This window comes from Micromonospora sp. NPDC005197 (assembly GCF_040608295.1).
Lineage (GTDB): Bacteria > Actinomycetota > Actinomycetes > Mycobacteriales > Micromonosporaceae > Micromonospora.
On the sequence record NZ_JBEXHY010000006.1, the window covers coordinates 1 to 56664 of the forward strand.

A 56664-nucleotide genomic window follows, 5' to 3' on the forward strand; every position below is an offset into this window, starting at 1 on the left:
TTTTTTTTTCTTTTTGGTTGTTTGTTCTGGCCCCGCTCTTTTCTCCTATTTTCTATTATGCACCGTTGGGGCGGCGGTAACACCCCCCCCCCCCCGACGCCGTGATGGACCGCGTCCAGACCCGACAGAGGACAGTGACCATGGACGACACCATCCTCGAGATGCGTGGTATCACGAAGACCTTCCCCGGGGTGACCGCGCTGGAGGACGTCAGCCTCGCGGTGCGTCGGGGGGAGATCCACGCCATCTGCGGTGAGAACGGCGCCGGCAAGTCCACCCTGATGAAGGTGCTGTCCGGCGTCCACCCCTCCGGCTCGTACGACGGGGAGATCCTGTTCGACGGCAAGCCGATGCAGTTCCGGGGCATCCGGGACAGCGAGGCCAACGGCATCGTCATCATCCACCAGGAACTCGCCCTGGTGCCCTACCTGTCGATCGCCGAGAATCTCTTCCTCGGCAACGAGCGGCGTGGCCGTGGCGGGCTCATCGACTGGAACCGGGCCAACGCCGAGGCGGCCGAGCTGCTGGCGTCGGTCGGGCTGCACGAGAACCCGGTCACCCCGGTCATCCAGCTCGGCGTCGGCAAACAGCAGCTGGTGGAGATCGCCAAGGCGCTGTCGAAGAAGGTGCGGCTGCTCATCCTGGACGAGCCGACGGCCGCCCTCAACGACGTCGACTCGGCGCACCTGCTCGGCCTGTTGCGGCAGCTCAAGGAGCAGGGCATCACCTGCATCATGATCTCGCACAAGCTCAACGAGATCACCGCGATCGCCGACTCGACCACGGTCATCCGCGACGGCCGCACGGTGGAGACCCTGGACATGGGCGCCGCCGACGTGAGTCAGCAGCGCATCATCCGGGGCATGGTCGGGCGCGACATCGAGAGCTTCTACCCCGATCGCGTCTCGTCGCCGGGGGACGAGGTGCTGCGGATCGAGGACTGGTCGGTGCGGCATCCGACCCAGGAGCGGATGGTCGTCGAGGGCGTCAGCGTGTCGGTGCGCGCCGGCGAGGTCGTCGGCATCGCGGGGCTGATGGGCGCCGGCCGGACGGAGCTGGCTATGAGCGTCTTCGGCCGCTCCTACGGCCGCGACATCCACGGCAAGCTCTTCGTACGCGGGCAGGAGGTCAACGCCCGTACCGTCGCGGAGGCCATCGACAACGGCATCGCCTACGTCACCGAGGACCGCAAGCGCTACGGCCTCAACCTCATCGACGACGTCCGGCGCAACGTCTCGGCCGCGGCCCTGGACCGGCTGGCCCACCTCGGCTGGGTGAACGGCAACGAGGAGATCAAGGTTGCCGAGGCCAGCCGCAAGGAGATGAACATCCGGACGCCCAGCGTCATGGCGGTGGTCGGCAAGCTCTCCGGGGGCAACCAGCAGAAGGTCGTGCTGTCGAAGTGGCTGTTCACCGACCCGGATGTGCTGATCCTGGACGAGCCCACCCGGGGCATCGACGTCGGCGCCAAGTACGAGATCTACACGATCATCAACCGGCTGGTGGCCGCAGGTAAGGCGGTGATCGTGATCTCGTCGGAGTTGCCCGAGCTGCTCGGCATGTGCGACCGCATCTACACCCTCGCCGCAGGCCGGATCACCGGCGAGAAGCCGGTCGGCGAGGCGACCCAGGAGAGCCTCATGGAGCTGATGACCAAGGACAAGGAGCTCGTCGGATGACCAGCATCAAAACCCCTTCGACGGAGCGCCCGACGCCCCCGGACAGCACACCCGCCGCCGCCCTGCACAGTGGGACGAGCGACCTGCGGGCGCTGGTGTTGAACAACCTTCGGCAGAGCGGGATCTACGTCGCCCTGGTCGTCATCGTCGCGCTCTTCGCGCTCCTGACCGACGGGGTGCTGCTGAGTCCCGGCAACATCACCAACATCGTCCTGCAGTACTCGTACATCCTGGTGCTAGCGATCGGGATGGTCATTCTCATCATCGGCGGGCACATCGACCTGTCGGTGGGTTCGGTGGTCGCGCTGACCGGCGCGGTCTCCGCCGTCCTGGTGATCCAGCAGGGCCACCCCTGGTGGGTGGGCATCGTGGCGGCACTGGCCGTCGGTGTCGCGGTCGGCGCCTGGCACGGGTTCTGGGTGGCGTACGCCGGCATCCCGGCCTTCATCGTGACCCTGGCCGGCATGCTGCTCTTCCGGGGCCTCACGCTGCAGGTGCTCGACAACATCTCCCTGTCGCCCTTCCCGGCCGAATACCAGAAGGTCGCGGCGGGCTTCCTCAACGGGCTGCTCGGCGGTCAGGGCTTCGACGCGTTCACGCTGCTCATCGGCGCTCTCGCCGTGGCCGGGTACGCGGTGAGCGGCTTCCGCACCCGCCTGGCGCGCATCCGCTACCAGCAGCCGGTCGAGTCGTTCCCGCTGTTTGTCGCCCGGGTCGTCCTGGTGGGCGCGGTCCTCATGTACTTCGCCTGGCAGTTGGCGCACGCCCGAGGGCTGCCGATCGTGCTGATCATCCTGGCCGTGCTGGTGCTCGTCTACGGCCTGCTCACCCGGCGTACGGTCTTCGGCCGCCAGGTCTACGCGATCGGCGGCAACCTCTCGGCGGCGGCGCTGTCGGGCGTGAAGGTCCGCACCGTCAACTTCTGGATGTTCGTCAACATGGGCTTCCTCGCGGCGGTGGCGGGCGTCATCTACTCGTCGCGGTCCAACGGGGCGCAGCCCGCAGCCGGCAACATGTTCGAGCTGGACGCGATCGCTGCGGCGTTCATCGGCGGCGCGGCGGTCACCGGTGGCGTGGGCACCGTGGTCGGCGCGATGGTCGGTGGTCTGATCATGGCGGTGATGAGCAACGGCATGCAGCTGATGGGCATCGACCAGTCGACGCAGTCGGTGGTGAAGGGGCTCGTCCTGCTCGTCGCCGTCGCGTTCGACGTCTACAACAAGCGCCGCGCCGGTACGGCCCGCTGACACGACGACACTGCACACGTGTGCCCCTACCCGTCCCACGGGCAGGGGCACACGTCGTTAGGCGCCGCGGGGCGTTTGGCGCCGCGGGCGTTCGGCAGCGCGGGCGTTCGGCAGCGCGGGCGTTTGGCGGTGCGGGCGTTCGGCGGTGCGGGCGTTCGGCTGCCCGGCCACGTCGACTCCGCGGTGCGGCGCCCACAGAAGCCCGCGCCGCGTCGCCGTCGGCGGAGGCTCGCGCCGATGCCGGAACCGCCTTGCCGGAGTCGGCCCCACCTTCCTCAAGCGCTGTAGAGCTGCCCCAGATATGGGGCGGCAACCCCGCGGCACGCAACAGGGCTCGCGGCCACGCCGGTGACGACCGCCGTGCCGGCAACGGCCGTCCTGGTGACGACGGCCGTGCTGGGTGGGGACGGCCGTGCTGGTGGCGATGGTCGTTCGGTGACGATGGTCGTTCGGTGGCGACGGCCGTGCTGGTGGCGATGGTCGTTCCGTGGCGACGGCCGTGCTGGTGGCGATGGTCGTGCTGGTGGCGACGGCCGTGCTGGGTGGCGACGGCCGCGCGGTCACGCCGTCCTTTCGCGGTCCATGGACGGCCCGCCGTAGAGACGGACGGTGTCGTCGGGCTGTCGATGCCGCAGATCTTGGACAGTTTCCGTTTTCTCGTAACGGAAACTGTCCAAGATCTGCATTGGCGAGGTGTCGTGATGGGTGTGCGGTCCTTCGTCTGCGGCCTGGCGTGCGGTTGGCGAGGGGCCGGGTGCGTGCCGCTGGCGAGGGTCAGGGGTCTGTGCTGCTGGCGATTGCACATGGTCCGCGAACTCGACCGGCATGACGACTTCCGCGCCGGGCGGGTGGGTGGCCCATATCTGGGGCAGCTCTACAGGGAACCGCACGGAACACTGGGCCGCCGGCCGTAGCGCCGTGCCGCCTGCCGCGCTTGCCGCAGCGCCGCCTGCCGCAGCGCCGCCTGCCGCAGCGCCGCCTGCCGCAGCGTCGTGCCGCAGTGCCGCAGTGCCGCCTGCCGCAGTGCCGAGTCGCCGCGCCCACTGCTGCGGGGTGCCGCGGGTATCGCGTGGGGGCGGTGCGGGTGTTGCAGGTGCCGCGGGTGCTGCGGTGTCGCGCGCCGCTGCGAGGGGTGATCCCGCCGCCCCGGTAGCGGGGGCGGCGGGATCAGGCGGTCAGTGGCAGGCGCCGGTGCCGCTGTCGTTGTAGGTCTGCCCGGCGACCGGCACGAACTGCCAGTCGTAGCTGGCGGAGTGCAGGGTGAACTTCAGGACCCCGAACGCCGAGCTGTTGCGGGCCTCGCTGTTGGGCTGGATGGTGCCGAAGCCGTAGTGGTCGGCGCCGCCCATCCCGGCGACGAAGCTGCGCATCCCCCGGCTGGCGTCGTAGCCGCCGGCGGGGTTCATCGGGCCGAACCGCTCGTACACGTGGTTGTGGCCCCAGACCACGACGTCGGCGTTGTAGTCGTAGAGCGCCTGGTACAGCGGGCGGGTCGACGTCGACGGCGCGTGGTTGGAGCTGGACGTGAACAGCGGGTGGTGCCAGTACGCCAGCGTGCACGGCTTGCTGGTGGCCGCCAGGTCAGCGCGCAGCCACTGCTCCTGCGTCGACCCGGCCGACATGCTGATGTTCGAGTTCAGCGACACGATGTGCCAGTTGCCGAGGTCGTAGGAGTAGTACCCGCGACCGCTCGGGCCGGCGGTCGTGCCGAAGTAGTTGTAGTAACCGGTCGCGCCGGACGTGTTGTAGTCGTGGTTGCCCGGTGACGGGCGGGTGCGCGCCTTGTGCCGGCCCCAGGTGGGTTCGTAGTAGCTGGCGAACTGGGATGCGGTGCCGCTGTCGTAGACGTTGTCGCCGGTCGTGAAGACGGTGCCGGAGATGTTGTCGAGCAGCGCCGCCGTGGCGGTGTCACCGGAGCCGGAGGTGGCGATGTCACCGGCCCCGACGAGGACCGGATCGCCCGACGGCGGTGTCGTGGTGCCGGTCGTGACCACCAACTGCGGGGCGTCGCCTCCACTCTCCCGCGTGTCGTAGTAGGCGCCGTCGCCGCTGGTCGAGGTCGCGCCGAAGCTGAAGGTCCCGTTGCCGGTGACCGCTGAGGTGACGTCGACCTCGTACCAGGTGTTGCCGGCGACCGCGCCGAGCGACCCGAGGGTGGCCCCGTCGATCGTCGGCTGGTTGCTCCAGGTCGTGCCGGTCTCCGACCAGGTGGTGTTGGACATCGTCCGGAACGTGCCACCGGCGTCGCTGCCGCTGTTGCCGCTGATCGTGCGCAGCCGCAGCTTGGCGCTGGTCACCGTGCCGCTGACACCGCTCACCGTGAAGCGCAGGAACATCCGCCGTGCGGGTGAGTTGTCGACCACGATCTGCGTGGACGTGCCGTAGTTGGTGGACGCCGTGTCGCTCTGGACGTAGGTGTCGGCGACCGGCGTGAACGTCACGCTCGCCGCGGAGGCCGCGCCCGAGCCGGTCAGGACGACGGCGGCGGTGGCGGCGACGAGCACCGCGACCGTCCCGATCGTGACCGGTGGGCGGGCGATTCGAATGTCCATCCAGGACCCCTTCGTTGCGGGTGGAAAGCGCAAGGAATGTAGGAAGGTCGATGAACCGGCGGACTGCCGCCAGGTGAAACAGTACGCTCAAGCAACGAAACATCTCGATGTTTCTCCGATGTTCACCCACCGCATGTTTGTCCGCCCCTCGCGGTCCCTTGTGACGCCCCCGACCGGATCGTCACGATGGCTGACCGTCGCCCACCGATCAGAGGAGATGCGCGTGTACCTGTCGTCCGTCTCCCGGCCGGTCACCGACCCGCCCGACGCCGGGCCACGACGCCGACGGCTCGCGCTGGTCAGCGGCAACGTGGTCGCGCTCGGCACGGTCAGCCTGATCACCGACATCTCGGCCGAGATGGTGGCCGCCGTCCTGCCGCTCTACCTGGTGCTGGGCCTGCAACTCAGCCCGGTGGCCTTCGGCGTGCTCGACGGGGTCCACACGGGCGCCACCGCGCTGCTGCGGGTCGTCGGCGGCTTCCTCGCCGACCGGTTCCGGCGGCGCAAGCTGGTCGCCGGCGTCGGCTACGCACTCTCTGCCGTCGCCAAACTCGGCCTGCTGCTCGCCGGCCGGTCGGTGCCCGCGATCGGCGCCGTCATCGCCGTCGACCGGCTCGGCAAGGGTGTGCGCAGCGCGCCCCGCGACGCGCTCATCACGCTCTCCACCCCGCCCGAGGCCCTGGGCCGGGCGTTCGGGGTGCATCGGGCGATGGACAGCGTCGGCGCGTTCCTCGGGCCGCTCGTCGCGTTCGCCGTCCTGCTGGTCGTCGGGCAGTCGTACGACGCGGTCTTCGTCACCAGCTTCTGCGTCGCCGTCCTGGCCGTCGTCGTGCTCGTGCTGTTCGTCCGGGAGCGACCGACCGGCGAGCCGGCCGACGGGCCGGACGAGCCCCGGGTCTCCGTCCGCGAGGCGTTCGGCCTGTTGCGCAGCCGGCCCGCCCGTCGGCTGCTGCTGGCCGCGACGATGCTCGGGCTGGCCACCATCGGCGACGGCTTCGTCTACCTGGTGCTCCAGCGCCGGGAAGACCTTGGCCTGCGGTGGTTCCCGCTGCTGGCAGTGGGCACCAGCCTGGCCTACCTGGTGCTCGCCGCACCCCTCGGCGTGCTCGCCGACCGGATCGGGCGGTTGCCGGTGGTGGTGGGCGGCTACGTGGCCCTCGGCGCGACCTACCTGCTGCTGTCCGGGCCGGCGCACGGCTGGCCGGCGCTCGCGTTGACGCTGGCGCTGTACGGCGCGTTCTACGCGGCCACCGACGGCGTGCTCATCGCGCTCGCCGGGCCGGTGCTGCCACCACGGCTACGGACCACCGGGATCGCGCTGGTCCAGACCGGGCAGGCGCTGGCGTACCTCGTCTCCTCGGTCCTGTTCGGGCTGGCCTGGCAGGCGTGGGGGCCGCAGACGGCGGTCCGGGTGGCGGCCGTGGCCGTCGTCGGCGTCCTGGTCGTCACCGTGCTCCTGCTGGCCTCCCCGCTCCGCCCCAGTCTCCGGAAGGTGTCCCCATGAGCGCGATGTCGACCCGGGCGAAGCTCGGCGTGGTGGCCGCCAGCGCGGTGCTGTTGGCCAGCGTGGCGGCCGGCTACGCCGCCATCGCCGCCGAGCCGGCCCGGACCCCGCCGCCGACCGCCGCCGGGGACCAGGCGGTCACACTGGCGCCGGGCCCGCGCCTGCTGGCCATCACCGACCGGTACGTCTCCAGCGTCGCGACCGCCGATCCCGCCGGGCCGCGTACCGTCTCGGGTCTGGAATGCCTGCGGGTGTACGCGGCCGCCGGCACCGGTGTCTGCCTGCGGCCGGAGACGGCGTGGTCGTACCAGGTCGTGGTGCTCGACGCGGCGCTGCGCCAGAAGCGGACGCTCAGCGTGCCCGGCCTGCCCAACCGGGCCCGGGTCTCGGCCTCCGGCCGGATGGTCTCCTGGACGACGTTCGTCGGGGGCGACTCCTACACGGCGAGCGGCTTCTCCACCCGCACCGGAATCCTCGACACCGTCACCGGCGCCACCGTGACGTCGCTGGAGGAGTTCGCCGTCACGCGGGACGGTCGCGGCTACCGCAGCCCCGACGTCAACTACTGGGGTGTCACCTTCACCGCCGACGACAACCACTTCTACGCCACCATGGCCACCGGCGGCAGGCGGTACCTCGTGCGCGGCGACGTGGCCGCCCGGACCGTCGAGACGATGCGGACGAACGTGGAGTGCCCGTCGCTGTCGCCCGACGGCACCCGGATCGCCTTCAAGGAGGCGATCGACGCCGACCCGACGAAGGGTTGGCGGCTGTCGGTCCTCGACCTGGCATCCGGGCGGGTCACCGCGACGGCGGAGACCACCAGCGTCGACGACCAGGCGGCCTGGCTCGACGACGCCACGCTGGCCTACACACTGCGCCAGAGCGACGGTCGGCCCGACGTCTTCAGCGTCGCGGCCGACGGGTCCGGTACGCCGAAACTGCTGATCCCCGGTGCCGAGTCGCCGTCGCCGCTGACCTGACGGCCCGGCCGCCAACCTCGGCGGCCAGGACACCTGACCGCCTTGCCGCGGTCGACGTCCCGTCACGTCGGCTTCCGCGCCGCAGCCTTCGCCGTTCATCGACGGCCTCGAAGGTATGGACCATGACAAGGCTGAGCCGTCGCGTATTCGTCCTCAGTGGACTCGCTGCCGCCGGCGCCGCGGTGACACCCTGGCAGGGTGCCCGCGCCGCGGTCCCGTACCCCTTCAAACTCGGTGTGGCGTCCGGTGATCCGGCGTCCGACAGCGTGGTCCTGTGGACCCGGCTGGCGCCCTCGCCGCTCAACGCCGACGGGCAGGGCGGCATGGCCAACGCCGACGTGACGGTCGAGTGGCAGGTGTCCACGACGGACCGCTTCTCGTCGCTTGTCGCGTCCGGCTCGGTGGTCGCCCGCTACGCCGACGCCCACTCGGTGCACGTCGTCGCGGGCGGCCTCGCCGCCGACTCCGACTACTACCGGTTCCGGGCCCAGGGGCAGATCTCCCCGGTGGGACGTACGCGGACCGCGCCGGCCCCGGGCACCTTCGGCCGCGACCTGGTCATGGCCTTCGCGTCCTGCGCCCACTACGAGGCCGGCTACTACACCGCGTACCGGCGGATGGCCGAGGAGAACCCCGGGCTGATCCTGCACCTCGGCGACTACATCTACGAGGGTGGCGTCAACACCTCCGCCGTGCGCCAGCACGTCGGCGCGGAGATCGTGTCGCTGGCCGACTACCGCCGCCGGTACGCCCTCTACGCTAGATCTACCTGCGCCTGTTCCGCGACGGCACACCCGGCTACGAGCTGAAGCTCTCCACCGGTGGCACCAGCGGGGCCGCCTGGCGGCACATCAGCCCGGACGTCGGGCTCGACGACCGGGGCAACACCGTGGTCGTCTGGGCCGCCGACGGCGACGGCAACGGCGTCTACAACATCCAGTACCGGGTGGTGTCAGCGGCCGGCGCGATCCTCGGCTCGGGGCAGGCCAACGCCAGCGACGCCGGGCAGCAGATCTGGCCGAAGGTGGCGGTCGACCCCGACGGCGCGCCCACCACCGCCGGCGTCGGCTTCACCGTCGTCTGGGAGGACGTGCAGGCGACCGCTCCGGCCACCGTCAAGGCCGCCGGCTTCACCGCCGCCACCGCCAAGGCGTACGAGGTGACGGCCTCGCAGACGACCGGCTCGCACCACCGCCCCGACGTGGCGGTGTCCGCCTCCGGCGAGGCGCTGGTGGTCTGGGACGAGGACGCCGACGCCAACGGCTCGTACAACATCGGGTTGACCCGGCTGGCCCGGTCGAACGGCGCGGTGGTGCTGTCCCGGCGCACGGCCAACGCGCAGAGCGGCGGGCAGCAGCAGCGGGCAGCAGCAGCGGGCGTCGGTCGCGGCGACGTTCGCCGGTGACTTCACCGTCGGCTGGGAGTCGGACCACACCGGCACCCGGGGCGTCTGGGCGCGCTCGTTCACCGCTGCCGGCGCCGCCCGCCACGGAGAGGTCCAGGTGTCCACCGGGACCGGGGCCGTCGCGCCCGGGGTCGGCATCGACGACGAGGACAACGTCGTGGTGGGCTGGACGGTGTCCGGCGCCAACCCGGACGTCTGGGCGCGCGGCCTCAACCCGGACGGCAGCACCACCGGTCGGCTGGCGGCCCAGGCCCTGAGCCAGACCACGACGGGTCGGCAGGAACACCTGGCGATCGCCGCGTCCCCGTGGGGCGAGGTGAGCCTCTGCTACACCGACGACAACGACGGCAACGGCTTCGACCAGGTGCTCCTCGGTCTCGGGGCGACGAACTCCACCTGGCTGATGACCGCCGAGGAACTGCGCCAACGCAAGGCGCGGGCCGCTGCCACGGTGAACTGAGTCGGCCGGGTCCATTCAGAGGGCGTGGTCGGGCTCGCCGCCGGCGCTGGCCGCCCCGTCGTCACCGCCGAGGGACGACGGGGCGGCCACGGCGCGCAGGGTGATCGCTCGGTCGCTGTGGTCGACCTCGAACAACGTGCCGGCCGGGAAGGCTGCCGACGTCTCGGGCGGCAACTGGATCGTGCCGTCACCGGCCACCACGGCGAAGTCCCGGCCGTTACGCCCCTCGGCGCCGACCCGGCCGTCGCGGATGGTGACCGCTCGGCCGAGCCGGGCACCCACCTCGCCGTCGTGGGTCACCACGACCACTGTGGTGCCCCGCTGCGCGTTGACAGTGGCCAGCGCCGCGAGCACGTCGTCGCGACCGGCCTGGTCGAGCTGACTTGTGGGCTCGTCGACCAGGAGCAGGCCGGGCCCGGCGGCGAGCCCCTGCGCCAGAGCGGCCCGCTGGCGCTGCCCCGGGGTCAGGTCGCTCACCCGCCGCGCGCCGGCGCCGCCGAGACCGACCAGTTCCAGGATCGCCTCCGGTGGGTCGAGCCGGCGTCCGGCCAGGCGTGCCGCGGGTCGCTGCGCCAACCAGATGTTGTCCGACAGCGACAGGTACGGCAGCAGGTTGCGTTCGGCGCCCTGGAGCACCGTGCCGACCGTGGCCCCGCGCAGGGCGGCCAGGCCCTTGGCCGAGAGCCGGGACAGCTCGTGGTCGCCCACGTAGACCCGCCCGGCGGAGGGTTGCATGAGCCCACCGAGAATCGCCACCAGCGTGGACTTGCCGGAGCCGGACGGACCCACCAGCGCCAGCATCTCGCCGGCCGCGATGTTCAGGTCCACGCCGGAGAGGGCGACGACGTCACCGGTGGCGGTGGGGTAGATGTGGATCAGCCGGTGGCAGGTGACGGCCACACCCCCGGCCGGCTCTGCGGGGGTCTCCGGCGCGTCCTGCCGCGCGGCGGTCATCGACCGCTCCGGCGGCGCACCGAGGCGGCGACGATCCGACCGAGCACGACCGCCGTGAGGGCGAACACGATGACGGCTGGCACCGCGAACAACAGCAGCCGGCCGACGTCCGGCCAGTCGGGTATCGGGACCGTTGAGCGGCCGTCACTGAACAGACGCTGCCCGCCCCGGGTGAGGAGCCAGATCACCAGGGTGACGAGTGCACCCGACCCCACCGCGAACACGACCGGCCACCCGTAACCGCCACGCACGGCACGTGGTGGCAGCCCCTGCCGACGGAGCGCCACCAGCATGGCCACCCGGGCGCGTTGGTCGGCGGAGGCCGTCGCCACCATGCCGGCCGCCCCGATCAGCACCCCGGCCAGCGCAGCGAACACGTTGAAACGCAGGGCCAACGCCGCTCCCTGCCGATCGAAATTCTCCCGTACCTGGGCGATCGTCCGGTCGCTCCGCACGACCAGACCCTGTGCGCGAAGCCGGTCGAGGATGTCCGCGGGAGCCGACCGCGCCAACCAGACCTCCTCGCTGCCGTTCTGGCTGGCGACGGCGAGTCGGTCCGCGTACTCCAGATCGACGATGAGCCCGGATCCACCGAGCCGCGGCAGGCGGTCGACCAGACCTCGAACCGATCCGTTGGTCGGTGTCCCGTCGACACCGTCGTACGGGTGAGAGCCGCCGACCGCCGTTCCCTTCGACCGGGTCAGGTAGACGGGCAGCGGGAACGGCGCATCGACGACACCGACGCCGGCCGGCTTCGACCGCCGGTTCTCCGCGATCTCGAGGGCCAGCGCCGCCTTCGTCCCGCTCGCTGCGCCGAGGAACGTGTCAACCGGATCGAGCACCCGCCACCGTCGCGGATCGGCGAGCTGTGCGCCGGTCAGCACGACCGTCTCGCCCTGGCCGTCGGCGTCGGCGGCACGCAACTCCTCGAACTGGACCTTGAGCTGCCCGGACACCACGGGAGCTTCGATTTCGATCTTGACCAGCCGGCATTCCTGCGCGCACTCGGGCACCTGGAGGTCGTAATCCCTCCGGCCGGGCTTGATGTCGTCGCGGGGGAGGACCACCCGGGTGCCGTTCCTCCCGGAGATCGTGATCGCGAGGCGGACCCGATTTCCGGCGAAGACCTCGGCGTCGAAGTCGGCGGAGAGCGCCATGATGAGCTGGCTACCCCGCAACCGCACGGGTGTCCCCGGCGCGGCTGGGTGGATGTCTCGGGCGATGTCCGCCAGGGACGCGCCGTAGGACGGATGCGGCGCGGCCACCGTCGCGAGCCGGTCCGAGTCCACGGCCAACAGCGGTGTGCCGGCTGCGGCGGGGGAACCCGACACCACCGCGGCCATTGCGAATCTGCCCTCGGGATCCACCGCCCGCACGGCGGTCAGCAGGTGTGAACGCGACGTCGCGTCGACCTCGACGACGCGCGGCGCGCCGACCTCGACGACCGCCCGATCGCGGTAGGCGGCCGAAGCGACCTCACTCGTCGCGACGGTGAAAGCGAGCATGGCGACGACCACGGTCAGCAGGGCGATCAGCGGGCGGAACCGTGGTTGCCGGGCCACCTGCACCAGGGCGAGGCCGACCGCCGTTCGGCCGCGCGCGAGCAGCGCCGCACCCACCGCGGCGCCGGCGATCATCGCGACCCGCGCCAGCAGCACACCTGCGGCGAGCGCTCCGGCGACCGGCGCCACCAGCGCCAGGCCACTGGGCGATCCGCCGGAGCGCAACTGCACCACGGCGGCCACGGCGATGGACACCGCGACGACGTCGCCGATGGTCGCCCGCCACCCTCGTACCCGTGCCGGCACCCGGCGCAGCAGGTCGACGACCGGCGCGGACATCATCCGAGCCTGGGCCAGCAGCACCGCGGCGAGCGCGCCGACAGCGCCGATGGTGGCGAATCCGATCGTGGTCGCGTCCACCGCGACGTCGACGTGGGTCGGGAGGGTGCGCGCGGCGAGCAGTGTGGCAGCGCCCAGACCGGCCAGGCAGCCGAGGGGAATCGCGACCAGGACGGGCACGGCGTGCTCGCCGATCGCCAGCGCCCACAGGCGTCGGCGCTGCACGCCACGGAGCAGGAGCAGGCCCTGCTCCGGTCGCCGCTGGTCCGCCGCCGAACCGACCGCGACGAAGAGGACCAGCCAGCAGAGCAGAACGAGCAGCCCCGCGCCCAGCGCCACGCCGTCGGCCAGTTGCCCGCGTTGCAGCGTGACGCGATCCAACAGGCCGGGCAGGCTGGTGCCGGCCCCGTAACCCGCACGGCCCCCGTCGCGCTTCAGCACCGCGAGCGTCGCCTGCAGGTCCGGTATCGATCGGCTGTCCAACAACTGCTCGGTGGCGTAGAGATCAGCCGTCGATCGGAACAGGATCGCCTGTTCGTCGACGAGGGGTGCGGACTCGGCGCTGAAGATGGCGTCCTCGGCGCTGCCCGGGATCGACCCGCTGGCCGAGTCCGCAGCGGGTGGCCGAATGATCTCCTCGCCAAGCCAGAACGGATCCTTGACGTCCAGCGGTTGGTAGACGCCGGCCACGCGCACCGGCACCGCGCCGAACGTGAACTGATCCCCGACGGCGACACCGAGCCGCGCCGCGGTGTGCGTGCTGACCATGACCTCGGGGAGCTGACCCCTCGAGGTGGCCCGGGGGCAGGCGCCGGTCACGGTGACCCGTTCGCAGACCCCCGCCCGATAGGTGAGGTTCGAGGTCACCGTGCCGGCACGGCCGGCGGCGACACCGCCACTCTGGGCGCCCAGGACGACGTCGAAACCAGCCGGCGTCAACTCCCGGACCTTGCCCGCGAACAGCGTCCTGTTGGGATCGCCGGGCATCCCCGGATATTCGACGGGCTCGGCGAGTCGCACCCGGAGCTCGTTCGGCTGCGCGGTGGACAGTTCGTAGCGCCACAGAGCCTGCCCGGCTGCGGCGACGTAACTCGGTGCGGCCGCGGCGGCGGCACTGGCGAGCAAGGCGAGCAGGAGCACGGCCGTGGCCTGCGCCCGGCGGGCCGCGAGCGCTGCCCAGATGATGGTCAGCATTGACGGTGATGGTATCGGCGAAGCCCTACGCTCACCGTCCCCTGCGAGTGGACTGAGACCTGCCGGTTACGGGAGGTTCCTCAATTCCGGACGATCTCCGCCCGGCCCTCGACGAGGTGAAGCTCCGCTTCGCAGGCGGCGGCCACCTCCGGGTCGTGGGTGGCGAACACGACGGCCGCACCCCGGCGTGCCTCGTCGTGCAGCAGATCCAGAATCCGCTGCCGATTGCCCGCGTCCAGTTCGCTGGTCACCTCGTCGGCAAGCAGCACGCCGCCGCGCAGCGCCAGACCGCGAGCGATGGCCGTACGTTGCTGCTGGCCGCCGGACAGCTCCTCGACCATCTGGTCAGCCTGGCCGGAGAGGCCCAGCCGATCCAACATCGCGGCGGTCTGCTGGCGGGCCTCCGGCGCTGCCACGCCGCTGGCGACCAGTGCGACCTGCAGGTTCTCGGTCGCGGTCAGGATCGGGGCCAGACCGTTGTCCTGCGGGACGAGGACGATCCGGTGCTCGACCCCGTGATCACGGTCGCGTAGCGCCTGCCCGTCCACTGTCACGGTGCCCTCCCGCGGGTGCAGCAGCCCGGCCATCGCGTTGAGCAGGGTGGTCTTGCCGGCACCCGACGAACCGGTCAACGCCAGCATCCGACCCGGACGGACCGTCACCGACACGTCCCGGAGGACGGGGGGCGTGTCGCCGTAGCCGACCGACACCCTGTGCAGAGTCAACATCCGCGCTCGCCCCTCCCGGTACCGACGTTCCGCACAGTGCCACGGCCGTCCAGATGGCGCAATCCTGGAGGAGACACGCTCAGGTGGTCGCCGGTGTGCCGAAGAGCAGGTCGAGGTGGGCGTCCAGGGCGGCGAGGGCCTGCTCGGCGGTGTACTGCCCACCGAGCAGGTGGACGCCCAGCCCCTCCATCAGCGCCAGCAGTCCCGTCGCGGCGGCGTCGCCACGGCCGGCGGGCAGGACGCTGGCGATGAACGCGGTGAGCTGGGCGGTGTCCTCGCGCAGGCTGGGCGCGGCCGACGGCCGCACCGCCGTGTACGCGAGGAACGCGAGTGCCACCCGACCGTCGTCGCGGGTTTGCTCGTCGAGCGGCAGGAGTGCGGCGATCATCGTGCGTAGCAGCAGCCGGGGGGACGGATTCTCGCCCAGGCCCGCCACCGCCTCGGTGACCCGGATCTGACTGCGTTCGCGGACCACGCTCAACGCGAACGCCATCATCTCGTCCTTGGTGCGGAAGTAGTGCTGGACCATCCCGGCGGACACGCCCGCCTCGGTGGCCACGTGGCGCAGGCTGACCGCCTCCAGGCCCTGGTCCGCGGCGACCCGCATCAACGCGTCCGCGATGAGGGTGCGTCGCTGCTGGTGATCGACCTTCTTGGGCATGACCTCGATCGTTTCACAGTGGGTGGCCGGGAGCCGCCGTCGTGCGGCGGTCAGCCTCCGGCGCGGGCGTGCCCCGGGCGCTGCGCAGCAGACCGTCGGGGTCGTCGGCGTACAGCCGCAGCTCGTCCATCGGCGCGGACCGGCCCGTGGGCAGGTCGAAGGTCGTCGGCCGGCGCAGCAGGACGTCGATGCTCGTCTGACTGCCGACCGAGAGGTGCAGGACCCGCCGGTCACCCTCCTGCTCGACCTGGACGGCCCTGCTGGAGGGCAGTGAGCGGTGGCGTTTGCGCAGCGCCGCGACGTCTGCCCAGGGGATCCAGATGTCGATGCCCGAGCTGACCCGCACCCGCAGACCGGTGTCACCCACGACGTGTGGATGGATGGTCATGCTGGCGTAGAGACCGACCATCCAGAGCACGCCCCAGATGCCCAGGCCGAGCACGATCCAGCGGGCCGGCCGCCACGGCACCACGTGGGTGACGATCAGGTCGAAGATCGGGATCTCGACGACCGACAGGGCGATGAAGATGCCGAGGATCGGCTTGACCACGCCGAGGTAGCCGAACGGCTCGCCGCTGGGCCCCAACGGCAGTGGACGACGCCGCGCCCACACGTAGAGGCTGCGCCACATCGCGGCCTCGGCCACGGCCGCCCGACGCAACAGCGGTCCCACTCTCGCCCTGGTCGGCGTCCTCGTGTCGGTCATCTCGTCGTCCTCGGGGTTCAGGTGGTGGTCAGTGGACGGTCACGACGCCGGCGCCGCCGTCGACGGTGACGAGCCGCCCCGTGGAGATCGTCCGGGTGGCGTCCGGCACGCAGATGACGGCGGGAATGCCGTACTCCCGGGCCACGGTGGGGCCGTGCGCCATGATTGCGCCGGTCTCGGTGACCAGCGCCGCGGCGGTGAGGAACAGCGGGGTCCAACCGGGATCCGTGGTCGCGGCGACCAGGACGTCGCCGGGCTCGACGTGGGCGGTGGCCGGGTCGCGGACGACCCGGGCCGGGCCGGTGACCCGACCCGCGGACGCCCCCACGCCGACGAGCGTCCCGTCCAGGGCGGACGCCGCAGGCAGGACGGTCTCGACGTCGGTGCCGTCGGACAGCAACGCCACCGGCACCGACCGGCGACGCAGCTCCCGGCGGTGCACGGCCCGCCGGGACGCGACGGCGCCGCGGTGATCAACATCCTGGTGTACGGCGGCGCGCACCTCGTCGAGGGTCAGGAACATGATGTCGTCCGGCTGTTCCAGCAGCCCGGCGTCGGTCAGGTCCGCCCCGATCAGCAGCAGTTGTCGGCGTCTCTCCCGCAGCGGGTACAACCCGGCGAACTTGCCGGCCTCGCGCAGGCCGGCCAACGAACGGGCCCGGCGCAGCAGGAACCCGGCGACCAGGCCGCGCACCGGCCGCCGCCGACGGGCCCGCGTGACCAGCTCTCCCAGCGCCGTCTCCGCCGCCGCCGCGGCACGGTGGAAGCGCTGGTCGGGGCCCTGCCCCGGATCGGTGACACGCAGGTAGTTGGCGAGCGCGGCGAAGACCGGTGTGGGGTCTTCGGCCCAGCGCGGCACGCCGACGTCGACCTCGGCGACACCGCGGTGGCCGTACGCGTCCAGGAAGTCGGCCATGCCGATGTCGGGCAGCGTTGCACCCAGATGGCGGGCGGCCAACTCGTCCGGTGCGGTGTCGAGCAGGAGTCGTCGGTGCTCACCCACGCCCTGAGCGAGTCGCCACAGCGCCAGGTCCATCTCGATGGTGACGTTGTGCGGCATCCCGCCGAGCACGGCGTGGATCTCGTCCGGGTCGGCGACACCCTTGAGCAGCGTGGCCGGCAACGCGGCGGCGAGCATCCCGGCGACGATCGGCCACATGATGGCGTCGCTGTCGTCCCTGTCGTCGCGCGCTTCGAGGAAGCGCAGCCGGTCGGCCGCGGTCCGCAGGTCGTCGGTGGCGACCGACCGGACTCTGAGCTGCTCGATCGCCTCGAACATCCGGATCCGTGCGGCGTCCGGGCGCGCCAGCGCGCGTACGATCCCCACCACCGCGCGGCCGGCCGTCCGCAGCGACGCCGCGCCCTGTCCCGCACCGCGTCCGGTGCCGCCGCTGGTCGGGGCGAATCGCGGATCCGCCAGGACGTGCTGCATCACCGCCTGTGCCCGGGGGCCGAAGTCGACAGCCATGAGCTTGACCAGCCGCCGGCGGGACGACCGGCTCCTGGCCAGGTCGGTCAGGTCGCCGTAGAGGCGGCCGCCGATGTCGACGACCTCCACCCGGACGCCGAGCGCCGCGAGCATCGCGGTGATCTGCGCCCGCAGGGTCGCCATGCCCATCGGGGTGACCGGTTGCAGCATGCCCTGGACGTGGCCGAACTCCAGAAAGACGCGGGGGAGGGGCTTGCCGGTGGCCGGTGGCAGGGGGAGCAGGCTGGTGATCGGGCGCGACTGCAGCAACCACAGCACGTCGTCCGCGTCGATCGCCCACTCCACGTCCTGCGGGCAGCCGAAGTGGTCCTGCAACCGTTCACCGGTGGCCCGCAGTCGCTCCAGGTGCGCGGCGGTCAGGCACCCCGTGTCGTGCCGCGCGACGCCGTCGAGGACGTAGTGGTCGACGGCCGTCGCGCCGTCCACGACGGTGGTGCCGAGACCCGGCGCGGCGTCGACCACCATCTCGTCGCGGCAGCCGGTCAGCGGGTTGGCGGTGAAGAGCACCCCCGCCGCCGTGGGCGTGACCATGCGCTGCACGACGACCGCCATCCGCACCTCGCGGTGCTCGATGTGGCGGGCCTCGCGGTAGGCGGTCGCCCGGTCGCTGTGCAGCGATTCCCAGCACCGGCCGATCGCGGCGATCAACTCGGCGCCGCCCGTGACGTTGAGGAGGGTGTCCTGCTGTCCCGCGAAGCTGGCGTCCGGCAGGTCCTCGGCGGTGGCGCTGGAGCGCACCGCCACCGGGCCGGCCCCGAGTCGCCCGTACGCGGCGATGATCTCCGCCGCCGGGACGACGCCGCGCCGATGGGCCTCGGTGGTGACGCAGAAACCCTCGGGGACGCGTTCGCCGCGCCGGATCAACTCGCCCAGCCCGGCTGCCTTGCCACCGACCAGGTCGACCATCTCGGCGGTCACCTCGGACAACGCGATAACGGACATGACGCCCTCCAGTTGCAATGCGACTGCATCGCAACCACCGTAGCCCCTTTACGATGCAACTGCAATGTCACCTGGGTATGAGCGCGACCCGCGATCGCGGCGTTGCCGGCGTCTGCCATGCTCGGGCCGGTGACGACCGGCCGCCCCACCCGAGCCCGCAGCCACCGCCGCATCCGCCGCCGGCTGATCCCCGTCCTACTCGCGCTCGTCGTGGCGGCGGCCGTGGTGGGCGTCGCCGTGGTGGTCGTGCCGTTGCTGCGGCCGGCCGGTCCCCGTCCGCTCTTTCAGATGCCGGTCGCCTGCGGTGAGACGTGGCAGCTCAGCACCTACCCCGGTCACGACGACTTCGACGTCGACCTGTTCCCCACCGAGGGCGAGGCGTGGGGGCGTCCGGTGCTCGCGTCCTACGGCGGCACGGTCACCGTGGCGGGCATCAACGGTTCGCTGGGTGGGCGTACGCCGGAGAATCCGGAAGGCCCGCGCGGTCGCGGCGGCGGCTACTGGGTGAAGATCGATCACGGTGGCAAGTGGGAGACGCAGTACCTGCACCTGCTCGAACCGCCGCTGGTCGAGGTCGGTCAGAAGGTCGCCCAGGGTGAGCAGATCGGGCGGCTCGGCAGCACCGGCGACTCCGGCGCTCCGCACCTGCACTACGAGCAGCGACGCGGCTGGGACAAGGTCGAGACCCATTTCGGCGGTACGCCGTCGGGCATCACCACCGACGAACGCGAACAGATACTTCGGCGGGTGAGCGAGAACTGCCCGGCCGTCTCCTGAGGACCACGGGTTTGTCCACCACGGCTCGGGGCACTGGACTGGTGACAGTTCGGACGCAGGGAAGGAGCCGGCGATGGTCAAGGGTGACGTCGACACGTACCAGGAAGACGGGCAGTGGAAGAACCGTCCGGAGGGCAACGATCGGGCCAGCAGCACGCACGACTCCAAGGCCGACGCGCAGGCGCAGGGGCGCGAGATGGCAGCCGACCGGGGCGTCGAGCACGTGATCAAGAAGCAGGACGGCACGATCGGGGAGAAGAACACGTACCCGCGCAGCCGCGACCCACGGGACATCGCGGGCTGACCGCCGCACCGCCTGCGGACCGACCTCTTCGGCGTGACCGAGGAGGTCGGTCCGCTTTAGGCGCGTCGTCGTGAATCGCCCATGGGATGCGGGTCAGGCCGGCACCACGTACGGGAACGCGTCGGCGCGGGCGGCCTTCGTGACGTCGGGCGTGAGGCCCGAGGTGGTGCCGGTGTTGAGGACCAGGGAGAACATCACCTCGGGCGCGTTGTCGGCCATGGTGCGGCCGTTGCGGACCGCGAAGCCGTAGTTCGCGGCCGTACCGACGGTGTACGAGAGCACGTCCGGGTAGAGCTGCCGGGCGACGCTCCAGCCGTACGCCTGCGGGTCCGGTGCGGTGCCGTTCGCCGCGACGACCCCGGCGACCGCGGTGGCGATCTCCTTCCCGTCCTCGGGCAGGTCCTGGCTGGGGTGCCGGAAGTTCGCCGGGTCTGAGAAGTCGGTGTCGTGCGGCCAGAAGATGGGCCACATCATGGGGTGGCCCGCGCGGTTGATCTGCCGCCACCCGCCCGCGTCGGTGGCCAGCAGGGTCCGACACCAGACGCCGATCTCGGTGCCCTCGCGCAGCAGCGGCTCGTCGTGGGAGACCTCCAGGACGATCGACTCGACTGTGGTGCCGGCGAAGCTGTTCTTGGCCTGGTCGACCCGCCACGCCGAGCGGTCCACCCGCGCGCCGTTCTTGACCGCCCCGTTGATCGTGGCGAGCTCGTCGAGGTCGACGTAGAACGGGTCGGTGATCCGGCCCGCCCAGATCCGTACGCGCTGCCCGGTCGTCACCTCGCCGGTCCTGCCCTGGGCGATGGGGGTTCCCATGGCGGCGTCATCGCGGGCGTCCGCGCCGGTGAGTTCGTACAGCTCCAGGGTCTGCGTGGCGTTGCCGTCCGGCTCGCCGAACGCGAATCGGTAGGCCAGCTCCTCCAGGTCCGAGCCGTTGAAGTGAATCTTGAACTCGTAGCGGGCCTCGGCGTGGAAGCCGCGCTTGATGTCGGCCTTGGTCACCGAGCTGTTGACGTCCATGACGAACACGGTGGTGCGGTCGCCGTTGAAGACGTACAGGTCGTCGATGTAGAGCTGACCGCCCTGGGCGGCGAGGGGGGTGTCAAGGTGGTGCGACATGGGCTCACTCCCGTAACGGCTATATCTGGATTAAACCGAACATAGCGGTCGGGTTTGTGGTCGCCCGGTCCATCGACCGAATCAGGCTGACCCGGTGGGCGGAGATGTCGCACGCGGCGGTGGGCCGTCCGGAGCGGTTCCCGGACGGCCCACCGCTCGTGCCGGCCTCGTCAGAAGCGGGACCACTTCTGGTTGGCCGCGCCGAGGCAGTCCCACAGGTGCAGCTTGCCGCCGTTGTTGGGGTTGGCGTCCCGCACGTCCACGCACTTGTTGGCGCTCAGATTGACCAGGTCGCCCGCGCCGTTGAGCGTGAAGCGCTGGGCCGGATTGCCGTTGCAGCTGACCAGGTTGACCTCGGTGCCGTTGGCGGTGCCGGCCCAGGCCGGGTCCATGCACTTGCCCATCGCCCGCACGGTGCCGTCGGAGGCGAACGTCCACGCCTGCGCCGCGGTCGTGTTGCAGTCCCAGATCTGCAGCTTGGCGCCATCGACCGGGTTGGCGCTCGGGATGTCGATGCAGCGCCCGCTCTGCGCTCCCCGGATCCGGGTGGTGCCGGGCGCCGGGTCGCCGCCGCCGGAGGTGTAGCTCGACACCCGGACGTAGTCGACAAGCATCTGCTGCGGGAACTGGGTGGAGCCGTCCGGGTAGCCGGGCCAGTTACCGCCGACCGCCACGTTGAGGATCATGAAGAACGGGTGGTCGAACACCCACCGGTTGCCGCCGAGTCGGGCGGGGTCGACCCGGTGGTACTGCACCCCGTCCAGGTACCAGGTGATCGCACCCGGCTCCCAGTCCACCCGGTAGTCGTGGAAGCCGTCGGCGAGCGGGCTGCCGAGGGTCCGGCTGCCGGTGATGCCGCCGCTACCGGAGTAGCCAGGCCCGTGCACCGTGCCGTAGACGGTGTTCGGCTCCCGGCCGATGTTCTCCATGACGTCGATCTCGCCGGCGTCGGGCCACCCGCCGCCGGTGCCGAGCATCCAGAACGCCGGCCAGATGCCCTGGCCGCGCGGGATCTTGATACGGGCCTCGAAGCGGCCGTACGTCTGGGTGAAGGTCGCCGCGGTCAGCAGCCGGGCTGAGGTGTACTCGCAGCGACCGTAGTGGCACTGGTAGTTGGCCGGGTTCTCCCGGCGGGCGGTGATGACGAGGTTGCCCTGGCCGTCGTGCACCGCGTTGCTGGTGCTGTTGGTGTAGTACTGCCGCTCGTTGTTGCCCCAGCCGCCGCCGCCGATGTCGAAGCGCCACTTGTTCTGGTCGACGGGCGTGCCGGCCGGGGCGTTGAACTCGTCCTGCCAGGTGAGCGGGCCGATGGCGGCCTCGGCCCGGTCGGACTGTCCCGGGAGGGTGAGGGAGGCGAGGGTGGTGACGAGGGCGACCGCCGCGAGGACGAGGGGACGCAGGCGGGATGGGGGGCGGGCTGTGAACACGGGAGGCTCCTCAGCGAGGTGGGTGGCGGAGGCGGCGCGTCGGAGAGTCTCGGAGAGCGCTCTCTAAAGCGAAGCATGTCGATATGGGGAATTTCTGTCAAGAGTGTTTCCAATGCGACGACGGTCCGTTACCGCCTGATCGCACCCCTCGATAGCGGTCGAATCGACCCTTCCTATTGCCGTGGAGCGTCCACGCGGGACAGGATGACGAGGTCCGCAGGAAACCTCCCCGTAACCTGCGTGCTGCTGGTCTCTGTCACAAGGAAGTGGGAGTCAGTCATGAGCGACGCGTCGACGGCGCTGGGTGTGCGCCTCTACCCGGACCTGGTCGAGCGGGGTGGCCTCGCCCCCGCGCTCATCGAGACCGCTGCCCACCACCAGCTCGACGTCGGGCGGGTGACCGCCCCCGAGCAGGGGCGCGCCCGGTTCACCTGCGCCGAGCTGCACTCCGATCAGGGTGTGGTCTGCATCGGGCTGGGTTCGCAGGCCCGATACTTCATGATCGACCTCCGGTCCGCGGGCGAGGTTCTCGCGCGCGGTGACTGCATGGACCTCGTCCAGGTCGTCCAGGTGGCCGCGGCCTGGCGGGCCGGGCTGACGCTCGCCGAACTGACCGCCCGCTTCGCGTTCATGGAGGAGATCAAGCACCGCCCGGCGTCGGTGCCGCAGGCCGTCTAGCCCGCGGGCGCGTCAGCAGCGCAGGCGGGGAGGCAGCGGCGGCTCGGCGCCGACCTCCCGGTCGAGGTAGGACGCCTCGACGAAGGCGAGGAAGCGTTGCGCGTCGGAGGCGTTGGAGGCCAGGCCGAACGAGACCCGGACAGCGCCGCCGGTCGGCAGCCGCAGCGCGCCGAGGTACTCATCGATCGTGTCGACCCGCGCGAGCAGCCCTCGCCGCAACGAGGTCCCGCTGATCTCGAACGCGCCCTCACCGGCCCCCGGGTTGCAGAAGCAGCCGGTCCGCAGCGAGAAGCCGGCCGCGGCGGACTCCCGCGCGACAAGTCGCTCGTCCACCGGGGACCCGTCCGGGCGCAGGACGTTGAACGTCACGGTGCCGCCCCGACCCACGCCCGTCGTCGGTCCGTACACCCGCACCAACGGTTCGCCGGTGCGGTGCCGCAGCGCGGACAGGCGGCCCAGCAGCCACTCGGTGAGCAGACCCACCCGGGTGTGCACGAGGTCCACGCCGATCGAGTCGAGCCACCGCAGCCCGAACTCGACATCCGGGATGCTCAGGAAGTTGAGCGTGCCGTCCTCGAACGCCGACTCGTCGTCCATCGAGCGGTGCCAGTCGCCCTGCACGCTGACCGCGCGGATGGTGCCGCCGGCGAACCACGGCCGGCGCAGCCGGGCCAGCGCGTCGCGGCGGGCCAGCAGCGCGCCGACGCCGGTCGGGTAGCCGAAGAGCTTGTACCAGCTCAGGCAGACGAAGTCGGGTCGGACGGCACGCAGATCCAGCCGGTTCGTCGCGGCGAACGCGGCGGCGTCCAGCAGCACGTCGTAGCCGTGCCGGTGGGCCAGCTCGACCCAGTCCAACGGATGCTGCACGCCGGAGAAGTTGCTCTGCGCCGGGTACGCGAACAGTCCACGGCGACCGGACCGCCCCCGCCGCCCGGCGTCGAGCACCGTGACCAGGTCGGACTCGGCGACCCGCAGCTCCGGCCCGCTCAGCGGCACGTACCGCACCGGCGCGTCGGCCGCCCGGGCGTACTCCCGGATGCCGTTGACCGAGTTGTGGTTGTCCCAGGTCAGCGCGAACGGCGCGGCCGGGCCGAAGTCGTACGCCTCGCCGACCAGTCGACAGGCGCCGCTGGCGTTCGGGGTGAAGACCACCGCGTACTCGGCCGGGTCGGCGTGGAAGAAGTCGAGCACCGCCCGCCGGGTCGACTCCACCAGCGACCCGGCCGCCACGCTGGTGGGGCTCTCCGAGTGCGGATTGCCGTAGAGGCTCGCCAGCAGCCGGTCGTGGTGCGCCCGCACCTGAGCCTGCGCGGTCACCCCGGCGCCGGCGTAGTCGAGGTAGACCTGGCCGTGCCGGTCGAGGTGCTGGTACTCGGTGGCGCGCAGCTCGTCGATCCGGGCGGTGTCGGCGTACCCGGGCAGCGCCGCAGGTGAGGGGAAAGGGGCGTGCTCAGGACGCACGGCGGGCCTCCCGGCGCTCCAGGACCGCACACGCGGCGGCGAGGAAGAGCAGCACGAACCCGCCGAGCACCAGCCAGTCGAGGAAGATCGGCCGGGAGAAGCTGTCGCCGTACGTCTGCAACAGCGGCGGGCCGAGCGGCGAGCCGCCGTCGCGCCACAGCCGCTCCACCCCGGCGGTGTGCCCCAGCCCCTCGAACGCCCACCGGTTCGACATCGCGTAGCTGAGCCACCGGCCGCCGGTCGCCATGGCCGGCACCGGCAGGATCGCCCCGACGAACAGCACCTGCGGGAAGCACAGCATCGGCAGCATGAGCGTCGCCTGGGCCGCGTCGGAGACGGCCGCCGAGCAGAGCAGGCCGAGCGCGAGCGCGGCCGCCGAGGAGAGCAGCAGGGTCGCGTACAGGGCCGCGAAGTCGCCGCCGTCGACCGGGGGCAGCCGGTCCATGCCCCGCAGCACCCCGAGCAGGGCCAGATCCACCAGGGCGAGCAGCGGCAGCAGCACCGCGACCTTCGCCAGCAGGTACGGGAGCAGCCGGACACCGGCAAGCCGCTCCCGACGCAGGATCGGCAACTCCGTGCAGATCTGGAGCAGCCCGTAGGTCAACCCGAAGAAGAAGCCGCCGAACGCGATCCAGAACAGGATCATCACGGTGACGGTCGGGCGGGGGTTCGCCGGGTCGAAGGCACCGGGGCGAAACAGCAGCGCGAACATGCCGAGCACCATGAGGGGCGAGCCGAGCAGGATCGCCAGCGTCAGCCGGTTGCGGGCGACGATCTCCGCGTTGCGCGCGGCGAGGAGCATCCACTGCCGCAACCGGCCGACCCGCCGTGCGGCACTCCCGCCCGGGTCGTCGGTCCCGCCCGGGTGCTCCGTGGTGCCCGGATCGCTCCCAGCGCGGGACGGGCCGGCCGGGCCCGGGTCGACCGTGTCGGCGGCCCGGTCGGCGTCGCGGTACGCGGCGAAGCGCTCGGGCCACCCGGCCGGGTCGGACTCCTCGTCAAGCCGCAGGTGCACCTCCGCCAAGGACCGCAGGCCGAAGAACTCCCGGGCGGCGGCGGGCGTGCCGGCGTAGGCCAACCGGCCCTGGCGGGTCAGCACGACGACCCGGTCGCAACGGTCCACGTCGGTGATCTGGTGGGTGGTGAGCACGACAGTGGTCCCGGCGTCGGCGAGGGTACGCAGCACCCGGAGCAGTTCCACGGCGATCGCCGGGTCCAGCCCGGAGGTGGGCTCGTCGAGGAAGAACACGCCGGGTCGGGTCAGCAGCTCGACGGCGATGCTGGCGCGCTTGCGCTCACCGCCGCTGAGGCGGCCCACCGGCACGTCGGCCCGCTCGGTGAGCCGCAGGTCGGCGAGCACCGCGGCGACCCGACCCGACGCCTCGGCCGGGCCGGTCCCGGAGGGCAGGCGCAGCCGGGCCGCGTAGTGCAGGGTGCGGGCCAGCGGTAGCTCGCGGTGGATGATGTCGTCCTGCGGGACGAAGCCGACCGCGCCCGGCGCGGCGCTGCCGTCGTACGCCACGGTGCCCGCAGCCGGTCGGCGGACGCCGGCCAGCGTCTCCAGCAGGGTGGTCTTGCCGGCGCCGCTGACCCCGATGATCGCGACCAGCTCGCCCGGCGCGATGGTCAGGGAGATGTCGTCCAGGATGCGCTGTCCACCTCGGACACTCTGGCCCAGGCCGTCGGCCACGATGGCGACGCCGGTACGCGGTGGTGCGGCGGTCTGCTCGGTCGTCATGTCGAGGGTGCCCGATCCGGTCGGTGACGTGGTACGCCTGACATCGTGCCTCGCCGATGCTACGTCGCGCCCCGGGCGCCGCCGGGGCCTCGATCACGACGTGCGACTGTTGCCGGGCGACCAACGCGAGGTTGGACGCCACCGGAAAGGACCGGCACGTGAACCTGCCCGATGACCTGCTCGCCCTGCTGCGCGCGCCGAGCACCTGCTACCTGACGACGCTGATGCCGGACGGCTCGCCGCAGCTCACCCAGACATGGGTGGACACCGACGGCACGCACATCCTGATCAACACGGTGGAGACGCACCAGAAGACGCGCAACGCCCGCCGGGACCCCCGGGTCGCCGTGGCGATCTCCGACCCGGACAAGCCGGGCCGCTACCACGAGGTCCGGGGCCGGGTGGTCGACCTGAGCACCGAGGGCGCAGCCGAGCACATCGAGCGGCTGGCCCAGCGCTACCTCGATGGGCCGTACCCGTGGTTCGGCGGCCGCGACCAGGTCCGGATCATCCTGACCATCGAGGCCGACCGGGTCCGCTCGATGGGCTGACCGGCCCGCCTGCCGCCCGACATCGCGACAGCATGAACGACCCGACCGGGGGAAGACCGACACTCCACCACCGGAAGGGGGTCGGGATGAGAGCCGTCGTCTACGCGGACGTCCGGACCGTCGCGGTGCGGGAGGTGCCCGACGCGACGCTGGAGGCGCAGACCGACGCGCTCGTGCGGGTCACCTCCACCGCGCTGTGCGGCACCGACCTGCACATGTACGACGGGCGCACCGGCGCCGACCCCGGGCTGGTGCTCGGTCACGAACCGCTGGGCGTGGTGCAGGAGGTCGGCTCGGCGGTGCAGACCGTGCGTCCGGGCACCCGCGTGGTGATCCCCACCCACCTGTTCTGCGGCACCTGTGTGATGTGCGCCCGCGGGCTCTCGGCAGCCTGCCTGCGGGCCCGGGCCGAGGGGCCGGGCGCCGCGTACGGCTACGCCGGGATGGGCCCGTACCGGGGCGCCCAGGCCGACCTGCTGCGCGTGCCGTGGGCCGACGCGAACTGCGTGCCCGTCCCGGGGGAGCCGGGTGACGCGCACGAGGACGACTTCGTGCTGCTCGCCGACGCGTTCGTCACCGGTTGGCACGCCGCGGCCACCCTCGCCGGAGTCCAGGCCGGCGACACCGTGGCCGTGCTGCTGCGCGACCTGGTCGTCGCGGGTCGTGCCCGGCCCGGGGTGATCGTGACCCACCACGGCACCCTCGCGGACGCGCCGGAGCTGTACCGCAGCTTCGACCGTCGGGAGAACGGGGTGATCAAGGCGGTGCTGCGCCCGAGCTGACCGGCCGGCGGATCGTGCCGTTTGGACCTGATCCGCACGTAAGGGACGTTCAGCCTCCCTGGTGGTGCGCGTGACGAGATCACCGTCGTCGATCCGCCCCGCCGTGGGAGGCGTGGGTCACACCGCCGGCCGAGGGTGGTCGTCGCCCCCTGGGGGCGGTGCCGGCGGCGCCGCGCGATCACGATCGCTCGATGGCGGCGTACTCGCGGGTAGGTCGCGCTTCGTCCGGCCGGCGGGGATCGTGCCTGGTGGCGGGCCTGGTAGCAGCGACCGGAGACGATCATCCTTCGGTCCCGCATTTGACAACGTTGCCACCGACAGGCCATGGTGCCACGAGGGGCTGCGGGGGCGGCTGTGACGGGCGAACACTCTGCTACGTCTATATTGCCGGATTGTTACATTTTCAACAGGCCCTCGCCTTGCGGATGGGCTGTTCGCCGCAATACGTTGCCGTCAACAACAAAACCGAGTGAAGGTTCAACCTTCCGGAGGCAACGATGACGTTGGCGAGGTGGTACGAGCGATGAACGACGTGCCCACCCTCCTTGAGATGCGCTCCATCACCAAGGAGTTCCCCGGAGTCAAGGCCCTCTCCGACGTCAACCTGGTGGTTCGCGCCGGCGAGATCCATGCCATCTGCGGCGAGAACGGTGCGGGCAAGTCCACGCTGATGAAGGTCCTCAGCGGGGTCTACCCGTACGGAAGCTACGACGGCCAGATCATCTACCAGGGGTCGGAGAGCAGGTTCTCCGACATCCGGGCCAGTGAGAACGCCGGAATCGTGATCATCCACCAGGAGCTCGCGCTCATCCCGGGCATGTCGATCGCCGAGAACATCTTCCTCGGCAACGAGCCGCGCAAGCACGGCGCGATCGACTGGAAGGCCGCCAACCGGATGGCGCTGGACCTGATGGCCCGGGTCGGCCTCCAGGAGGACCCGGACACCCTGATCAAGGACATCGGTGTCGGCAAGCAGCAGCTTGTGGAGATCGCCAAGGCGTTCGCCAAGGACGTGAAGCTGCTCATCCTGGACGAGCCGACGGCGGCGCTGAACGAGGCGGACTCCAAGCACCTGCTGGATCTGCTGCGGGGGTTCCGCTCGCGCGGCATCACCTCGATCATGATCTCGCACAAGCTGAACGAGATCGAGGCGATCGCCGACCAGATCACCATCCTGCGCGACGGCCGGACCGTGGAGACCCTCGACGTCAAGGCGGACGGGGTCGACGAGGACCGGATCGTGCGGGGCATGGTCGGCCGCGAGCTGGGCAGCCGGTTCCCGGACCACACCCCGAACATCGGCGAGGTCTTCTTCGAGGTCCGCAACTGGAACGTCCGGCACCCGATCTCCGCCGAGCGCCAGGTCTGCAAGGACGAGAGCTTCGTGGTGCGCCGCGGCGAGATCGTCGGCTTCGCCGGCCTGATGGGCGCGGGCCGCACGGAACTCGCGATGAGTGTGTTCGGCCGCTCCTACGGGGTGTACGAGTCGGGCACGATCATCAAGGACGGCAAGGAGATCGTCCTGAAGTCGGTCGCGGACGCGATCGACAACGGGCTCGCGTACGTCAGCGAGGACCGCAAGGCGATCGGCCTCAACCTGCTCGACGACATCAAGTCGTCGACGGTGGCCGCCAAGCTGTCCAAGATCTCCCACCGCGGCGTCCTGAACGAGGTCGAGGAGTACCAGGCGGCCGAGGCGTACCGCAAGGAGTTGCGGACCAAGGCCCCGACTGTCGACGAGAGCGTCTCCAAGCTCTCCGGCGGCAACCAGCAGAAGGTCGTCCTGGCGAAGTGGATGTTCACCGACCCGGACCTGCTGATCCTCGACGAGCCGACGCGCGGTATCGACGTGGGCGCCAAGTACGAGATCTACGGCATCATCCAGCGGCTCGCCGACCAGGGGAAGGGCGTCGTCGTCATCTCCTCGGAGCTGCCTGAGCTGATCGGGCTCTGCGACCGCATCTACACCGTGTTCGAAGGCGCCATCACGGGCGAGATCGCCCGGGCGGACGCCACCCCGGAAAACCTCATGAAGCAGATGACCTCGACGAAGAAGATGCTGACACGATGAGCCGATTGAAGGACCTTCAGAAGAACCTGTTCGGAGGTACCACCTCCAACGCTCGCCAGTTCGGGATGATCTTCACCCTGGTGGCGATCGTCGTCCTGTTCCAGATCCTGACCGACGGCCTCACCCTGCGGTCGGACAACCTGATCGCGCTGTTCCAGCAGAACTCGTACATTCTGATCCTGGCCATCGGCATGCTCATGGTGATCGTGGCCGGGCACATCGACCTCTCGGTCGGCTCCGTCGCCGCCTTCGCGGGCATCCTGGTCGCCAAGTCGATGGCCGAGTGGAACCTGCCCTGGCCTGCCGCCATCCTGTTCGGTCTCGTGATCGGCGCGGCGATCGGCGCCTGGCAGGGCTTCTGGGTGGCGTACATCGGGGTGCCGGCGTTCATCGTCACCCTGGCCGGCATGCTGCTGTTCCGCGGCGGCAACCAGTTCATCGGTAACGCGCAGAGCATTCCGGTGCCGGAGGGCTTCCGGGAGATCGGCGCCGGCTTCCTGCCGGAGTTCGGCCCGGACACCGGCTACAACAACGCGACGCTGCTACTGGGTCTGGCCGCGGCGGTGGCCGTGGTGTGGCGGGAACTGCAGGCCCGCAAGACCCGTCGGGCGATGGACGCCGACCCGGCGCCGATGTGGATCTCGATCCTGCGGATGGCCATCATGGTCGGGGTCATCGCCTTCGCGTCGCTGCGCTTCGCCAGCGGTCGGGTCGGCACCAGCTTCCCGATCTCCGGCATCATCCTGCTGGTCCTGGTGATCGCGTACTCCTTCTACACCCGCAACACGGCCGGTGGCCGGCACATCTACGCGGTGGGCGGCAACTCCCGGGCCGCCGAGCTGTCCGGCGTGAAGCTCAAGCGGGTCAACTTCTTCGTCATGATGAACATGTCCGTCCTGGCCGCGCTGGCCGGCATGATCTTCGTGGCCCGTTCGGCGGCCTCCGGTCCGCAGGACGGCAACGGCTGGGAGCTGGACGCCATCGCCGCGGTCTTCATCGGTGGCGCGGCCGTCTCCGGTGGTATCGGCACCATCAGCGGCTCGATCGTCGGTGGTCTCGTCATGGCCGTGCTCAACAACGGCCTCCAGCTGATGGGCGTCGGCACCGACCGCGTCCAGATCATCAAGGGTCTGGTCCTGCTGCTGGCCGTCGCGATCGACGTCTACAACAAGAGCCAGGGGCGCTTCTCCATCGTCGGGAGCCTGATGCGACCGTTCCGTCGCGACGACTCCGCCCCACCCGCCTCACCGCCGGACGCGGAGCGCGAGCCCGCCAAGGCAGCGGTGTCCGGCTGACGGCCACCGACCTCTCCACCCGTCTCACATCTAGAAAGGCAAGTCCTCACCATGCGTAAATTCTTCGGCACGTCGGTGGTCGCGGTAAGCGCCGCCGCCATGCTGGCCCTCGCCGGTTGCGGCTCCGGCCGCGACGGCGACTCCAACAGCAAGGGCGGCGACGCCAAGGGCTTCGCGGCGAACTCGCTGATCGGTGTCGCCCTGCCGGCCAAGACCTCCGAGAACTGGGTTCTCGCCGGTGACCTGTTCACCAACGGTCTCAAGGAGGCCGGTTTCCAGGGTGACGTGCAGTACGCTGGCGCGTCGACCACGGTCGCCGACCAGCAGGCCCAGATCACCGCCATGGTGACCAAGGGCGCGAAGGTCATCGTCATCGGCGCGACCGACGCCGCGCAGCTGTCGACCCAGGTCGCCGCGGCCCACCAGGCCGGCGTGAAGGTCATCGCGTACGACCGTCTGATCAAGAACACGCCGGACCTCGACTACTACGTCGCGTTCGACAACTTCAAGGTCGGCCAGCTCCAGGGCCAGGCCCTGCTGGACGGCATGAAGGCCAAGAAGCCGAACGGCCCGTACAACATCGAGCTGTTCTCCGGCTCGCCGGACGACAACAACGCCGGTGTCTTCTTCGACGGCGCGATGAGCGTGCTCAAGCCGGAGATCGACAAGGGCACCGTCGTCGTCGCCTCGGGTCAGAAGGACGTCAAGCAGACCGCCATCCAGGGCTGGAAGGCCGAGGGTGCGCAGGCCCGCATGGACCAGCTGCTGACCTCCACCTACGGTGGCAAGACGCTGGACGGCGTCCTGTCCCCGAACGACACGCTGGCCCGCGCCATCCTGACCTCGGTCAAGGGTGCCGGCAAGCCGATCCCGGTCGTCACCGGCCAGGACTCCGAGGTCGAGTCGGTCAAGTCGATCGTCGCTGGCGAGCAGTACATGACGATCAACAAGGACACCCGCAACCTGGTGAAGGAGACCATCAACATGGTCAAGGCTCTCCAGGCTGGCAACGCCCCGCAGGTGAACGACACCAAGTCCTACAACAACGGCAGCAAGGTCGTGGACACGTTCCTGCTCCCGCCGGTCGCCGTCACCAAGGCGAACGCGGCCGAGGCGTACGCGAACGACCCGAAGCTCGCGCCGCTCACCAAGTAATCACCGCACGGTAGGTAGTAACGCCGATGGGTCCCGGGTCTCCTCTACCGGGACCCATCGTCGTCCCTGCACCCCCACACCAACCTGCACCGACCCGGAAGGAGGTCTGACCGTGGCGACACCAGTACGGTCCAGGCCAGCCGGCGTCGGCCGCAACACCGAATCCCCGCTGCCCTCGGTCCCCGGCGCGAGCCAGGAGGAGATCCGGCGGCAGAACCTCGGCGCCGTGCTGCGCTACGTGCACCTGCACGGGCCGACGTCGCGGGCCGAGCTGACCAGCCGCCTCGGCCTCAACCGCAGCACCATCGGCGCGCTCGCCGCCGACCTGACCGCCAGCGGCCTCGTCACCGAGGAGGCGCCGACCACCGCCCGGCGGGCCGGCCGTCCCTCCCTGGTGGTCAGCCCCCGCTCCGACCGGGTCTACGCGCACGCGCTCAGCATCGACGCCGACCGGCTGCGCGCGGCGCGGGTCGGCCTCGGCGGTCGCATCCTCGACCGGCGCGAGGTCGCCCGTCCCGGTGGCATGTCGGCGGTCGACACCGTCGGCCCGCTGGCCGATCTCGTTCGCGACATGGAACGCGGCGTCGCCTCCGACGCGCTGCTGGTCGGGGGAGCGGTCGCCGTCACCGACACCACCCGCGACCCGGACGGCAGGCTCCGGATCGTCGGCGTCGACGAGGGCCTCAGCGTGGCGCTGGAGGCCGAACTCACCGCCGGCCCGGGGTTCGTGGCCGGCGACCTCGCCGACATCGCGGGCCTGGCGGAGCACATCCGGGGCGTGGCCCCCGGCATCGACGACCTCATCTACCTGCACGGCGACCTGGGCATCAGCGCCGGCATCGTCGTCGGCGGCCGGTTGATGATCGGCCACCGGGGTCACAGCGGCAAGGTCGGCCACATGGTCGTCAACCCGAATGGCCTGCCGTGCGGCTGCGGCTCTCGTGGCTGCTGGGAGACCGAGATCGGTGAAGCCGCGCTGCTGCGCCACGCCGGCCGCGACCCGGACGACCGCGCCGCCGTGACCGAGGTGCTGCGCGCGGCGGCGGACGGCGATCCGGCCGCCCGCCGGGCCGTCGAGCAGGTCGCCGACTGGCTCGGCTTCGGCGTGGCCAACCTGGTGAACGTGGTCAATCCCGACGCCGTGGTGTTCGGTGGCTCGCTGCGCGACATCTTCATCGCCGGCGCGGACACGGTGCGGCGACGGCTGGACGCCATGCCGCTGCCGGCCTCCCGCGAGCACCTGCGGCTGCGCGCGGCGGCGCTCGGCCGCGACGCCGTCCTGATCGGCGCCGCCGAGTTGGCCTTCGACAAGCTGTTGGCCGATCCGCTCAACGTTGGCGTCGCCGGTCAGTCGGGTTCCGCCGGCCCGGTCTAGGCGATCTGCCGTACCACGCTGGTCCCGTTGCCCGGCCGGGACTCCCAGGCCCAGGACTCGTGCAGCTCCAGGCCGACCTCGCCGGCCACCACATCCGCCAGGGCGGCGAACCGCCGGCCGTCCAACGAGATCGTCACGCCCACCGAATCTAGTCGGCCCGATGTCGAGGCGTACGCGCCCCCGGTGGTCGGGCCACCGGGGGCGCGGTCGATCATCCGGCGGGACGCAGCACCCGCCCAGGGCCGGCTGCGTTGTCGGCGGCAGCCTGGGTGCGCTGAGCCCCGGTGACGCAGACGTCGTCGCCGATGAACGCTTCGCGCCAGACGTAGCCGGCGACGCAGGTGTGCGGGCCGTACGGGCCGCTGACCCACCGGCTCGCCGCGACCGCGTTGTCCGCGAGCACCTGGGAGCGGGTCGCGCCGGTGACGCAGACGTAGTCGGACTGGTCGGCGTCGCGCCAGACGTATCCGCTGACGCAGGTGTTCGGACCGGACACCAGCCGGGCCGGGTTGCGCCGGGAGGCGGCGGCCGCGTTGTCGGCGGCGGCCTGGCTGCGCTGAGCCCCGGTGACACAGACGTCGTCCCCGGCGTACGCCTCGCGCCAGACGTAGCCGGCGACGCAGGTGTGCGGGCCGTACGGGCCGTTCACCCAGCGGCTGGCCGCGGCGGCGTTGTCCGCCCACACCTGGCTGCGGGTGGCGCCGGTGACGCAGACCAGGTCGCCGGCGCGGGCCTCGCGCCAGACGTAGCCCTGGAGGCAGCGGTTGACCACGTCGGTGGTCACGGTCACCGAGGCGGCGTCGCCGGAGAGCCAGTTCACGCCGATCTGCACGCCGTTGGCGTTGAGTGACTGGGCCGGCCCGCCGCCGGGGCCGGTGCGCAGCAGGGTGGGGGTGCCGTCGCGGACCTCGTGCAGCAGCACCGTGTCGACGGGGATGCCCGCGCTCCAGCCGGTCTTGCGGCGGAACTCGACGGTGTAGTAGTGGAAGAGGTCGGCCGGGTCGAACGGGATCCGGACCAGCTGCGGGCCGCTCGCGGCGGGCACCTCCAGCGGGGCCAGGGTCAGGGTGCGGGAGCCGATCCCGTCAGCGGCCATGGTGAACACCCGGTTCTTCGGCAGCCAGCCCAACTCGTCGCGGTGCGGCCCGTTGAGCCCGACCGCGCTGGTGCCGTAGTTCGCGGTGCCGAAGGCGTGGATGTGCATGGCGCTCATCTCGTCCCACGGGTCGTCGTACTCGCCCGGTTGGGACCACGGCGCGTTCTGGTACGTGGTGTCGTTGGAGAAGGAGTGCCCCAGGTTGTAACCGTGCAGCATCTCGTGCGCGGCGAAGCCGACGTTCCAGGCGCCCGGGTCGAGGAGCACCCGGCCGCCGGCCGCGCCGGAATCCACCCAGTCGTTGAGCATGACCGCGATCCGGTTGCCGGCGGGCACCGCGTAACCGGCGGTCGCCGCCGTGTCCACGCAGCGCTGGATCCGGGTCCACCTGTCGATCGACCCGAACTGGGCAAGCGTGTACGGCATCGTGTACCAGCCCCGCACGACCGAGCCGGCCAGCGACACCCGACCACCGGACTGGTCGGCGAGGTAGTCGGCGACCCCGCCGGTGCCGGCCCCGGCGGCGGTGAGGAAGTTGGCGAAGTGCGACGGCGGTTGGGGCTCCGCCGGCTTGTCGCTGAACTTGCACAGCAGCACCGACCATGCGGTCGCGTTGCGGATCGGGCTGGCCGTCGCCGGGGCGGCCGGCACCGCGACCGCGCCCAGCACGGCCAGGCGAGCGCCACGGCCGACGCGGCGACCCGACGGAGGATTCTGGGCTTCACACGTACGCTCCCATCTCTGCGGCCCGGCCAACCCGGGCCCGGGGTCCACATCGGAGCACCGTGGGTGAGTGAATCGGCACGTTGAGTCGAGTTGGCGACGGGCCGGAATCCGACTTCGCCGAGCGGAGTGATGTCGGTGCGCGCCGCTAAGCTCGGCGGCGTGGTCGTCCACCAACTCGACAGGGCACAGGCCCGGCGGATCGCCGTCCGCGCCCAACTGCTGGCCGCCCCGCGCCCGACCGACCTGCTGGCGGTGGTCCGACAACTGACCCTGGTGCAGATCGACCCGACCGCCGCCGTCGCGCCGAGCGCGGACCTGGTCTGCTGGAGTCGGCTCGGCTCGGCGTACGAGCCGGTGCACCTGCAACAGGCCCTCGAACGGGGCCGGACGCTCTTCGAGCACCAGGCGATGGTGCGTCCCATGGACGACCTGGGGCTCTACCTCGCCGCGATGGCGGCCTGGCCCACGCACGAGCGGCCGCGCGCGTGGCTGCGGAGCAACGACTCGTTCCGTCGTGACGTGCTCGACCTGCTCGCGCGCAGCGGGCCGTTGCTCTCCCGCGACATCCCGGACACCTGCGTGGTGCCCTGGCCGTCGTCCGGGTGGACCAACAACCGCAACGTCGCCCAGATGTTGGAGTTCCTGGTGCTGCGCGGCGAGGTCGCGGTCGCCGGCCGCCGGGGCCGGCAGCGCCTGTGGGACGTGGCCGAGCGGGTCTACCCGGCCGGCACACCCGTCGTCGGCCTGGAGGAGGCACACCGGCTCCGCAACGAGCGGCGGCTGCGGGCCCTGGGCATCGCGCGGGAGAGGGCGATGGTCGTTCCGGGTGAGCCGGCGGACGTCGGCGCCGCCGGGGAGCCGGCGGTCGTCGAGGGCGTCCCGGGCGTCTGGCGGGTGGATCCGGCCGCGCTCGGGCAGCCCTTCGCCGGGCGTACGGCGGTGTTGTCGCCCTTCGACCGGCTGGTGCACGACCGGGTCCGTCTCGCCGAGCTCTTCGAGTACGAGTACGTGCTGGAGATGTACAAGCCGAAGGCCAGCCGGCGGTGGGGCTACTTCGCGTTGCCGATCCTGCACGGCGACCGGCTGGTCGGGAAGGTCGACGCCACGGCCGACCGTCGGCGCGGCACGTTCACGGTGCACGCCGTCCACGAGGACGTGCCCTTCACCGCGGAGCTGACCCGAGCCGTGCACGACGAGCTGCGCGACCTCGCGTCCTGGCTCAAACTGACCGCCGAGGGCCTGCGCTGACGGGTGATCGCCGAGGCCCCCGTGGCTCCGGCGATCACCTGCCCCCGATTACGCGATCCGGCGGACCCGACGCACGGCGAGGTAGAGCAGGAGCACGGCGAGGGCGACGAAGATGCCCGTCTCGATGCTCTGGAACAACCAGAACCGGTCCGCCGGCTGGTACAGCTCCCAGTTGTACGCGCCCGGTCCGATACCCAGCTCGGCGCCGCAGGCCTGGCCGGTCGGGCCCTTGCCACCCGGCGGGCACTGGATCCGGGTGTTCTCCGCCGCCATCGTCCCGTCCGCGTTGCGGATTCCCACGGCGAGAACCCAGTTGCCCCGGTCTCCCTCCGGAATCCCGGGCCCCTCGATCGGGAAGGTCTGGGTGCGGGCGGGCTGGTAGTGCGGTCGGGCCAGGATCTCCACCGCCGCCCGTACGCCGATGAACCCGGCCAGGGTGATGCCCATGGCGGGCAGCATCCGCTTGAAGATGGTGCCGGCGAAGATGCCGAGCGCCACGGCGAAGAGGGTGTAGCCGATCGGCACGATGCCCTGCAGGTCGAAGACGATCATGCCGAGTCGGCCCTGGTGCGCGGCGTGGGTGAGCGGTTGGACCCACCACGACATGCCCAGTCCGTAGCCGGCCGCGAGGAGCACGACGGCACCGCCGACCAGCCCGAACTTCACCAGCGCCCAGCGGGTGCGGCCGACGCCCTGGGTCCAGACGAACCGGTGCGTACCCTGCTCCACCTCGCGAGCCACCAGCGGCGCGCCCCAGAACAGGCCGACCAGCACCGGCAAGGTGATCAGCAGCACCGCCACCAGGTTCAGACTGTCGTACCGGTCGCTGAAACGGCGCAGGCCCACGTCGCAGGTCTGCGCGGCAGCCTCGCTGAGGGTGGACGGGCGCAGACACTCCGCCAGCCCGAGGTCGGCGAAGGTGTGCCGCATCGACAGGCCGATCGGCACCAGCACGGCGGCGAGCACCAGGAACCCCAGGAGGGTGTAGAACGCCAGCTTGCGGTGTTGCCGCCAGGTCAGCCAGATCATGCCGCCACCCCCCACTCGCTGTGACTGGTCTGCGTGACGCCGTCGGCCAGGTAGGCCAGGACGACGTCCTCCAGGCTGACGTCGCGCACGGTCCAGGCGGGGTCGGTGACCGGGCCGTCGGTGCGCACCAGCAGCGTGGACTGCCGGTCGGTGTGGCTGGCCCGGACCACCTGCGCGACGCCGCCGATCGGACCGCCGTCGTGCCGGGGGCCGACGAGCTGCCGGTGCGTCGCCACCAGGTCATCGACCAAACCGGTGAGCTGCACCCGGGCGGCGTTGAGCACGATCAGGTGGTCGCAGACGCGCTCCAGGTCGGCCAGCAGGTGTGAGGAGAGCAGAACTGTGGTCCCGGAGTCCGCGACGCTGCCCATCAGCGACTGGAGGAACTCCCGCCGGGCGAGCGGATCGAGGCTGGCCACCGGCTCGTCGAGCAGCAGCAGCCGGGGTTGTTTGGCCAGCGCCAGAGCGAGCGCCACCTGGGCCCGTTGCCCGCCGGAGAGTTTGCCGACCGGCTTGTCGGGCGGTATGCCGAGCTGCGCCAACCGGGTCCGGGCCAGCGCCCCGTCCCACCGCCTGTTCAGCTTGTCGCCGGCGATGACCAGCTCGGCGGCGGTGAAGTCCCGGTACAGCGGGGTGTCCTGGGCGACGAACCCGATGTCGGCCAGCCCTTCCGTGTCGCCGTACGGCGACCTGCCGAACACCCGCACCGCGCCCTCGTCGGGCTTGAGCAGCCCGACGGCCAGGTGCAGCAACGTGCTCTTGCCCGCGCCGTTGGGCCCGACCAGCGCGGCGATCCGCCCGGCCGGAAGGTGCAGCGAACAGTCCCGTAGCGCCCACGTTCTGCCGTACCGCTTGCCCAGCCGGTCGGCCTCCAAGACCATGTCCATCCTCTGTCCTCTCGTAGCGCCGCGTGCTCGCTGCGCTCGCCCGCTCACGCGGGCTTCTTCTGTGGGGTGTCGTCGGCGAGGGTGGCGCGCAGTGTGGTCTCCACCAGGGCGACGACGTCCTCGGCCGTGAGGCCGGCGGCCTGCGCCCGGTGCAGCCACGCCACGAGGTCGTCGCGCAGCTCGGCCTGGTTGGGCAGGGACGCGCCGGCGAGGGTGCGCTGGACGAACGTGCCCACCCCTGGTCGGCCCCCGACCAGACCCTCGATCTCCAACTCCCGGTACGCCTTCAGCACCGTGTTCGGGTTGATCGCCAGCGACTGGGCGACGTCCCGGACCTTCGGCAGCTGGTCGCCGGGTGCGAGCAGACCGACGCGCAGCGCCTGCTTCACCTGCTGCACGAGCTGCATGTAGGTGTTCACCTTCGACCGGCTGTCCAGCACGAACTCGATCACTCGTGATGATCCTTCCTGTTGTCCTACGACAGTAGGACTAACAGACAGCTTGGTGGGACGCCCGCCCTCTGTCAAGCGGCTCCGCCGCCCTGGCACCCCCGGGCCAGCGATTGGCACCGACGGGTCAGCCACCCGGGAAGGGAACCGGCACGCGATCCGTGCGGAGGGGGAGGTGCTCGATGGTCACCAACGAACTCACGACGACGAGGGCGACGCCGTTGCAGGTCGCTCGCGCCCGGGGCCGGGTACGCGGGCGGTTGATTCTGCTCGGCCCGGCGTTCGTCGCCGCCGTCGCGTACGTCGACCCGGGCAACTTCGCCACCAACTCGGCTGCCGGCGCCCGCTACGGCTACCTGCTCGTCTGGGTCGTGGTCGTGGCCAACCTGATGGCCATGCTGGTGCAGACCCTCACTGCCAAGCTGGGCCTGGCCACCGGCCGCAGCCTGCCCGAGCTGTGCCGCGAGCGCCTGCCCCGCCCGGTGAACCGGATGATGTGGGTGCAGGCCGAACTCGTCGCGATGGCCACCGACCTGGCCGAGGTGATCGGTGGCGCGGTCGCCCTGTACCTCCTCTTCGGCATCCCGCTGCTGCCCGGCGGGATCATCATCGGCGCCGCCGCCTTCGTCGTGCTCGCCCTGCGCTCGCGCGGGTTCCGCGCGTTCGAGATCGCCATCGCCGTGCTGCTGGGCGTCATCGTCCTGGCCTTCGCGGCCAACCTGCTAGCCGCCGGCTCCGATCCGGGCTCCGCCGTGGCCGGCCTGGTGCCCCGGCTCCAGGGCACCGACAGCGTGCTGCTGGCCGCCGGGATCCTCGGCGCCACAGTCATGCCGCACGTCATCTACGTGCACTCCGCGCTGACCCGCGACCGCATCCCCGCGACCGACGACGCCGAGCGCCGTACCCTCTTCCGTGGCCAGCGCACCGACGTGCTGCTGGCCCTGACGGCGGCCGGCGCGGTCAACCTCGCCATGCTGCTCATCGCCGCGGCCAGCTTCCGGGGCGGCGGCCCGGTGGGCGCCGACAGCCTGGAGGGGGTGCACGCTGGCCTCGGCCAGAGCATCGGTACCTTCGCCGCGTTCGGGTTCGCGGTCGCCCTGCTGGTCTCCGGGCTCGCCTCCACGAGCGTCGGCACCTACGCCGGCGAGGTGATCATGCAGGGTTTCCTGCGCCGCCGGGTCCCGCTGCTGCTGCGCCGGCTGGTCACCCTGACACCCGCGCTGGCCGTGCTCGCGATCGGCCTCGACCCCACCCGCGCCCTGGTGCTGTCGCAGGTCATCCTCAGCTTCGGCATCCCGTTCGCGCTGATCCCGGTGGTCGCCTTCACCCGCCGCCGCGACCTCATGGGCAACCTGGTCAACCACCCGCTCACCACCGCCGCCGCGGCCCTGGTGGCCGTCCTGGTCGTCGCCCTCAACGCGTTCCTGCTGTGGCAGGTCGTCGCCGGCTGAGCCGGCCGGGGACGTCGTCGCCGGCCGCGGCCCCACCAGGGCGCGACTGCTCCACCTTCAGCGGGTGGGGAGTTGTCAGCGCGACAAGGATCATGGTGGGTGTAAGGGCAGGCGACCTCCCCGTTCCTTGCGGGGAGATGGTTGCCGCGGAGGTAGGCGCCTGGCCTCCCCGCTCTCGACGGGGAGATGCGGGGAGGTCTGGCCTCCGGGTCGCTCCCTGGCCGGCCAGGGGGCATGCCGACCTCCCCGCCAGGAGCGGTGAGATGCGGGGAGGTGGGCGGCCAGGCACCGGGGGAGACCTCCCCGCCCCGTCCCCCACCCCCGGAGAGGGCGGGGCGGGGAGGTCCTCGTGCGGGAGTGGGAAGTTGGAAGGAGGAGGGCGAGCCCTCTGTTGCCTTGCTGGCTGCCGTGTTGGTCCTCGTGTCCGGGCGACCCCAGCCCCCGCTAGGGATCGCCCGAATAGCCGGTCATGCCTCGCGGCGGATCAAGTAGTTGAGGGCTCCGAAGATCAGGGGAGCCGAGGTGGCAAAGGCCGCAGCGCCCGCAGCTATGGCCTTGCCGGGGTGGGGGTCGATCGACCATGAAACCCAACAGGCGATGGTGGCGACCTGGCTGGACCCGAGAGTCACAACGGCCAAGCACAGCAGCCGAATGGGGAAATCACTTCCCATCGCGGGACACCCTCCTTAGACACAGCGATCCATTTTGGATCTGCTGCGGAGGTTCCCGCCTGCTGCGCAGGCAGTCAGCTCCGTAGCTCTATGTCAAGTTGGGGTCTCGCACCGCGCGTCTGTCAGCCTGAGGGGTATCTGCGGTAGCGGCTGCCCCGATCACGCGTCGGGTTGCATGACGAAGTTGAACGCGGTGATGAGCAGGGCGAGCGTCCCGCCGAACGCGGCACCCCCGGCGACGATGGCTCGGCCGTTGTTCGGCTCGACGGACCGGGTGACCCAACTGGTGATGACGCCGGTCAGGCTGGCCGCCAACACAGCGACGACCAGCAGCAAGACGCGGGTAGCGGTGCTGCTTCCCATTTGAGGGGTTCCTCCTGTACGCACAGTCCTCCCTTGTGGAGGAGTGCGGAGGTGTGCCCTTCGCCTTGCTTCGCAAGATGCCACCGCCGCGACGCGGAGTCAACACAGGCGCGCGGGGTGCGTTTTGTGCCCCCCATGGACGCTTGACAGATCCGGAGAAGTCCGCCTGCTCCGGACGCCCCAGATCTCGCCAGGGAGCGCCCGGATTGTCGGTCATGCCTCACGCTTCATCAAGTAGTTGATCGCCCCGAAGAATAGGGGAGCCGAGCCGGCGAAGGCGGCCGAGCCGGCAACGATGGCCCTGCCGATCCCCGGTTCGATCGACCAAGAGACGAGCCCGGCGATGACCGCGACCAGGCTCGACCCGAGGATCACGACGGTGAGGCAGAGCAGACGGATGGGGAAGTCACTTCCCATGACGGGGCATCCTCCTTCGGACACAGCGATCCATTTTGGATCTGCGTCGGAGGTTCCCGCCTGCTGCGCAGGCTGTCACCGGGGCACAGCCCGTGTCAACCACGACGGTGGACGTACCCGGTGGACTGAAACTTGTGATCGGACAGGATGGCAGCTTGAGCTGGCCATATTTAGATGCATCATTGCTCGGGGTCGATGGACTTAAGCAAAATCTAAGCAACTGCTAAGGAAAACAAGAGAGTGTTTCGTGTCCGTGCTGTTGACGCTAACACTGGCTGCGGGCGTGAATGCAGCCCCAGGTGGTTCGTCTTTTGAGACGCGAACGCCAGGAAGACCCCGCAGTCGACCGCCTGACTCTCCCTCCGGTTTAACGGGGGATCTTGGTTAAAAGCCGCATCGGCCGGGGGTGTTCGCTTGTTGCATGACGTGCGAATGCGCCTGCCTGGCTTGCGGTGGGCCGATGAACCCGACCGAGGCGCACCGAGGGGGTCGGGCCTGCTCGCCGGCCCGCGCCGAGTTGGTGCGCTGGCTGCCTTGCGAGTCCTGCGGGTGGCCGACTCGGGTGGTCAGCAACTCGGCTCGGCGGGGGCATCTGCCTGGCCGCTGCGTCCCCGAGGTGTTCGGGCCTGCGTCGGGCCTGGCCGCCTGGCGCGAGATCCGCACCCAGCAGGAACGGGCCCGGGAGCGGTGCTCGGAGGCCCGTCGTCGGGCTCGGGAGCAGAGGACGGCACGTCGTAGGGCTCTGGTCGATCAGGCGCAACCCAAACGGGACCCTTACGCCGAGAACCACCGGGACTACACCCGCCGGGTCCGTGGTCAGAGGGCGGCCAAGATGCGAGCCGAGGGCCGACCGTGGTTGGAGATCGCAGCCGAACTCAAACTGCGGTCCGAGGGTGCCGCGTACAACGCCGCGATGCGCTTCGGTGCCCCGGAGGACATCGCCCGGTGGCCTGGCCGCCCTCAAAACTGAGGGCTCCCGAAGCCTCCGGATATTGCCTCCTGGCACCACCAAACCGACGTGTTCTCCTGGTCGAGCAGCCAAGATCAACAGGAGGGGACGATGGCCCAGAGGGGACCGTGGTACCCGAGAAAGACCGGCACAGTCGGGTGGAAGGACGAGCAGGGCGAGGCGCACGCCTTCCTTGCCAAGGGTGAGCCGTGGTGGGACGCACGACTGCCGAACGCGCGGCCGGAACTGTTCACGACCGACAAGGCCGAGGCGATGAGGCCCGACCCGATGAGCCGCCCGTGTCGACAGTGCGGGGCGATCTTCGAGGTGCCAACCGGCCCGGGTGAGACGCAGGACCACGCCGCAGCCCTGCACAACATGGTGGAGGCCCGCGCCTGCCAGCCCGCAGACTGACTTACGAGAAGCCAGACGATCCCCGCCCCGGTGTCAGTGCCGGGCGGGGCTCTCTCGTGCCACGGCGGCCAGCCGGACGGGCGGACGGGCCTACTCGTCCTCGTCCGCCGGGCGGGGCTTGCGATGGTCGCGAATGTACTTCTCGACGTCCGAGCGCAGCCACACCGAACCGCCGATCAGCGTCTGAAATGGTGCGGGGAACCGGGGCAACAGGACTATCTGCCGGAACCGTGAACGACTCACGCCCAGCATCGCTTGAATCTCCGCCGCTCCGACGAGCGGCCCGGGAACCTCGCCCATGACCACGAAGGTAGGCACTGTGCGGCCTACCCTCTGGGGCCTGCCCTATACGGCCTGCCCTACAGAATAGGCGCCCTGTAGGGCCTGCCATGATTGACAGGGTGGTAAGCGGGGGTGTCCGATGGATCACGAGGCCCCCGCCCTGGTGGCGAGTTTCGCGGCAGGGCGGGGTGCCAACCCGAGCCCACACCCCGGGAGGCTGGAGTGAAGCAGGGACAGGAACTGGAACGGCTACGCGAGCGGGTGCGCCAGCTTGAGGCATCACTCCTGGTCGCCCGACGAGAGCTGTTCGACGCCCGAGGCAGGCTGGCGGCCATCGCCCGAATGACCGAGGACCTCGAACGGGTCCAACGGGCACCCGGGGTCATCGTCGGGACGGTCAACTCGATCATTCACAGCCAGTCGTCGACCCTGCGCCGGCCTGGTCGCTGGTCGCCGGTCCGCTACCGGGGGTTTCAGCAGTGAGCGGCCAACGGCACGCGCCGATCCGCCCCCTGTGGGGGTGCGCGGCGTGCGCCCAGACCTGGCCATGCGAGCAGGCCCGCGCCGAGCTGGCCGCCGAGTACGCCGATGAGCCGAAACTGCTCGCGTTCGACATGGCCTCCTGCATGGTCGAGGCCAGCGCCGACCTCGTTCGACTCCTGCCGGACCCGCCCGACCCAGCGGAGCTGTACGCCCGGTTCATGGGGTTCGCGCGCCACCTCGCGATGAACCGCCCCCGCAACCTGGGTCACTTCAATTGGTTCAACAACTAACGTTGGGCCCTCGGCTGCGGTCGGGGGCCCCGCTGCGTCCTGCGGGTAGTCCCCAACGGCGAAAGCGGCGCGACCAACGGGGTCGGGTGCGGCCGGTCGCGGGCGGAGTTCTCCAGGCGGGGCGTCACCGGCGCGATCAGGTGCGTCGGCCCTCGTCGCGGGCGGGGATCTCCTGCCGCTGCTCCAAGGCGTCCGCCGGGTTGGCGTCGTCCGGCAGGGACGTGACCTCCTCCAGGGTGCCCGGCGGCAGGGCGCCCTGCTCGGCCAGGTCGGCCTCGGACGCCTCCGGGTCGACGTCGCCGGACATCCGATCCGGCGGCCCGACGTCGAACGCGTCCTGCCGCTGCTCGGCGGCGTCCGCCTCCGGGGGAGGAATCGGTTCGCCCTGATCATCCCGGAACGTGCTCATCGAAAGCCTCCTGCCCGACGGGTGTCGACGTGCCGCCGGGCCGCTGCCTACCCGCCGTGGTCGCGCTCACGCCTGGGCCAGCACTCGCGCGGCCACGGCCTCGATCGTGTCGGGATGCTTCGCCACCAGCGCGGCCACGCCGCCCGGGTCGGCGGGAGCGTCGGTGACCGGCAGCCACCCGCCGTCGTGTCCGAGCAGAGAGGCGATCGCGTCGACCGCCTCCGGATGCGCGGCGACCAGGACGCCCACCCGACCCCGTGGCGCGACGACGGCGCGCATGTCGCCCACCTCCTGCGCACCCACTCCCGGCGGCGGCGGGGACGCGACCCACGGCGGCACCCAGGAATCCAGCTCCGGCAGCGCCTCCGGGAAGGTGCGCCCCGCCTCGCGGATCAGCAGCGGGACCAGCTCCGGCCCCTGGTCCCGCAGGGTCGTGATCAGGGACGGCAGCCACGGCAGCAGCACCGGGTCGGGTAGCCGGGCGAAGGCGGTGGACATCGTCTCGACGACGAACGGCGCCAGCGCGGGCACCGGCTCCAGCGCGTGCACGAACCCGGCCAGATACTGCGGGAAGGCCGGCACCACCAGCGGGTTGGCCAGCAGCTCGGCACACCGGGCCCGCAGTTCGGCCAGCGGCAGCAGGCCGAGCTGGTGTCGGGCCGCCCAGAGCAGGGCGACCTTCGCCGGCGCCGTCGGGTGCGACTGCCCGACGGCCAGCTCCAACTGAGACCGGTCGCAGCCCAGCGACAGCGCCAGGCCCTCCATGGGGAACAGGAAGCCGAGCATCGCGCCGACCTGCCGGACCCCGGTCTCCTCGGCGGCGATGGCGGTCGGCAGCAGGGTGCAGTAGTGCGCGTACCCGGTGGTCACGAACGCCGCGCACCAGGGCGGAAGGGTCGGCGCGGTGGCCCGGTAGTGGGCCAGCAGGCGCCGGATGCGGCGCAGCACGTCCGGGGCGTCGTCGACGGTGCGCTCGGCGGCGAGCAGGTCCACCGCACGCGCCCCCAACTCGTCGACCAGACGAGGGCTGTCGAGCAGCCGGATGGCGTCCTCGACGGCGGCCAGCGCACCCGCGGCGGTGGCGTCGGGGCCGCGTACCGCCCGCCGCAGTCGCTGCTCCAGGACCTGCTCGACGGTCACGCCCTCGTAGCCCAGCTCGATCAGCGCCCGCTGGTGGCGGCCGAGCGCCAGGTCCCAGCTCTCCTGGACCGAACGGTGCCCGAGCCGACGCTCGCCCATGATCGGGCGGACCGCGGCCGGTGGCAGCAGGTGCCGCAGGATCCACAGCAGGTCCGAGCAGCGGCCCAGCTCCGGCTGGGCGGCCAGATCGAGCAGCGCCCGCTGCACTGTCCGCTTCTCCGGGGCCAGGCCGAGGGGCTGGAGCCGATCGAGCACGTCGCGGGCCAGCGGCGGGAGGGCGTCGTAGCCGACCTGACCGATCCGGTCGCCGCCCAGCAGGATCTCGCAGAGCCGCCGGACGTCGCGCCGGCCGGGCACCACGTCCTTCTCGATGCAGGTGACCGCCGCGTCGGCGAAGTCGTACGGGGTGGGCCGGGCCCGGTTGCGCAGGCCGGCCAGCAGTACCGAGGTCTCGAAGACGGCGATCGCGTCGGCGGTGCTGGCCAGGTACCCGTTGCGCCGGGCCAGCCGGACGATGTCCACGCACCAGCCGCGCAGCTCCGCCTCGTCCAGGCCGTCCAGGTCAGGCGCCGCGGCGAGGAAACCGGTGAGCCGGTCGCTGACCGGCCCGGCGGGGGAGGGCGCCGTCGGGGTCCGGCCCCGCCGCCCCCGGCTGGTTCCGGTGCGCTGGCCGTCCAGCCGGTACGGGGACAGCCCGTGCCGGCCCACCGCCTTCGTCCAGGTCGCCGCCGCGATCGACACCGAGCCCGGCGCCAGCCCGAACTGGGCCTCGATCGCCGAATGGCTGGACGGGATCAGGCCGTACCGCCAGCGGGTGTCGGTGCGCGGGGTGATCTCGAAGTCGTCCGCGGTGGAGCCCAGCCCGAACTGCTCGACCCGGCTGGCGGCGTGGAACGCGCCGCAGACGTAGAGGCAGTCGGCCGGATCGACGCCGGAGGTGGCGAGGTGCTGACGCATCCGCGTCCACATGTACCGCTCGCGATCCTCGTCGCGGTCCAGCCGATCCTCCCCGGCCGGGCGCAGCCGCCGGAACAGGCTGCCGATCAGCACCATCACCTGCCGGTAGGTGTCGTGGTCGGCGTCGGCCAGCGGGCGTTCCACGTACTGGTCCCACCACTCCGACCAGTGCCGCACCTTGCCGTGGTGCAGCAGGTACGCCTCCAGCTCCGCGAACCGGGGCCGCAGGTCGCCGATCTCCACCCCGACGGCGTCGCCGTGCAGCCCGGACTCCTCTCCGGTGGCGGCCGGCCCGGCCGCGCCGCCCCCGTCGGTCGCCCCGGCCGCGCCGCTCCCGCCGGTCGGCTGATCGCGCGGCGACCACTGAAAGACGTGGTCGGTGGAGCGGTCCACCAGCACCAGCTCCACGCCGGGGGTCTCCAGCACGTACGCGATGGCCTGGTACTCCGCCGACGCCTCGGTGACCGGCGCGACGACGCTGAGCGGCCCCCAGTCGGCGGGAAAGCCGGACAGCTCCGACGCGAACGCCTGCACCGCGACGGGCAGACGGCAGTTGCGCAGCTCCCCGAGCAGCGGTTGGAGATCTTCGCACAGCTCCAGGTAGATGACCCGGGGCTGCTTGGCCCGCAGCCGGCGCACCATGGCCAGCGCGGAGGCCGGTGAGTGGTGGCAGACCGGGAAGATCTCCAGTCGCTCGCCGAGCGCCCGGTCGACGTCGTCGACCATGCCGGCGAGGATCGCGCCGAGCGCGTCGGCGGAGCCCGCGAACGCGGCCGCCGCGTCGCTGAGCTGCTCGCGGAGCGCGCCGAACGGGCCGGCGACGGTGGACGCGGTCACGACAGGGACGCGATCGCCTGACGACCGCCGTCGAGGAAGCCCGCCCACCCGTCGTCGTCCTTGCGGGCCCGGGGCTCCACCACCCCGTGCAGGTACTTGTTGAGGATCGCCAGGTCCTCCGGGCTGCGCCGGGCCAGCGACCCGACCAGCGAGCCGGCGAGCGTCGCCGCGCGCAGCGTACGGTCGCCGAAGAACTGGCTGTGCAGGATGGCGTCCTCCAGCACACCGATCTGCTCGGCGGTGGACAGCGCCGATTCCAACTTCTCGTCGTCGCTGGTCGCGGCGGCGGCGCCGGCGCGCAGGTCGGCGAAGCTCTGCAACAGGATGTCCAGGAGGGTCGGCGGGACGTCCAACTCGATGCGGTGCCGGCGCAGCAGCTCCTCGGTGCGGAACCGGACGATCTCCGCCTCGCTGCGCTTGTTGGTCACCACCGGAATCCGCACGAAGTTGAACCGCCGCTTGAGCGCCGAGGAGAGGTCGTTGACGCCCCGGTCCCGGCTGTTGGCGGTCGCGATGATCGAGAAACCGGGTTGGGCGAAGACGATGTTGTCCTGGTCCAGCTCGGGGATGGCGACGTACTTCTCGGACAGGATCGAGATCAGGGCGTCCTGCACGTCGCTGGTGGAGCGGGTCAGCTCCTCGAAACGCCCGACCACGCCACGCTCCATCGCCGTCATGATCGGTGAGGGGATCATCGACTCGCGGGACTGGCCCTTGGCGATCACCATGGAGACGTTCCACGAGTACTTGATGTGGTCCTCCGTCGTGCCCGCGGTGCCCTGCACGACCAGGGTCGAGTTGCGGCAGATCGCGGCGGCCAGCAGCTCGGCCAGCCAGCTCTTGCCGGTGCCGGGATCGCCGATCAGCAGCAGACCCCGGTCCGAGGCGAGGGTGACGATGGCCCGTTCGACGAAACTGCGGTCGCCGAACCACTTCTGCGGGATCTCCCGGGACAGGCCGTCGGCCCGCTCCGAGCCGAGGACGAACAGCCGGACCATGCGCGGGCTCAGGCGCCACGAGAACGGCTTCGGGCCGGTGTCGACCGACTCCAGGAAATCCAGCTCGTCGGCGTACGTGACCTCGGCGGGGGCGCGCAGCATCTCGGACATGAGGGGTTGCTCTCCTAGGTGAGGAAGTTCTTCAGCTCGACGACGAGCTTGCGGATGTGACCGGAGATGACCGGGGTGCCCTGGTCCTTGAAGCGCTGCCGGAACCAGGGGTTGACGCTCTGCTGCCCGGAGCTGCTGACCGAGCCGACCGGAATGACCTTGACGCCGGAACGGTGTACGGCCTGGAGCCCGTCGAAGACCGCCTGGTGGTTGGCCTCGTAGAAGTCGGAGATCCACACCAGCACCGTGTTCTTCGGCTCGGCGATCTTGGGCCGGGCCAGCGTCAGCGCCGCCGTGCCGTCGGTGCCGCCGCCCAACTGGGTACGCAGCAGCACCTCGAACGGGTCGTGTACCCACGGGGTGAGGTCCAGTGCCCGGGTGTCGTACGCGACGAGGTGCACGTCGACCCTCGGCAGCCCGGCGAAGATCGAGGCGAGGATCGTGCAGTTGACCATCGCGTCGACCATCGAGCCGGACTGGTCGACGACGACGATGAGCCGGGACGGCGTGGTACGCCGCGCGGTGTGCCGGTAGTAGAGCCGGTCGACGTAGAGCCGCTCGTCGTCCGGGCTCCAGTTGGTCAGGTTCTGCCAGATCGTGCGGTCGAGGTCCAGGTTGCGGAACACCCGCTTGGGCGGCACCGACCGGTCCAGTGCGCCGACACTGGTCTGTTGCACCTGCGTCCGGAGCACCTCGGCGACCTCGTCGACGAAGCGCCGGATCAGGGCCTTCGCGTTGGCCAGCGCCACCCCGGACAGGTTGGCCTTGTCGCGCAGCAACTGCTCGATCAGCGACATGCTCGGGGTCAGCTGGCTGGCCAACGCGGGGTCGGCGAGCACCTCCCGCAGGTGCATCCGCCGGACCAGGTCACCCTCCAGGCCGGCGAGGGTGCCGCCCAGCCCGCCGCCCTGACGGCGCAGCTCGCCGGGCTCGCAGCCGAGGGCCTGCTCGAACCAGCCGGCGTCGGACTGCCAGCGGGCCAGTTGGGTGGCGCTGACCGGACCGGAGCCGGTGGCGAACACGTTCAGCAGCACCTTCGACACCAGCGCCGCCCGGCGCACCTCGGCCGCACCCGGCCGGTAGGTGGAGCCGTCGCCCTCCGACCCGACCGGCCCGGTGCCCTCCGGCGCTGCGGCGTCCGGGTCGGCGGCGTGCGGCTCGGCGGTGTCTGGCTCGGCGGCGTGCGGCCGGTCGTCGTGCGGCTGGGCTTCGGCGGAGGTGAGCAGGCCGCGCAGCTCTGCCGCGAGTGCCGGGAAGCGCTGCACGATGGTGTCCACCGAGACCGACGGGTCCAGCAGGGCGGCGGGCAGCCCGAGGTCGTCGACCACGGCCACGCTCGCCGACTCCAGGCCGGGCTGCTCGTCGCGGTCGAAGAGGCGGGACAGCAGCCGCCAGTAGAGGACCTGACGGCGGTTGGCGTCGGCGAACCCGCCGGTGGGGATCGGCGCGGTCATCGGCGCAGCAACCGTCCCGCGCGCTCGCGCAGCACGGCCACGGCGTCGCCCGCCCGGGCCTCCTCCTTGGCGACCTTCGGATCGGTGACGCCGCACGCCCAGTCGCCGTTGTGTGCCTGCACCGTCCGCCGCTTCACAGTCGCCCGGACCGCCAACGGCTGGAGCAGCCAGCGGCCGTCGTCCCAGCGTAGGAGGCCCAGGCAGGCCGACGCGGCGGCGACCAGGTCGCCGGTCAGCGGGCCGGCGGCCGGCAGCCGGTCGACGGCCAGCACGACCCGTTCGCCGTCCACCTCGATGCCGAGCGTGCCGTCCTCGTCGCGGATCGCGGCGCCCTCGACGAGCACCGGCTCGGCGATGCCCGTCGGGTGCCGGTCGAGGGGGTCGGTCGCGGCCGTGCTCGCGGCCGGCAACAGCACCCGGGCGGTGGCGAACGGGTCGGCGGGCTCGTCGAGCTGGACCCGGTCATCGACCCAGCCCAGGTCGCCACCGCGCAGCGGCAGATCGGTCACGACCAGCGCCCGCCGCTCGGCCAGCGCGGTGAGCAGCAGCGGGTGTGCCGACAGCAGCCGCCAGATCGCCGGCCCGACGATCGTGTCGACCTTCGCGGCGGCGACCGCCGTGCGGACCAGCAGCGCCGGCCCGCCGTCCGCCGGCTCCAGGACGGCGTGCAGCTGGACCTGCACGGCGGTGTCGTGACTGTGCACGTCCACACCGAGCGGCAACAGCCGCCCGGAGACCGTCTGCGCCTCGCCGGTCGGCGGTGCGCCCTCGGTGAGCAGGACGCCACGGGCCCACAGGTCGGCCCAGCGGCGGGCCGGCACCTGCGCCATGGTGGCGACCGGAACGCAGGCCCGCAGCTCCGCGGCGAGCCCGTCGAGCAGCACCGCGATCCGGCGCAGCTCCGGCACGGCCAGGCTGGCCTCGACCACCCCGGCGGCGGCGGAGAGCAGCTCGTGGTCGACGCCACGCCAGCCGGTGACCGCCACCTCGTGCCACCAGGCCCGCGCTCCGGCGAGCGCGGGCGGCGTCTCGGAGGGCCCGGTGGTCGGCGTCGTCCACGGCGACCGGGTGCGGCCCAACGCCTCGTCGAGCTGCCCGAGCAGGGCGTCGTGTGCCGCGCCGAGCAGCGCCGAGCGCGCCCCGGCGAGCGCGGCGAGGTGCTCCGGGGTAACCGATCCGGCGGTGACCGCGTCGACCGCGGCGGTCACCGGGCCACCCAGTGGGGTGCCGGCCAGCGCGTCGGCGAGCGCGGCGAGCGCCGCGGCGCTCCGTTCGCCGATCCGACCGAAGCCGTCGGCGAGGGCGTCGTCGAAGCCGGCGACCACGTCGAGCGCGTCGCTCAACCCGGCCGGGACCGCATGCAGGCGCGCGACCTGGGCGCCGCGCATCAGCGGCCGGACCCGGTGGCCGGGAACCAGTGCAGCTCGGGCAGCGCGACAGTGCTGACGGGCAGCTCCAGGTAGGAGAGGTGGCGCAGGAAGCGACTGAACACCACCGCCGCCGAGGCGGGCTCGGGCTGGCCGTCGAGCCGGGACAGCAGCTCGCTGCCGTCGGCCAGCCCGTCGCCGACGTCGACCCGCAGGTAGCGGGCCACCCGGTCGACGCCGTACTGGAGGACGGCCTCGTCGGCGAGCGCGTGCAGGTGCTTGCACGGGATGCCGCGCAGGCCGCCGCAGGGCCGGTTGTTGTTGGTGCTGCACTGGTAGGCGTGGGTGCCGGCGGCGACCGACGAGACGTAGACCCGCTCGACGTCCGACCCGCTGGAGACCACGCCCTGCAACCGGCCGTCAGCCAGCTCGACGAAGGGCACCTTGGCCAGCTTGCGGGGGCGGGCGGGCGGCACCACCGCCACCACGCTGCGCCGCCGCCAGTCGGCTCCGTCGGCGTTCGTCACGTCACGGCCTCCCACTTCGAGAAGAATCCAGGGTGGTGCGCACGCCGGCCGGTGCCGGTGCCGCTACGACGACACGATCATGGACTACGGGTACGACAGATCCGGTGGCGGCGCCGGTCCCCGCGAACCGTTCGGCGCAGCCAGCGCGGCGTTCGGCTCGCGGCCGTGCCGGGCCGGGTCCGGCCCACCCGGCTGATAGCCGAGCATCGATGGATCCGTTCGGATGTGGTAGCCGTTTTCGGCGGGCGGCGTGCCACGACGGTCCCGAACGACCCGCGAGGAGAGGGATCAACCATGCGATGGAACGCACGACGGGCCGCCGCCGGGGCCTTCGGGCTCGCCCTGGGTGCCGTACTGGCGTTGGCCCAGGTCGCACCCGCCCAGGCCGAGTCGAACGGCGGGGTGCGCGTGATGCCGCTCGGCGACTCGATCACCGACGGGTTCAACGTGCCCGGTGGGTACCGGATCAACCTGTGGCAGCGGCTGGCCGGCGGCGGTTACACCGTCGACTTCGTCGGCTCGCAGTTCAACGGGCCGGCCAGCCTCGGTGACCACGACCACGAGGGCCACTCGGGCTGGCGCATCGACCAGCTCGACGCCAACATCGTCGGCTGGCTGCAGGCCACCGCCCCGCAGACGGTCCTGCTGCACATCGGCACCAACGACGTGAACCAGAACTACGACCTGGCCAACGCGCCAGCCCGGCTCTCCGCGCTGATCGACAAGATCAGGGCGACGGCGCCGGAGGTGGAGCTCTTCGTCGCCACCATCATCCCGGAGTCCGACCCGAATCTTCAGGCCCGGGTGCAGACGTACAACGCGGCGATCCCCGGGATCGTGGCGCAGAAGGGCAGCCGGGTGCACCTGGTCGACATGCACGCGGCCCTGAGCACCGCCGATCTCGCCGACGGGGTCCACCCCAACGCCGGCGGGTACGACAAGATGGCCGCCCGCTGGTACGACGCGCTGCGATCGGTGCCGGGCAGCCTCGTCCCGCCGAGCGGGCCGCCGGTCGGCACCCCGGTCGGCCTGCTCAACCCGAACTCCGGGCGCTGCCTGGACGTCTCCGGCGCCAGCACCACCGCCGGCGTCCCGGTCATCATCTGGGACTGCCACGGCGCCGCCAACCAGCGCTGGACCCGCACCGCCGCCGGGGAGCTGCGGGTCTACGGTGACCGCTGCCTGGACGTGCAGGGCGGCGCGAGCGCCGACGGCACCAGGGTGCAGATCTGGACCTGCAACGGCGGTGCCGCCCAGCGGTTCACCTTCCGCTCCGACGGGGCGATCCTGCTGACCAGCGTCGGCAAGTGCGTCGATGTGGCATCGGCCGGCACCGCCAACGGGACCGCCGTCCAGCTCTGGACCTGCAACGGCAGCGGCGCGCAGCGCTGGTCCACGAGGTAGCGGGTCCGACGCCGGTCCACCTCGTGCCCCGGTGGACCGGCGTCCGCCCCCTGCGAGCCCCCCGGTTGGCGGGCGCGGATGTCGTCGGGTCCGCGCGGATGGTCGCCGCCGCTGGTCACGATCGGCCAGGATGGGCGGGACGGCCGGACAACGGCCGCGGCGAGGAGGCGGGCGATGCGGGTACGCGGCTGGGTGACCCGGGGGCGGCACGTCCGCGCGGCGGCGACGCTGGCGGCTCTCGTCACCGGCGCGGTGCCGCTGGCCGCGGTGCAGTCGCCGGGCCCGGCGGCCGCCGGCGCGGCGTCGGCGGGGGCGCCCGTGTGCCAGGTCCGCGACCACCGGCTCAGCGAGATCTCCGGGATGGTCGCCACCGACGACGGGTACGTGGTGGTCAACGACGGCGCCGACGACGAGGCCCGCCTCCGGATCTTCTTCCTGGACCGGCGCTGCGCGGTGGCGCGGACGGTCAGCTACCCCTCCCGTCCCCGGGACACCGAGGACCTGGCCCTCGGCCGGGACGGCACCATCTGGGTCGCCGACACCGGTGACAACGACCGCAACCGCGAGACGATCGCGCTGTGGCGGCTCGCGCCGGGGGCGGACCGGCCGGTGCTGTACCGGATGAGGTACCCGGACAATCCGCACGACGCCGAGGCGCTGCTGCTCGACGCGGCCGGCCAGCCGCTGATCATCACGAAGGGCGGCAGCGGCACCGTCGTGGTGTACTCGCCGGCCACCGCGCTGAAGCCGGGGGTCACCACACCGCTGGCCTCGGTCGGCCGGGTGGTCCTCCCGTCCAGCACCACCAGCAACCCGTTCTCGTTCCTCGGGCGGGGCGTCGTCACCGGGGCGGCGAACGCGCCGGACGGCCGCCGGGTGGTGCTGCGGAGCTACGCCGACGCGTTCGAGTACGACGTGGTCGGCGGTGACGTGGTCGGCGCGCTGACCGGTGGCACCCCACGGGTCACGCCGCTGCCCGACGAGCCGCAGGGCGAGTCGATCACCTACAGCCGCGACGGCCGGTCCCTGCTCACCGTCTCCGAGTCCGCCGACCAACCGGCCGGCAGCCGCCCGACGATCCTGCGGTATCCGGCCGCGACCGCGACGGCCGCCGCGCCGCACCCGGCGGAGTCCACCACGGCGGCCCCGCCGTCGCCCCCGCCGGCCCGCCCGGCGGCACAGGCGGCCGGCATCGGGGGCGGTCGGACCTGGCCGCTGGCCGCCGGCGCCGGGACGCTGCTGGCACTCGTCGCCGTGGCCGGGGTGCTGTGGCGGCGGCACACCGACCGACGCTGACCGACGACGGCCGGCCGGGCGCGCGGCACGGTGTGCGGGCCGGCACCGCGTCGCGAACCGGGGGACCGGCGCGCTGCGGCAGGATGGGTGGATGTCCGTGCTGTCCGAGCTGCGCCACCCGATCGTCGCCGCGCCGATGGCCGGTGGCCCGTCCACCCCGGCCCTCGTGTCGGCCGTCTCCGCCGTCGGCGGGCTGGGCTTCCTGGCCGCCGGCATGATCGACACCGCGCGGCTGGTCGCCGACATCGCCGAGGTGCGCGCGCGTACCGACCGGCCGTTCGGGGTCAACGTCTTCCTGTCCGGCGACGACACGGTCGACGAGGCCGCCATCCGGGCGTACGCGCAGCGGCTCGCCCCGCACGCCGACCGCCTCGGAGTGCGGTTGGGTGAGCCGGTGGGCGGCGACGACGCGTACCCGGAGAAGCTGGCCGCGCTTCTCGCGGACCCGGTCCCGGTGGTGTCCTTCGCGTTCGGGCTGCCCGACCGCGCCGTGGTGGCCGCCCTGCGGGAGCGCGGCACCGAGGTGTGGGCCACCGTCACCCGCCCGGCCGCCGCCACGGCCGCCGCCGAGCTGGGCGTGGACGCCGTCGTGGTGCAGGGCACCGAGGCCGGTGGGCACCGGGGCGGGATCCCGGACGACGACGACTACGCGCTGTTGCCGCTGCTCCGGCTGGCCGCCGCCGAATGCGACCGGCCGTTGGTGGCCGCCGGTGGCATCGCCGACGGCCCCGCCCTGGCGGCGGCGCTGGCCGCCGGGGCGCAGGCCGCCCAGCTCGGCACCATGTTCCTGCGCTGCCCGGAGGCGGGCAGCTCACCCCTGCACCGCGCAGCGGTGGCCAGCGCCGCGCCGACGGCGTTGACCCGGGCCTACACCGGCAAGCGGGCCCGCGGCGTGGTCAACGACTTCCTGCGTACGCACGACGCGGTCGCGCCGGCCGGCTACCCGCAGGTGCTGCACCTGACCCGTCCGCTGCTCACCGCCGCCCGGCGCGACGGCGACGCCTCGGTGGTGAATCTGTGGGCCGGGCAGGCGCACCCCCTCGCCCGGGACGTACCGGCGGCCGAACTGGTCGTCGAGGTCAGCGCCGCCGCCCGGGCCGCGCTGACGGCGGCGGCACAGCGGGCGACCCGCTGGGGCTGACCAGGCGACCTGTCGTCGGTCCGGGCGGGCGGAACGGCCCGGACGCCCAACCCGTTAGAGTCTCGCCGTGATCGAGATCGGCGCGCACGTCGACCTGTCCCACTCACCCGACCGGGTCTGGCTCGCACTGACCGATCGGGAGCTGTTGGGCCGCTGGTTCGCCGAGGCGGACACGGTGGAGGGGGTGCCGGACCGGCTGGTGCTGCACACGGCCGGCCTGCCCGGCTTCGACGCCGACGTCGAGGTCGAGGTGACCGAGCGGCGGGTGCCGGAGCTGCTGGTGTTGCGCTGCGACGAGGCAGGTCGGCTCACCGAGCTGACCTGCGCCGTCACCGCCACCAAGCAGGGCAGCCGGTTGACCGTGCGGGAGGTCCCGACGCACGGCTCCTGGTCGGAGGAGCACCACGAGCCACGCGAACAGCAGCTCCGGCAGGCGTTGACCGTGCGCCTGCCGGCCATCCTCGACTGGCTCGCGTTCCAGCAGGTCGATCTGCGGCGTGGCGTGGCGGGGATGACGACCGAGCTGCCGGTGATCGGCGCGTCCGGCCCCGCGCCGGCCCGGGGTCGGCGCCGTGCGGCGGTCGCCGGGCTGACCGGGGTCGTGCTGGTGGCGGGGCTGGTGGCGTGGCTGACGCTGCCGGGCGAGCCGGAGCATTCCGCCGCGCCGACGCCGACCGCGACGTCGACGACGACGCCGCCGAGCATGGCGGCGGCGGCGCCGACCGCGCAGCCGAAGGCGACACCGTCGGCGCGAGCGTCGCGCAGCGTCACGCCGACCACCGCCCGTCCGAGCCGCACCCCGTCGGCGACACCGTCGCGTACGCCGACGGCGGCGGTGCCGCCACCCCCACCGCCGCTGGTGGCGCGCTACGACACCGACTCGAGCCGGCTGTTCGGCTACACGGGGGAGGTGGTGGTCGACAACCCGGGCCCCGCGCCCGCGGAGCAGTGGGTCGTGGTGGTGACCCTCGCCGACGGCAGCAGCGTCGACGATGTCGAGGGAGCGGACTGGCGTCAGGACGGGCAGGCCATCACCTTCAGCGGCTTGGCCGTGCCCGCCGGCGGGTCGCGGACGATCCGGTTCGACGTCCGCGACAGTCGGCCTAAGGCAAGGGAGCCGGAGGGCTGCACAGTGGGCGGCAACCCGTGCGCGGGGCTCTGACTAGGCTCCTCGGCATGGCACTGCTGCACCG

The 56664-nt window shown here is 71.8% G+C and carries 51 protein-coding genes (1 of these 51 only partly in view); 26 read left to right on the forward strand and 25 right to left on the reverse strand.

Annotated elements, in window-relative coordinates; all coding sequences use genetic code 11:
* The first annotated feature begins 140 nt into the window (after window positions 1–140).
* On the forward strand, window positions 141–1679 hold the full coding sequence (gene mmsA / locus ABZU46_RS04205) for a multiple monosaccharide ABC transporter ATP-binding protein (protein WP_354855014.1): 1539 nt from the start codon (window positions 141–143) through the stop codon (window positions 1677–1679).
* Entirely contained in the window at window positions 1676–2926 is a 1251-nt protein-coding gene (gene mmsB / locus ABZU46_RS04210; RefSeq protein ID WP_354855015.1) for a multiple monosaccharide ABC transporter permease, read from the forward strand. The genes mmsA (ABZU46_RS04205) and mmsB (ABZU46_RS04210) overlap by 4 nt, the downstream gene beginning before the upstream one ends.
* 1175 nt (window positions 2927–4101) lie before the next feature.
* On the opposite strand, the gene ABZU46_RS04215 is transcribed toward mmsB (ABZU46_RS04210), so the two are convergent.
* Window positions 4102–5478, reverse strand: a complete 1377-nt coding sequence (locus tag ABZU46_RS04215; RefSeq protein WP_354855016.1) for a DNRLRE domain-containing protein — start codon at window positions 5476–5478, stop codon at window positions 4102–4104.
* A gap of 223 nt (window positions 5479–5701) precedes the next feature.
* Between ABZU46_RS04215 and ABZU46_RS04220 the strand changes: the two genes are divergently transcribed.
* The 5 genes from ABZU46_RS04220 to ABZU46_RS04240 all read left to right on the forward strand — a co-directional run bounded on the left by ABZU46_RS04220 (window position 5702) and on the right by ABZU46_RS04240 (window position 9830).
* On the forward strand, window positions 5702–6982 hold the full coding sequence (locus ABZU46_RS04220) for an MFS transporter (RefSeq protein ID WP_354855017.1): 1281 nt from the start codon (window positions 5702–5704) through the stop codon (window positions 6980–6982).
* A complete protein-coding gene (locus ABZU46_RS04225; protein ID WP_354855018.1) occupies window positions 6979–7965 on the forward strand; it encodes a hypothetical protein in 987 nt (328 codons plus the stop codon). Before ABZU46_RS04220 ends, ABZU46_RS04225 begins: the two co-directional genes overlap by 4 nt.
* Before the next feature lie 122 nt (window positions 7966–8087).
* Entirely contained in the window at window positions 8088–8774 is a 687-nt protein-coding gene (locus ABZU46_RS04230) for a PhoD-like phosphatase N-terminal domain-containing protein (protein ID WP_354855019.1), read from the forward strand.
* A gap of 80 nt (window positions 8775–8854) precedes the next feature.
* Complete coding sequence (locus ABZU46_RS04235; protein WP_354855020.1) at window positions 8855–9370, forward strand: hypothetical protein; 516 nt, start codon at window positions 8855–8857, stop codon at window positions 9368–9370.
* A gap of 97 nt (window positions 9371–9467) precedes the next feature.
* Entirely contained in the window at window positions 9468–9830 is a 363-nt protein-coding gene (locus ABZU46_RS04240; RefSeq protein ID WP_354855021.1) for a hypothetical protein, read from the forward strand.
* A gap of 15 nt (window positions 9831–9845) precedes the next feature.
* Here the strand turns inward: ABZU46_RS04240 and ABZU46_RS04245 are convergent, their stop codons facing one another.
* From ABZU46_RS04245 to ABZU46_RS04270, 6 genes are all read right to left on the reverse strand, one after another.
* Window positions 9846–10784, reverse strand: coding sequence for an ATP-binding cassette domain-containing protein (locus tag ABZU46_RS04245; protein WP_354855022.1), 939 nt, complete (start codon window positions 10782–10784; stop codon window positions 9846–9848).
* A complete protein-coding gene (locus tag ABZU46_RS04250) occupies window positions 10781–13819 on the reverse strand; it encodes an FtsX-like permease family protein (RefSeq protein WP_354855023.1) in 3039 nt (1012 codons plus the stop codon). Before ABZU46_RS04250 ends, ABZU46_RS04245 begins: the two co-directional genes overlap by 4 nt.
* 80 nt (window positions 13820–13899) lie before the next feature.
* Complete coding sequence (locus ABZU46_RS04255; protein ID WP_354855024.1) at window positions 13900–14547, reverse strand: ATP-binding cassette domain-containing protein; 648 nt, start codon at window positions 14545–14547, stop codon at window positions 13900–13902.
* A 79-nt stretch (window positions 14548–14626) separates the two neighbouring features.
* Entirely contained in the window at window positions 14627–15208 is a 582-nt protein-coding gene (locus tag ABZU46_RS04260; protein ID WP_354855025.1) for a TetR family transcriptional regulator C-terminal domain-containing protein, read from the reverse strand.
* Window positions 15209–15221: 13 nt separating this feature from the next.
* Window positions 15222–15914, reverse strand: coding sequence for a hypothetical protein (locus ABZU46_RS04265; protein WP_354855026.1), 693 nt, complete (start codon window positions 15912–15914; stop codon window positions 15222–15224).
* A 28-nt stretch (window positions 15915–15942) separates the two neighbouring features.
* Window positions 15943–18345 (reverse strand): PEP/pyruvate-binding domain-containing protein, encoded by a 2403-nt coding sequence (locus ABZU46_RS04270; RefSeq protein WP_354855027.1) that lies wholly within the window; start codon window positions 18343–18345, stop codon window positions 15943–15945.
* 117 nt (window positions 18346–18462) lie between these two features.
* Here ABZU46_RS04270 and ABZU46_RS04275 point away from each other — a divergent pair, with 117 nt between their 5' ends.
* Both ABZU46_RS04275 and ABZU46_RS04280 read left to right on the forward strand, forming a co-directional pair.
* The gene (locus tag ABZU46_RS04275; RefSeq protein WP_354855117.1) at window positions 18463–19122 is read left to right on the forward strand and encodes a M23 family metallopeptidase; all 660 of its coding nucleotides are present in this window, start codon (window positions 18463–18465) and stop codon (window positions 19120–19122) included.
* Between the two features lie 73 nt (window positions 19123–19195).
* Entirely contained in the window at window positions 19196–19426 is a 231-nt protein-coding gene (locus tag ABZU46_RS04280; RefSeq protein ID WP_007457642.1) for a DUF2188 domain-containing protein, read from the forward strand.
* Window positions 19427–19519: 93 nt separating this feature from the next.
* On the opposite strand, the gene ABZU46_RS04285 is transcribed toward ABZU46_RS04280, so the two are convergent.
* Window positions 19520–20542 carry a DUF4331 family protein gene (locus ABZU46_RS04285; RefSeq protein ID WP_354855028.1) on the reverse strand — a complete coding sequence of 341 codons (1023 nt, stop codon included), beginning with the start codon at window positions 20540–20542 and terminating at the stop codon, window positions 19520–19522.
* 170 nt (window positions 20543–20712) lie between these two features.
* Window positions 20713–21969: a family 16 glycosylhydrolase gene (locus ABZU46_RS04290; protein ID WP_354855029.1), complete on the reverse strand. Its 1257-nt coding sequence runs from the start codon at window positions 21967–21969 to the stop codon at window positions 20713–20715.
* A gap of 279 nt (window positions 21970–22248) precedes the next feature.
* Here ABZU46_RS04290 and ABZU46_RS04295 point away from each other — a divergent pair, with 279 nt between their 5' ends.
* On the forward strand, window positions 22249–22647 hold the full coding sequence (locus ABZU46_RS04295; RefSeq protein ID WP_354855030.1) for a hypothetical protein: 399 nt from the start codon (window positions 22249–22251) through the stop codon (window positions 22645–22647).
* A 12-nt stretch (window positions 22648–22659) separates the two neighbouring features.
* Here the strand turns inward: ABZU46_RS04295 and ABZU46_RS04300 are convergent, their stop codons facing one another.
* Window positions 22660–24108 (reverse strand): aminotransferase class V-fold PLP-dependent enzyme, encoded by a 1449-nt coding sequence (locus ABZU46_RS04300; protein WP_354855031.1) that lies wholly within the window; start codon window positions 24106–24108, stop codon window positions 22660–22662.
* Window positions 24098–25846, reverse strand: a complete 1749-nt coding sequence (locus ABZU46_RS04305) for an ATP-binding cassette domain-containing protein (protein WP_354855032.1) — start codon at window positions 25844–25846, stop codon at window positions 24098–24100. Before ABZU46_RS04305 ends, ABZU46_RS04300 begins: the two co-directional genes overlap by 11 nt.
* A gap of 158 nt (window positions 25847–26004) precedes the next feature.
* On the opposite strand from ABZU46_RS04305, the gene ABZU46_RS04310 reads away from it, so the two are divergent.
* The 6 genes from ABZU46_RS04310 to ABZU46_RS04335 all read left to right on the forward strand — a co-directional run bounded on the left by ABZU46_RS04310 (window position 26005) and on the right by ABZU46_RS04335 (window position 33075).
* Window positions 26005–26397 (forward strand): PPOX class F420-dependent oxidoreductase, encoded by a 393-nt coding sequence (locus ABZU46_RS04310; protein ID WP_354855033.1) that lies wholly within the window; start codon window positions 26005–26007, stop codon window positions 26395–26397.
* An 86-nt stretch (window positions 26398–26483) separates the two neighbouring features.
* Window positions 26484–27179 (forward strand): alcohol dehydrogenase catalytic domain-containing protein, encoded by a 696-nt coding sequence (locus tag ABZU46_RS04315; protein WP_354855034.1) that lies wholly within the window; start codon window positions 26484–26486, stop codon window positions 27177–27179.
* A 523-nt stretch (window positions 27180–27702) separates the two neighbouring features.
* Window positions 27703–29250, forward strand: coding sequence for a multiple monosaccharide ABC transporter ATP-binding protein (gene mmsA / locus ABZU46_RS04320; protein ID WP_354855035.1), 1548 nt, complete (start codon window positions 27703–27705; stop codon window positions 29248–29250).
* Entirely contained in the window at window positions 29247–30545 is a 1299-nt protein-coding gene (gene mmsB / locus ABZU46_RS04325; protein ID WP_354855036.1) for a multiple monosaccharide ABC transporter permease, read from the forward strand. Before mmsA (ABZU46_RS04320) ends, mmsB (ABZU46_RS04325) begins: the two co-directional genes overlap by 4 nt.
* A 51-nt stretch (window positions 30546–30596) precedes the next feature.
* Window positions 30597–31700 (forward strand): sugar-binding protein, encoded by a 1104-nt coding sequence (locus ABZU46_RS04330; RefSeq protein ID WP_354855037.1) that lies wholly within the window; start codon window positions 30597–30599, stop codon window positions 31698–31700.
* A gap of 169 nt (window positions 31701–31869) precedes the next feature.
* Window positions 31870–33075 carry an ROK family transcriptional regulator gene (locus ABZU46_RS04335; RefSeq protein ID WP_354855118.1) on the forward strand — a complete coding sequence of 402 codons (1206 nt, stop codon included), beginning with the start codon at window positions 31870–31872 and terminating at the stop codon, window positions 33073–33075.
* Here the strand turns inward: ABZU46_RS04335 and ABZU46_RS04340 are convergent.
* Together ABZU46_RS04340 and ABZU46_RS04345 are read right to left on the reverse strand one after the other, a co-directional pair.
* Window positions 33072–33212, reverse strand: a complete 141-nt coding sequence (locus ABZU46_RS04340; RefSeq protein WP_354855038.1) for a hypothetical protein — start codon at window positions 33210–33212, stop codon at window positions 33072–33074. The two genes, ABZU46_RS04335 and ABZU46_RS04340, sit on opposite strands and share 4 nt — an antisense overlap.
* Window positions 33213–33286: 74 nt before the next feature.
* Complete coding sequence (locus ABZU46_RS04345; RefSeq protein WP_354855039.1) at window positions 33287–34840, reverse strand: hypothetical protein; 1554 nt, start codon at window positions 34838–34840, stop codon at window positions 33287–33289.
* Window positions 34841–35032: 192 nt separating this feature from the next.
* On the opposite strand from ABZU46_RS04345, the gene ABZU46_RS04350 reads away from it, so the two are divergent.
* Entirely contained in the window at window positions 35033–36145 is a 1113-nt protein-coding gene (locus ABZU46_RS04350; protein WP_354855040.1) for a crosslink repair DNA glycosylase YcaQ family protein, read from the forward strand.
* Window positions 36146–36193: 48 nt separating this feature from the next.
* On the opposite strand, the gene ABZU46_RS04355 is transcribed toward ABZU46_RS04350, so the two are convergent.
* From ABZU46_RS04355 to ABZU46_RS04365, 3 genes are read right to left on the reverse strand one after another with little or no spacing between them, the layout of a single operon-like run.
* Window positions 36194–37174 (reverse strand): transporter, encoded by a 981-nt coding sequence (locus ABZU46_RS04355; RefSeq protein WP_354855041.1) that lies wholly within the window; start codon window positions 37172–37174, stop codon window positions 36194–36196.
* Window positions 37171–38061, reverse strand: coding sequence for an ABC transporter ATP-binding protein (locus ABZU46_RS04360; protein ID WP_354855042.1), 891 nt, complete (start codon window positions 38059–38061; stop codon window positions 37171–37173). The genes ABZU46_RS04355 and ABZU46_RS04360 overlap by 4 nt, the downstream gene beginning before the upstream one ends.
* A gap of 44 nt (window positions 38062–38105) precedes the next feature.
* Window positions 38106–38513: a GntR family transcriptional regulator gene (locus tag ABZU46_RS04365; protein WP_354855043.1), complete on the reverse strand. Its 408-nt coding sequence runs from the start codon at window positions 38511–38513 to the stop codon at window positions 38106–38108.
* Between the two features lie 179 nt (window positions 38514–38692).
* Between ABZU46_RS04365 and ABZU46_RS04370 the strand changes: the two genes are divergently transcribed.
* The gene (locus tag ABZU46_RS04370) at window positions 38693–39961 is read left to right on the forward strand and encodes an Nramp family divalent metal transporter (RefSeq protein WP_354855044.1); all 1269 of its coding nucleotides are present in this window, start codon (window positions 38693–38695) and stop codon (window positions 39959–39961) included.
* A gap of 830 nt (window positions 39962–40791) precedes the next feature.
* On the opposite strand, the gene ABZU46_RS04375 is transcribed toward ABZU46_RS04370, so the two are convergent.
* Window positions 40792–40995: a hypothetical protein gene (locus ABZU46_RS04375; protein WP_354855045.1), complete on the reverse strand. Its 204-nt coding sequence runs from the start codon at window positions 40993–40995 to the stop codon at window positions 40792–40794.
* Between the two features lie 213 nt (window positions 40996–41208).
* Window positions 41209–41412, reverse strand: a complete 204-nt coding sequence (locus tag ABZU46_RS04380; RefSeq protein WP_354855046.1) for a hypothetical protein — start codon at window positions 41410–41412, stop codon at window positions 41209–41211.
* 1060 nt (window positions 41413–42472) lie between these two features.
* Between ABZU46_RS04380 and ABZU46_RS04385 the strand changes: the two genes are divergently transcribed.
* Window positions 42473–42775: a hypothetical protein gene (locus ABZU46_RS04385; RefSeq protein WP_354855047.1), complete on the forward strand. Its 303-nt coding sequence runs from the start codon at window positions 42473–42475 to the stop codon at window positions 42773–42775.
* 90 nt (window positions 42776–42865) lie between these two features.
* Here ABZU46_RS04385 and ABZU46_RS04390 read toward each other — a convergent pair whose 3' ends face one another.
* Window positions 42866–43075, reverse strand: a complete 210-nt coding sequence (locus ABZU46_RS04390; protein WP_354855048.1) for a hypothetical protein — start codon at window positions 43073–43075, stop codon at window positions 42866–42868.
* Window positions 43076–43279: 204 nt separating this feature from the next.
* Between ABZU46_RS04390 and ABZU46_RS04395 the strand changes: the two genes are divergently transcribed.
* Both ABZU46_RS04395 and ABZU46_RS04400 read left to right on the forward strand, forming a co-directional pair.
* The gene (locus tag ABZU46_RS04395; RefSeq protein ID WP_354855049.1) at window positions 43280–43540 is read left to right on the forward strand and encodes a hypothetical protein; all 261 of its coding nucleotides are present in this window, start codon (window positions 43280–43282) and stop codon (window positions 43538–43540) included.
* On the forward strand, window positions 43537–43830 hold the full coding sequence (locus tag ABZU46_RS04400; protein ID WP_354855050.1) for a flavin reductase: 294 nt from the start codon (window positions 43537–43539) through the stop codon (window positions 43828–43830). The genes ABZU46_RS04395 and ABZU46_RS04400 overlap by 4 nt, the downstream gene beginning before the upstream one ends.
* Window positions 43831–43966: 136 nt before the next feature.
* Here ABZU46_RS04400 and ABZU46_RS04405 read toward each other — a convergent pair whose 3' ends face one another.
* The 6 genes from ABZU46_RS04405 to ABZU46_RS04430 all read right to left on the reverse strand — a co-directional run bounded on the left by ABZU46_RS04405 (window position 43967) and on the right by ABZU46_RS04430 (window position 51591).
* On the reverse strand, window positions 43967–44239 hold the full coding sequence (locus ABZU46_RS04405) for a hypothetical protein (protein WP_354855051.1): 273 nt from the start codon (window positions 44237–44239) through the stop codon (window positions 43967–43969).
* A gap of 66 nt (window positions 44240–44305) precedes the next feature.
* The gene (locus tag ABZU46_RS04410) at window positions 44306–47173 is read right to left on the reverse strand and encodes a DUF5682 family protein (RefSeq protein ID WP_354855052.1); all 2868 of its coding nucleotides are present in this window, start codon (window positions 47171–47173) and stop codon (window positions 44306–44308) included.
* Complete coding sequence (locus tag ABZU46_RS04415; RefSeq protein WP_234582269.1) at window positions 47170–48282, reverse strand: AAA family ATPase; 1113 nt, start codon at window positions 48280–48282, stop codon at window positions 47170–47172. The genes ABZU46_RS04410 and ABZU46_RS04415 overlap by 4 nt, the downstream gene beginning before the upstream one ends.
* A gap of 14 nt (window positions 48283–48296) precedes the next feature.
* Window positions 48297–49736: a VWA domain-containing protein gene (locus ABZU46_RS04420; protein WP_354855053.1), complete on the reverse strand. Its 1440-nt coding sequence runs from the start codon at window positions 49734–49736 to the stop codon at window positions 48297–48299.
* The gene (locus tag ABZU46_RS04425; protein ID WP_354855054.1) at window positions 49733–51124 is read right to left on the reverse strand and encodes a hypothetical protein; all 1392 of its coding nucleotides are present in this window, start codon (window positions 51122–51124) and stop codon (window positions 49733–49735) included. The genes ABZU46_RS04420 and ABZU46_RS04425 overlap by 4 nt, the downstream gene beginning before the upstream one ends.
* The gene (locus ABZU46_RS04430) at window positions 51124–51591 is read right to left on the reverse strand and encodes a hypothetical protein (protein WP_354855119.1); all 468 of its coding nucleotides are present in this window, start codon (window positions 51589–51591) and stop codon (window positions 51124–51126) included. Before ABZU46_RS04430 ends, ABZU46_RS04425 begins: the two co-directional genes overlap by 1 nt.
* A gap of 333 nt (window positions 51592–51924) precedes the next feature.
* Between ABZU46_RS04430 and ABZU46_RS04435 the strand changes: the two genes are divergently transcribed.
* The 5 genes from ABZU46_RS04435 to ABZU46_RS04455 all read left to right on the forward strand — a co-directional run.
* Complete coding sequence (locus ABZU46_RS04435; protein ID WP_354855055.1) at window positions 51925–53034, forward strand: ricin-type beta-trefoil lectin domain protein; 1110 nt, start codon at window positions 51925–51927, stop codon at window positions 53032–53034.
* Window positions 53035–53208: 174 nt separating this feature from the next.
* Window positions 53209–54330, forward strand: a complete 1122-nt coding sequence (locus ABZU46_RS04440; protein WP_354855056.1) for a hypothetical protein — start codon at window positions 53209–53211, stop codon at window positions 54328–54330.
* Window positions 54331–54421: 91 nt separating this feature from the next.
* Window positions 54422–55471 (forward strand): nitronate monooxygenase, encoded by a 1050-nt coding sequence (locus tag ABZU46_RS04445; RefSeq protein ID WP_354855057.1) that lies wholly within the window; start codon window positions 54422–54424, stop codon window positions 55469–55471.
* 67 nt (window positions 55472–55538) lie between these two features.
* A complete protein-coding gene (locus ABZU46_RS04450) occupies window positions 55539–56633 on the forward strand; it encodes an SRPBCC domain-containing protein (RefSeq protein ID WP_354855058.1) in 1095 nt (364 codons plus the stop codon).
* 14 nt (window positions 56634–56647) lie between these two features.
* A protein-coding gene (locus ABZU46_RS04455) for a hypothetical protein (protein WP_354855059.1) crosses the window boundary here: on the forward strand, window positions 56648–56664 show its 5' portion. Its footprint extends 616 nt past the window's final position; 17 of the gene's 633 nt are visible here — the first part of the coding sequence; it begins with the start codon at window positions 56648–56650; its stop codon lies beyond the right edge, outside the window.

Bases quoted from the DNA above. Each gene is read 5' to 3' on its own strand.
- mmsB (WP_354855036.1), top strand. From the start codon at position 29,247: ATGAGCCGATTGAAGGACCTTCAGAAGAACCTGTTCGGAGGTACCACC.
- ABZU46_RS04215 (WP_354855016.1), bottom strand. From the start codon at position 5,478: ATGGACATTCGAATCGCCCGCCCACCGGTCACGATCGGGACGGTCGCG.
- ABZU46_RS04390 (WP_354855048.1), bottom strand. From the start codon at position 43,075: ATGGGCGAGGTTCCCGGGCCGCTCGTCGGAGCGGCGGAGATTCAAGCG.
- ABZU46_RS04315 (WP_354855034.1), top strand. From the start codon at position 26,484: ATGAGAGCCGTCGTCTACGCGGACGTCCGGACCGTCGCGGTGCGGGAG.
- ABZU46_RS04280 (WP_007457642.1), top strand. From the start codon at position 19,196: ATGGTCAAGGGTGACGTCGACACGTACCAGGAAGACGGGCAGTGGAAG.
- ABZU46_RS04420 (WP_354855053.1), bottom strand. From the start codon at position 49,736: ATGACCGCGCCGATCCCCACCGGCGGGTTCGCCGACGCCAACCGCCGT.
- ABZU46_RS04355 (WP_354855041.1), bottom strand. From the start codon at position 37,174: ATGATCTGGCTGACCTGGCGGCAACACCGCAAGCTGGCGTTCTACACC.
- ABZU46_RS04360 (WP_354855042.1), bottom strand. From the start codon at position 38,061: ATGGACATGGTCTTGGAGGCCGACCGGCTGGGCAAGCGGTACGGCAGA.
- ABZU46_RS04270 (WP_354855027.1), bottom strand. From the start codon at position 18,345: ATGTCCGTTATCGCGTTGTCCGAGGTGACCGCCGAGATGGTCGACCTG.
- ABZU46_RS04230 (WP_354855019.1), top strand. From the start codon at position 8,088: ATGACAAGGCTGAGCCGTCGCGTATTCGTCCTCAGTGGACTCGCTGCC.
- ABZU46_RS04380 (WP_354855046.1), bottom strand. From the start codon at position 41,412: ATGGGAAGTGACTTCCCCATCCGTCTGCTCTGCCTCACCGTCGTGATC.
- ABZU46_RS04370 (WP_354855044.1), top strand. From the start codon at position 38,693: ATGGTCACCAACGAACTCACGACGACGAGGGCGACGCCGTTGCAGGTC.
- ABZU46_RS04375 (WP_354855045.1), bottom strand. From the start codon at position 40,995: ATGGGAAGCAGCACCGCTACCCGCGTCTTGCTGCTGGTCGTCGCTGTG.
- ABZU46_RS04405 (WP_354855051.1), bottom strand. From the start codon at position 44,239: ATGAGCACGTTCCGGGATGATCAGGGCGAACCGATTCCTCCCCCGGAG.
- ABZU46_RS04330 (WP_354855037.1), top strand. From the start codon at position 30,597: ATGCGTAAATTCTTCGGCACGTCGGTGGTCGCGGTAAGCGCCGCCGCC.
- ABZU46_RS04445 (WP_354855057.1), top strand. From the start codon at position 54,422: ATGTCCGTGCTGTCCGAGCTGCGCCACCCGATCGTCGCCGCGCCGATG.
- ABZU46_RS04255 (WP_354855024.1), bottom strand. From the start codon at position 14,547: ATGTTGACTCTGCACAGGGTGTCGGTCGGCTACGGCGACACGCCCCCC.
- mmsB (WP_354855015.1), top strand. From the start codon at position 1,676: ATGACCAGCATCAAAACCCCTTCGACGGAGCGCCCGACGCCCCCGGAC.
- ABZU46_RS04285 (WP_354855028.1), bottom strand. From the start codon at position 20,542: ATGTCGCACCACCTTGACACCCCCCTCGCCGCCCAGGGCGGTCAGCTC.
- ABZU46_RS04440 (WP_354855056.1), top strand. From the start codon at position 53,209: ATGCGGGTACGCGGCTGGGTGACCCGGGGGCGGCACGTCCGCGCGGCG.
- mmsA (WP_354855014.1), top strand. From the start codon at position 141: ATGGACGACACCATCCTCGAGATGCGTGGTATCACGAAGACCTTCCCC.
- ABZU46_RS04385 (WP_354855047.1), top strand. From the start codon at position 42,473: ATGGCCCAGAGGGGACCGTGGTACCCGAGAAAGACCGGCACAGTCGGG.
- mmsA (WP_354855035.1), top strand. From the start codon at position 27,703: ATGAACGACGTGCCCACCCTCCTTGAGATGCGCTCCATCACCAAGGAG.
- ABZU46_RS04245 (WP_354855022.1), bottom strand. From the start codon at position 10,784: ATGACCGCCGCGCGGCAGGACGCGCCGGAGACCCCCGCAGAGCCGGCC.
- ABZU46_RS04415 (WP_234582269.1), bottom strand. From the start codon at position 48,282: ATGTCCGAGATGCTGCGCGCCCCCGCCGAGGTCACGTACGCCGACGAG.
- ABZU46_RS04225 (WP_354855018.1), top strand. From the start codon at position 6,979: ATGAGCGCGATGTCGACCCGGGCGAAGCTCGGCGTGGTGGCCGCCAGC.
- ABZU46_RS04250 (WP_354855023.1), bottom strand. From the start codon at position 13,819: ATGCTGACCATCATCTGGGCAGCGCTCGCGGCCCGCCGGGCGCAGGCC.
- ABZU46_RS04295 (WP_354855030.1), top strand. From the start codon at position 22,249: ATGAGCGACGCGTCGACGGCGCTGGGTGTGCGCCTCTACCCGGACCTG.
- ABZU46_RS04275 (WP_354855117.1), top strand. From the start codon at position 18,463: ATGCTCGGGCCGGTGACGACCGGCCGCCCCACCCGAGCCCGCAGCCAC.
- ABZU46_RS04305 (WP_354855032.1), bottom strand. From the start codon at position 25,846: ATGACGACCGAGCAGACCGCCGCACCACCGCGTACCGGCGTCGCCATC.
- ABZU46_RS04265 (WP_354855026.1), bottom strand. From the start codon at position 15,914: ATGACCGACACGAGGACGCCGACCAGGGCGAGAGTGGGACCGCTGTTG.
- ABZU46_RS04425 (WP_354855054.1), bottom strand. From the start codon at position 51,124: ATGCGCGGCGCCCAGGTCGCGCGCCTGCATGCGGTCCCGGCCGGGTTG.
- ABZU46_RS04435 (WP_354855055.1), top strand. From the start codon at position 51,925: ATGCGATGGAACGCACGACGGGCCGCCGCCGGGGCCTTCGGGCTCGCC.
- ABZU46_RS04260 (WP_354855025.1), bottom strand. From the start codon at position 15,208: ATGCCCAAGAAGGTCGATCACCAGCAGCGACGCACCCTCATCGCGGAC.